We start from the raw sequence: 54,660 nt of genomic DNA, 5'->3' as shown, positions 1-54,660 counted from the left end.
AGGCGGGTCCGCTGGGGGTTGGTGCCGCTCTTGGCGGCCGGGCTCTATCGCGAGATGCGCCGCCTCTTAGCGGAGCGGAATTTTGCCTGCATCCATGCGCATTGGCTGGTGCCGCAGGGCGCTGTCCAGGCGCTCGCACCGTCGGGCAGGTCGCAAACGCCTTATATCGCCATCGCCCATGGCGCCGACGTTCACGCCATGAACGGCGTATTTGCGACCGAGATTCTGCGACGGACGGTTCGCCGCGCCTCTGGTGTGGTGAGCGCCAGTCACCGCCTGAGCGAGACGCTGCGTGCGAGATTCCCCGCCGAGATGGCGGCGCGGCCGACGGCCGTGATTGGGACCGGGGTCGATACCGAGAGGTTCTCGCCTTCGCTGCGCACCGAAGACTGGCCGGCGGCGCACGGCGTATCGCGGCCGGTGATCCTCTATGTCGGGCGGCTTTCGGAAAAGAAAGGGGTCGAGTTTCTCCTTACCGCCCTGGCGGCCGAGCCGTTGCGCTCGATGAAGGCTTCACTCGTCATCATCGGCAGGGGACCCTTGGACGAGCGGTTGCAGAGACTTCGCGGTGAACTCGAACTCGGCAGCCGAGTCTGCTTTCTTCCGCCTTGCGATCACGCCGCTCTGGGCCAGCATATCGCCGCCGCCGACGTTCTGTGTTTGCCTTCGGTGGTCGCCAGTGACGGCGATCAAGAGGGAAGGCCGACGGTCCTGGTCGAGGCCGCCGCCTGCGGCATTCCCGCCGTCGCGTCCGATGTTGGCGGTGTCCGGGAGTGGATCGACCATGGCCGCAACGGCGTGCTGGTGCCGCCGGCCGACCCATCGGCGCTGGCTGAGGCCCTCGCCGGTCTTCTGCGGCAGCCGGAAAATGTCCGGCGGATGGGCGAAGCGGCGCGGCAAAAGGCGCTTCAGACATCATGGTCTGCCGTCGCCGATCGCTATGCCGAGTTCACGCAGCAAGCGCTTGCCCGGCAAGAAAACAACCGATGATGGACCGGTGGGCAAGACGGCGCCGCAATCTTATCCCGAAAGCACATTTACCTTCGCGAAGAGCCTGCGAAATTCGGCTGCGATGATGTCGGGGAGGGGCCCCGCATCGCACGCCGCGATACTGGCACCAAGATGAGCCGTGTCGCCTGTCCCGTTCAAAATAACATCCGGACCCAGCTCGTATCGACCGAATCTGATCCTTTGATGGCCTCTCCGACCAGGTTCTCAGTGCCGTAGCTGGCGGCGGAGTCGATGACATTCACGCCTCGATCGAGACCGAAGCGAATAAGCCTGATGGCGGTGTCGCGCGAATTGCCATTAGCCAGACCGAGCCGACTGGGGCCACCAGCGCCAATTCCGATGGCGCTCACCTGCAACCCAGTTCGACCAAATTGCCCGTAGATCATTGTTGCCTCAAGGGAGGTTCTCCCCCCTCACATCACCGTTTGCACTTAACAGGGCCATGGCTACGTAGAAAGATCAGATGGAGAAGCAATGCGTAATTGTCGGGGCAGGGCCTGCGGGATTGACCGCCGCTTATGAACTGTCTGAGACGGGGGCCATGTTTCGGGGAGACAACGAAGAGATCACCACTCTCATCCGGCAGTTTCACCATCCACGCCTCGGGCCTCCGGCCTCTGGTCAGCGCCGGGATACCGTTTGTTAAGCGGCTGCTGTCACCCTCTGCCGATGGCACGGGCTTACAATAGTGGGCGGCGGCCCCAATGGCCGTCGACGGTGAGGGAAGTGGTGGAAAACATCGAACCTGTGAATGGCAAGGTTGTGGGCTATCCCACCCCGACCGTGGGGGGCCCTGGTGCTCCGGCATGCTATCGCGTCTCGCTTTTGTCGGGTTCGCTTGAGGTCACGGCCCGCTTGAAAAGCGCCGACGACTTGGAACTCCTCGTGAAGGTGTTGGAAGCAAACAAGCCTCTTTTTGCCAAGGCCGACCGATTAGCGACCGAAGTCTTGACCTTGACGCAAGAGTCGACGGGCGGCGCAGCAGCCCTGTCCTCAGTTCCCGGCGGGGCTGAAGCACAGGCCTAGTTGGCCGCACCGTTTTCGCGCTCAAGCCGAAAAGCCTTGGCGCCAAGAGCACGCTACGCGTTTCCAACGCCGTCGCTGTCATAAACGGTCATGCGGCCAAGTGCCTGGGCAAGAAACGGTCGAGCGTCACAATTTGGGACTTTTTGTCCCAAAAAAGACTCCGACTGAAAATTCGCCAAATCGAACATTTGTCGAATCCTCAGGCGGCTCTGGCCGCCTCACACGCTCGCCGGGCTCAATCCATGAGCAAATTCGAGTTTCATGTCGGGGTGCATGACGGCCTCATCGTGGTCACGGAACCAGCGTCGCACTTCTATGCGGTCTACGGAATGCTCAAGGGTCAGCGGCGGCTCGTCCTCGAGCGGCGAAGGCCAACCAAAGACGAGAAGCTGGTCACGCAAGCGCGCAAGGCCGCGAACGCTAAGGCGCGCGAGTTGGGGTGGATTCTTTAGGGGCCATTCGAGTCTGCTCGGGATGCCAGCCCGCCGGTGCTTGCTGTTCTGTCCGGATCAGAGCGTGAAGGCTCGCGATCTCGACTGGCTCCCGAGAGTAGCTTCGCCCAAACGCCCCCAGCACGTGGATTAGCGATGCCTAAAGGTGCGCCCCCTTTGACCATGACCGATCTTTTCAAGACGCCTTTTTGCGGCTGAAGAGTGCAGCGACTCCTCGGCGTACAAAATGACCAAGGACGGCAAAAATGGACATCATAATAGCAGCTCCGACCAGTCGGCCCATAAGATCTGCAGTATTGAGGTCTGGGTCGCCGAGATGGTCTTGAATCGCGACGAAAATCAGAGTGGCATAGACGACGCCGACACCTAGCCCAACGAGAGCCGCCGTCTTGAGGCGCGTGCAAAACAAGCCTCCGACAATGGCGACAAGTCCGAACAGTCCATTTACTAAGGCCGCTGCGTCTTCCATGGGGAGCAACCCTTTCTACCTGGCCAACCACCCAGTGATCAATTCACTGCACGGGTTCAGTTGAGGAAACTTGCACTCACGATCGCCTGAAATCCTATGACCGCTAAGCTGAACGGTGGCTGAACGAGGCCCTTGCGGTTCAAAGCTGAGCCGTAACGTTTATGAGTTTGAGCGCACATGGGAACGGTGTGGGTGGTTCTCCAAGCAACTTCAAAGTCTCCTTCGCAATCACTAACTTACGGGTGTGAAATCAGAATATCGAAAGAAGCAAGAAGCCAAGGACCGCGCCGCCAAGTCGCTGCAGCAAACCAAGAGGCGACTGGGCGTAGGACCTGCGAGTCCTCTGCGCGGCGCAAAGCCGAGCCCGCTTGCCACCCGAACGTGGGAGAGGCGGCCAAAGCTCGCTCCTACCTCTGACCGTATCCCCGGCCCGGCGCCCGCCGACGATTTCATGCATGCGCCCAAGTGGCAGCGTGGAGCCAGCGAGACGGATGCGACGGTGAGAGAAATTCGCCGGAAGGCGTCGAAGATCGCCCCAGCATACAACAAAGGCGCACTGCAATATCTGCCGGACGATTAGCGCCGCCGGCCGAACCTGTCGCTGGTCGGCAAGGCCCTGGCCGTCACCACGCTTTCGCTCTGTGGCCTCGCCGCCACTCGCCACACTTAAATCGCGCGGAAGCTGGTTGGATCATCGCTTAAGGGGTTGGCTTTGCGCGGGCTTGTCCTATCATGACAGAAGTATGTCGGCGTAAGAGGGGGAGTACCGGACATGTCAAGTACCGTTCGGGACGTACACGCTTTTATCGGGCTGATGATCTTCGTTTTCGTCTTTACCACGCTCTTTTCGGTCGTCGGCCGTCTTGGCTATGCGGACGCCGAAAGCCCAAGCTGAGGACAGCGGCAAGGGCCCTTTCAATTCGAGGACCTTGTTGCGCAGCCGGCGACAGGATGGGGGCGGGCTGCGGGACGCACTAGCCGAACATGCGCTAGCGGAAATTCCGAAACTGCTGACGTTGCTTGACCGCACGCCAGTAAGCGCGACCTATGGTTGCTTTGACCGAAGCTACTGGCACTATCGGATCATGGATTTTCCCTGCGGGATGTCGCAGGAATTTGTGTGGCCGCTGGCCCTCGTCTGGTCGCTCGATCTGCCAGGCAACCCCTATCGCGGACGCCCTGCGATGCGCGATTGGATCGAAGCCGGAATCCGATTTGCGACGCGCTCTGCCCATCGCGATGGCTCTTGCGACGACTACTATCCATTCGAACGGGCCACCGGCGCCGGCGCCTTTTCGCTGCTCGCGATGCTGGAAGCTTCGCACATCATCGGACTTGGTGAGGATGATGAAATCAACCGCTTCTTCGACCGACGTGCGACATGGCTCACCGCCCGCCAGGAAAGCGGTGCGCTTGCCAATCACGAGGCGCTGATCGTTGCCTGCCTCATGCGCATGGCCGAGCGTGGCTCTAATGCGTGGGAGCCGGCTTTGGCTGCGCGGTTCGACCGTCTCCTCTCCTGGCAGTCCAAAGAGGGTTGGTTCAGTGAGTATGGGGGTGCCGATCTGGGCTATCTGTCGCTCACCATCGGATTGCTCGCAGACATCGATCGCCGCCGGCCGCATATTCGAGTTCGGGAGCCGCTCGCCCGTGCGATTCGGTTCTTGTCAGACTTCGTGCACCCGGACGGGACGATCGGTGGCGAATACACCAGCCGCGGAACCCTGAACTTTTTCCCGCATGGCTTCGAGATCGCAGGCGCCTGGATGCCTGAGGCGCTGGCCGTGAATGAGCGCGCGCTGCGACCCCTGCGCGACGGCCATGCACCCTGCTATTCCGATGATCGGATCATCGGCCATCATGTGTGGAGCTGGCTGTTGGCCTGGCAATATTTTCGGAGTGAACGCCCTGTTCCCGTCCTTCGGCCACCTGGGAGGGTTTGGTATGACGAAGCCAGACTCCTGATTGACCGTCGCGGCTCGAATGCGCTCTTTGTCGCCCTGGGCAAGGGGGGTGCCTTGAAGCTATTTCAGGACGATCGGCTCGCGCATTCTGACACCGGGCCCACGCTGCTCATGAAAGGCGGTCGCGTCGCTGTGACCCATTTGGAAGTTGACAACAAGATCATCGTCCACGGCGATGAATTGGTTGTCGAAGGGCAAATGGCTTGGGCGCGAGAGGCAAAGCTAACCCCACTCAAGACAATCATGCTTCGGACTGTCATGCTGATCGCTGGCCGGTTCTGTCCAGATCTCATGCGACGCCTCTTGCAGCGGCTGCTTGTTACCGGTCGGACCAACGCGCCGTTCCGCTTCCGTCGTGAATTGCTCTGGAACGGAGTGGCCTGGTCGATCAAGGATACGATATGGGCTGAGCGCGGCTGGGCTGACGTGGCCAAAGCCGGGGTCGACGGGTTCCAGACCTCGATCACCACCGTCATGGCGCGTGTCTTCGATCTGAACCAGTTACAGCCCTGGCTAGACCTGACCTCGCGCCTCCAATCGCTGCGATATGACGAACCGCTTGTCATCGAGCAAGATATGCGTCACGACGGGAACAGCCTTTAGACGAGACAATGATGCGTCGGCTCATTGCATTCTTGGTCAGCGCCGGCCTCCTTCTGCTGCTTTACCGACTGATCGATTTTTCGAGCCTCATCGTTGCAATGCGGATGGCCGATCCCACCTTGCTTGCGGTCGGTATTTCGCTGGTCATTCCCCTGACGTTGGCGACGGCTTGGCGCTTCTCGATCCTCACAGGGCTTAAGCGGATTGGCATTCTCAGATCTACCGAACTGATCCTCGCGGCCAGCTCGCTAAACCTTTTCTTGCCATCCAAGATGGGGGATCTCGCCAAGGCGGTGGTGTTGGTCGACCGCGATGGCATGGATGCCAAACTTGCCTTGAGCATCTGTCTCTTCGAGAAAGCTCTCGATCTCGCATCGCTGGTTTTATTGGGTGGGATAGCCCTTCTCTATGTGGCCAGCGATAGCCCCCTGCTCTGGGTGCTTGCCGCCATGACTACGCTCCTCTCAATTGCATTAATACTGATGATGCTCCCTATTGGCGTCGGCCCTAAGGTCGCAAGCGTTGCGGCAAAGCTTGCAAACGGGCGGGTCACCGCCTTCCTCCAAGGATTTGCGGAAACCTGGCAATCAGTTGTCGAATGGTTTTGGAGTGACAGGAAGCGGGCCGTTGCGGTGCTAGTTTTATCGATCGGGATATGGGCCGGGCATTTGATGCAGTTCTGGCTGTTCGCGCGCGCTCTCGGCGCCATCATTCCCATTCTTGACAATATGGCATTCGCGACACTTGGCATCCTCGCGGGTCTGTTGCCCTTCACTTTCGCCGGCATCGGCAGCCGCGATATGGCATTGGTGCATTTCTATGGCGCCTATCTGACCCCGGGGCAGGGCGCGTTCCTCGGTGTCCTGGCGACGCTTCGCTACATCATTCCCGCACTCGCAGGACTTCCGTTTGTGGATCAGTTCACTAGAAAATTTCGGGTGAGTCGGAATGCAGCGACCAATCGCCGCCTCAGCTGAAGAATTGATAGACCGCAATATCACCGCGCGGCTAGGTCATGTACCAGCTGCGGTCGGGTTATTAGGGGACGATCACCCGTAGCGCCCCAGGGCGCGAACGATATTGTAGTGGCGGATGCATCATCTCGACTTCGCCGTCGAGCGCCACCGGTAGGCGGCTCGTCCTGGAGCGGACCTGCAGCTCCTTCAACCGGAAGCTTTCGATGTCGCGCGCCTGGCTGACCTTGCCGAAAACCATGCGGCAGATCATCCAGAAGAAACCGAACGGCCGGCGCTGCTTGACCACATAGACCGAGAGTTCTCCGCGATCGAGGTGAGGACGCCGGCCGAGCTCGAAGAACTCCACGCCGTATTCGTTATTGCCGATGAGCAGGCATGGCGTACGGTAAGGCCGCGTCCAGCCTTCCGCCGAGAGCGCGAGCCGGCGGCGCGGGAAATGCTTCAGCACGCGGAACAGCGCCGGCACCATCGCCATCCATTTGGCAAGCTTGTGATGGGCCCTTCGCCGCTCGCGGTCGAGCACGATATAGGGGTAGATGCCGATCGAGGAGTTGTTGATGAAAGTCTCGCCGTTGACCTCGGCGAGATCGACGGCGCGGGTCGCGCCCTTGGCGAGCACTTCCGCGGCCTCGTCGAGATGCAAGGGGATGCCGAGGTCCTTTGCAAAGTGGTTCAAGGTTCCGAGCGGCAGGATGCCGAGAGGGACGCCGGTCTCGGCAAGCACGCCGGCGACGGTGCGGATGCTGCCGTCGCCGCCGCCCACCACCACCGCGTCGATCTCGCCCGCTTTTGCTCGCGCCAGCGCGCTTTCGGCCAGGCGCTTCAGGTCTCGGCCTGAGCAGAATTCGAGCTCCGCCGCGATGTCCAACGTGCCAAGTGTGCCCGCCAAATCCGCTCGCAGCTGTTCGGTGCCCTTATGGTCTGCCGTGCCGGCGCCGACATTCAACAGCGCGATCAGTTTCAACCTTGCTCTTGGGAGCGACCGGTCCGATGACACCTGAAATCAGCCTTTGCGTGCTTCCTCGATGTAAAGGCGGCGGAACTCCTTCGCCACCGGCCCGGGGCGCCCGTCGCCGATCGGGCTGCCGTCGATCTCGACCACCGGCAGGACGAAGGCCGAAGCCGCGGTGAGGAAAGCCTCGCGCGCCTGCATCGCCTCGGCCACCGTGAAGGGGCGCTCCTCGATGACGAGACCTTCTTCCTTCGCCAGCCGCAGCACGGCGCGGCGCGTCACTCCCGGCAAGATGTGATGGCCGAGCGGCTGGGTACGGATCGAGCCGTTCACATCGAGGATGAAGGAGGTGGAGGACGTGCCCTCGGTGACGAAGCCATCCTCGACCATCCAGGCCTCGTAGGCGCCGCGGCGCTTCGCCTCCTGCTTGCCCATGGTCTGGGCGAGCAGCGCGGTCGATTTGATGTCACGCCGCTTCCAGCGAATATCGGGAAGCGTGATCACCTTGACCCCGGTCTCGGTATAGGGTGTGTCGAGCAGGGGCCGACTTTGAGTGAAGGCGACCACGGTGGGAGGCACGCCCTCAGGGTAGAGAAAATCGCGATCGGCCACGCCACGGGTGATCTCCAAATACACGACGCCTTCCTCGACCTTGTTCAACGCGATCAATTCCGCATGCAGCGCGCGGAGTTGCTCGTGCGTCAAAGGAGGGGCGATCTGCATCTCGGCGAGCGAGCGGTCGAGCCGCGCCACATGATTTTCGAGATCGATCGCGCGCCCAGCCAGGATAGCGGTCACCTCGTACACGCCCTCGGCGAATAGAAAGGCGCGGTCGAAGACCGAGATTTTCGCGTCGGCCTCCGGCACGAAGCTGCCATTCACATAGACGATGCGGGACATGGAGTGGGGCCGTCGCCCTCAAGCCGAGGAATTGGCAGGTTCGATGCTCAATCCGGCCTCTTCGATCAAGGCGAGGTCGTCGCTCACGTCGTTGTTGGCGGTGGTCAGCAGCTTGTCGCCGTAGAAGATCGAGTTGGCACCGGCAAGAAAGCAGAGCATTTGCGCCTCGCGGGAGAGCGAGCGGCGTCCTGCCGAAAGCCGCACGCGGGACGCCGGCATCAGCACGCGCGCCACAGCCACCATGCGCACGAGGTCGAGCGGATCGACCGGCGGCCGGTCTTGCAGCGGCGTGCCGGGCACGGCGACCAGCGCATTGATCGGCACGCTTTCGGGATGCGGATCGAGATTGGCCAGCGTCTGGAGCAGCCCAGCACGGTCCTCCACGCTCTCGCCCATGCCGACGATGCCGCCGCAGCACACCTCGACGCCTGCGCGCCGCACGCGTTGAAGCGTATCCAGCCGGTCCTGATAGCAGCGGGTGGTAATGATTTCGCCGTAGAACTCCGGCGAGGTGTCGAGATTGTGGTTGTAGGCGGTGAGCCCAGCTTCGGCCAGCCGATCGGCCTGGCCTTGCGTGAGCATGCCAAGGGTGACGCAAGCCTCCATGTCGAGGGCGCGCACGCCGCGCACCATGGCGAGCACGCGGTCGAACGCCTCGCCGTCCTTCACCTCGCGCCAGGCTGCGCCCATGCAGAAACGCGTGGCGCCGGCTTCCTTGGCGACGGCGGCCTTGGACAGCACCTCGTCAATATCGAGGGCCTCTTCGCGCTTCAGTCCGGTGCTCTTGGCGTAATGGGCCGATTGCGGGCAGTATTTGCAGTCCTCGGGGCAGGCCCCCGTCTTGATCGAATAGAGGCTAGCGAGCTGGACCGCGCCGTCGGCGTGATGGCGGTGGTGCACCTCCCGCGCCTGGTCGACAAGCTCGAGCAAGGGCCTGGTCAAGAGCGCCAGGATCTCGCTTTTTTCCCAGTCGTGACGGAAGGATCGAGTCGGCAAAGGCGGCTCACCGGCCGTCTTCGCCGGATTTTCTTTACCATTGATAGGATTCGGGAAAGTCGGGAGCTCGGTCACGTGTTCGCGTTGCGATTGCTTTCGGGTCTGACCCTTCGCTAATACAGGATCGTGCCTGGAAGCGAAAGAAGCTACGCAGCCTATCTGGAGACGCGCGAGCGCGACGGCTTGCGGCGCGGGCTGTCCGGGGTCGAGGCGCGCGACGCAAGAACCATGCGCATCGGGGATGAGACCTTCGTCAATTTCGCGAGTAACGACTATTTGGCCTTGCGCTTCCATCCTGCGCTGATCGCGCGGGCGCGAGCCTACGCCGAAGACTATGGCGTGGGCTCCGGCGCCTCTCGGCTCGTCACCGGCAATCTCGATCTGTTCGCCGGCCTTGAAGCCAAAGTCGCGGCGCTGAAGCAGAAGCCGTCGGCGCTGATCATGGCCTCTGGCTTCCAGGCCAATGCTTCGGTCCTGCAGGCGCTGTTCGACCGAAACGTGCTCGGCGCCGAGCCGCTGGTGTTCTCCGACCGGCTCAATCATGCGAGCATCCATTTCGGCTGCGCCGCGTCGGCGGCGCGGGAGATACGCTATCGCCATGCCGATGCTGAGCACCTCGGCTCGCTTCTGAGTCAATATCAAGGAGATGAGCGGCCGAAATTCATCCTGACCGAGAGCGTATTCTCCATGGACGGCAACGTGGCGCCGCTCGCCGAAATCGGGAGGCTCGCGCGCGAGCATGACGCCATGCTGATCGTCGACGACGCCCATGCCACCGGAATTCTGGGCGAGGGTGGGCGCGGTCTTTCCGGAGAAGCCGACCTGGTCATCGGCACCTTCTCCAAGGCCCTTGGCTCCTTCGGCGCCTATGTCGCCTGCTCCCACATTTTACGCGACTATCTGATCAATCGCTGTTCCGGATTGATCTATTCGACGGCGCTGCCCCCTCCGGTGCTTGGCGCGATCGACGCGGCGCTCGACCTCGTGCCGTCATTTGATGCCGAGCGCGCTCATGTTGCGAGCCTGGCCGAGCGTTTCCGTCAGGGCGCGCGCTCTCTCGGTTACGATACTGGCGCCTCCACCACGCAGATCGTGCCGCTGATCGCGGGCTCCAATCATGCAGCTCTGAGTTTGAGCAAGAGGCTCCGCGATGCCGGCTTCTTCGCCACCGCCATCAGGCCTCCCACGGTTCCGGCCGGCACGGCCCGGCTTAGGCTCGCCTTCACCGCGGCTCACAGCAATGCGGACCTCGACGGGGTGCTGAAAGCCCTGGATGACCGAGTTCTGCCGCGCATCGCCACGGCGTGAACCGCCCCGCGCCCAAGATGCATTTCGTGTTCGTCCATGGCTGGGGCTTCAATGCCGCGATTTGGCGCGATTTGACCGGATATATGCGGAGTCACGCGTTCAGCCTGGTCGATCTCGGCTTCATCGCCGGTGGGCCTAAGGCAGCGACGAGCGAATGGCCAAGCGATGCCATCGCCGTCGGCCACTCCCTTGGGCTTCTCTGGCTGCTTCACCGGGCAAGGGAGGAGGGCCGCATGCCGTTCCGTGGCCTGGTCAGCATCCAGGGCTTCGACCGCTTCTGCCCTCATATCCCGCCGTCGCGGGTCGCCTTCATGCGGCGGGGGCTTCGCCGCGATGCCTACCAGACCCTTGACGCTTTCTGGCGCGGCTGCGCCACCGAGCCCTTCGCATCCCTAGAGGCCCTCAATGTTGCACGGCTCGATGAGGGGCTTGGCTGGTTAACGGATTGGGATGAGACCAAAGCGACGGCGGGGCTTGCTTGTCCCACTCTCGCCCTTGCCGCCCGCGACGACGCCATCGTGCCGCAAGCGATGAGCGAGGCCATCTGGGGGGGCGATAATATCCGCTGGTCCGAGACCGGCGGCCATGTGCTACCTCTGAGGCACCCTGAATGGTGCGCCAGCCATGTCCTCGATTTTGCGCATGCTCTCCAACCGTAGCACCGCCGTCGCCCAGAGCTTCGGCGCGCGTGCGGCATCCTATGAGCAGCACGCCGATCTCCAGCGCGGCATTGCCGGGCGGCTGGCGCGCTTGCTGCCGCCTCTCGCCGCTCCCCGCGTGCTCGAGCTTGGCTGCGGCACGGGGCTGTTCAGCCGTCACCTTCTCGCGCGCTATCCCGGCGGAACCTTCGTCCTCACCGACCTCGCACCGTCCATGGTCGAGCAATGCAGGCTGAATCTTGCAGGCGCGGGCGAGAAGCGCGTCAGCTTCGAGGTGATGGATGCCGCGCGCCCGACAACCGACGGACCCTTCGACCTCATCGCCGCGAGCATGACGCTGCACTGGCTCGCCGACCCTGAAGCAGCACTCGCCACGCTCCGCAAGCGTCTCGCGCCGAACGGTGTTCTGGTCTTCGCCACGATCGGCGGCGAGAGCTTCCCCGAATGGCGGGAGACGCTGGCGGCCGAAGGCTTGCCGAGCGGCGTCGTGGAGGTCCCAGACCTGCCGGGCATCGTCAGCGAGGAACACCTGACGCCTGACGCAAGCACGCTTGCCTTCCTGCGGCGCATGAAGGCGGTCGGCGGCTTGACACCCAGAGAGGGTTACATGCCGGTCGCGCCAGGGCCACTGCGCCGCTCCATCCGCAACGCCGATCGGCGCCATCGCGGGCGCATCACCTGGCACATTGTCTATGGCCGGCTTCGGGCAGGGCGGGCGGAAGCTTAGCCGCCGACAAGCGCCCGCTCTCGCCACGCGTTCATAAGTTGGGCGAGGTCCTCGGCCGACAAATCGTAGGTTTCTGGAAGTGCTGCGTTCCGGCCGGCCATGGAACGGTTCAGGTCGGCCATCTTTCCCGAGACGTTGACGTCGTCGTAGCACACCAGGTCCCTGCTTGCGCCGGGCACGTTCACGGCGAGGAAACCTGCCGCATCGTGCCACGCCACCCGCCGCCGGCGGAACATCTGATGGAATTCGAAGCCTTCGGCGTCGAGCCGCAGCCAGCCCAGGCGCAGCAGATGACGAATGCAATCGGAGTGCCGAGGCCGAAGAAGATGATCAGCAGCCAGCCTGTCATTTCACCGTCGCGGATCATCAAAATGCCAATCACCGTGAACACGATGCAGGTGATGAAGGTGAACAGCCAGTTGCGGCGCGAAGCGCGCAACAGCACCGGACCGGGATAGCGATGCAGCAGGTCCTCGGAGCTCGCGCGCATTGGGCCTAACGATCCATTTGATCGAGCCCCGCGGTCAGACCCGCATAGGCCCGGTCGAGTTCGGCATCCGTGATGCAGTAAGGCGGCATCAGATAAACCGTTGGGCCGAGCGGCCTGATGTTCAGGCCGTGCGACAGGAACCAGCCCTTCAGCGCCTGGCTCTGCGCCGACTGGTAACTGGCCTCGCCCTTCAAATCGAAAGCAAGGATCGAGCCGAGCAGGCGCGGTCGCACCACATCCTCGCGGGCGCGTAGCTCACCGAGCATGGCGCGGTGCCGTGCCGCGATCCGCGCAATGCGCGAAAGCGTGTCCTCCTCGGCGAACAGCATCAGGGAGCGGAGCGCCACGGCGCAAGCCAACGGATTTGCGGTGAAGGAATGGCCATGCGGCAGAGCCTTGTCGAAGTCTTGGCCAAGGAACGCCTCGAACACTCTGTCGCGGGCGACCGTCACCGCCATCGGCATGTAGCCTGCGGTCAGGCCCTTGGAGAGGCAGACGAGGTCAGGCACCACGCCCGCCTGCTGCATGGCGAACAGCGTTCCCGTCCGGCCGAAGCCTGTCGCCACCTCATCGAAGATCACGAGAACGCCGGCAGACTGCGCCAACTCCACAAGGCGCTTGAGGAACTCAGGGCGGCACATGCGCATGCCGCCAGCGCCTTGCAGCATCGGCTCGATGATCAGCGCGGCAACGTCATGCGTCCCGTTCTGTAGGCGATCTTCGAGCGCGATCAGCGCGCCCTTCTCGCGGTCCTCGGCGGCGTCGTCGCCCTCGAAGGTGTAGGGGAAGGGCAACACGGCCACCTGGCACATCATGTTGCGGAACAGATTGAAGAAGCCCGAGCCGCGGCCAACCGACATGGCGCCGAGCGTGTCGCCGTGATAGCCGCCGTCGAAGGAGATGAACACGCGCCGCCGCGCCTCGCCGCGATTGGTCCAGTATTGAGAGGCGATCTTGAGCGCCACCTCGACCGAGGTCGAGCCGTCGTCTGAGAAGAAGACGCGGGAGAGATCGCCGGGAAGGAGCTGCGCCAACGCGCTCGCGAGATCGACCGCGGGCTGATGGGTGAAGCCGGCGAACATCACATGCTCGAACCGCGCGGCCTGCTCGGCGAGCGCCTGGTTGAGGGCAGCGTGCGAGTGGCCGTGGGTGCAGGTCCACCAGGACGAGATAAGGTCGAGGATTTCACGCCCCTCTGCGTCGTAGAGCGACGCGCCGCGCGCGGCTGCGATCAGCAGCGGCTCGGCTTCGGTGCCGTGCTGGGTGAAGGGATGCCAGACATGGCGCCGGTCGCGCGCAAGGATGTCGCGGGCGAGTGCCTCTTGCGCCGCTCTATGCGTGTCGCATTCCTCCCTGTCGGCTTGATCGTTCACGGCATGGCCCGCGCAAGCTTCTCAAGGTCGAGCTCAGGCTCGATTTCCAGCAAACTCGCACGCGTAAGCTCCGGAAGCCAGGGGATCTCGGCGATCACACTCACCGCGCCATAGCGCTCGATGGCGGCCCGGTTATGCGGCGTCTCTGGTCCATTCATGACCACGCCGGCAAGCGGCAGCCCGCGGCGGCGCAAGGCCTCGATCGACAACAATGTGTGGTTGATGGTGCCGAGCGTCGAGCGGGCGACGAGAAGCACGGGCAGTTCGAGCTGGGCGGCGAGGTCGATGACATAGTCGGAGTCGGTGAGAGGCACGAGCATTCCGCCTGCGCCTTCCACCACGATCAGGCGGTTCGTGGCGGGGGGCTCGAGCTTCGCCATGTCGATGGTGACGCCGGCGCGGCGTGCAGCCTCATGTGGCGCCATCGCCAGCGGCAGGACATAGGCTTCGGGCAGAATGCGATCGGCGGAGATTTCGGCGAGCTTACGCACGGTCACTGAGTCGGTCTCGGGCTCGGTCCCAGCCTGCACCGGCTTCCAATAATCGGCATCGAGATGGGTGAGCAGCCAGGCGGAGACGATGGTCTTGCCGACATCGGTATCGGTGCCTGTGACGAAAAAACCTTGCAATGTACGAAATCCCAGGAAAGTTGAATTGGACAGGCCGCAACCTAGCAGCCTGTCATTCCCGCGAAAGCGGGAATCCAGTGTGCGAAGCGCGAGCTTAAAACTTTCGCCGTATGACCCTATGCAGTGATGACGGGCCTCGAGAGTCATTCCGGAGCGCATCCACTTGCGTCACCCCGGCGAAAGCCGGGGTCCAGTCTTTTTTTCGCGCCTCCGGCGCGAGCTGGATACCGGCTTTCGCCGGTATGACGCCTAGAAACTTATCCCCGTCTTCACTGGTCGAATTATCCTGCCATCACCTCGTCCAATGAAGGGCGCTTTCGCGAGGCGTTGCCGAAGCGGGACGGGGCGCGGCGCCCGCGGGTTTGGTTCGCAACCGAACACCCGGGCGGCACCGGGGCTCCGCCCGGGCCCAATACGAGGCCCTGCCAGGAGCTGGCTGAAGACTTGATGTTGCGCTACCGGCCTTCGGCCTACTTGAGCGCGGCATCAGAGACTGAAAGCGCGGCTCGGTGGACTTGCGCAAAAATCGCCGCGAAATGAGCACGCGCTTGTTTAAGGGCGCTACCGCGCTTCGCGCTGCTTGAGCGCAAGGCGGTAGCGCGCCCAATATGAGCGCGTGTGGCGCGCCGGAAGGCGCCCGCCGTATCCGGCAACGGATACGGACACCAAAGGTTTGCGCTTTTCGGCGCGCCGTCCCCTTAACCCTCAAGCAGCGAGGGGCTAAGGCATCAAATAGACTGCCTCGCGCTCGTCAGAGCGGCGAGAAGCCTTGGCACGCCTCGTTTGCTTGACCGGCCAAACCAGCCATAAGGGGGGCTACGGCTTGACGGAAACCAGCCTTAGGAGAACGAAGCCGCTCATGGTTCGATTACTCTGCGTTTTCGCGATCGGCTTGACCGTATTTTGCGGAGTCCTGCCGGCCGCCGCGGCCGAGGCCAAGACGCTGCGCATGGCCTATGACGCCGATCCCACCTCGCTCGATCCGCACGAGCAGCTCGCCAGCGCCACGCTTCAGCTCTCCCACCTCACCTTCGATCCGTTGCTGCGTTTCCGCCAGGACCTGACGCTCGAGCCGCGGCTTGCCACAAGCTGGGAGAAGATCGACGAGCGCACCACGCGCTTTCACTTGAGGGAGGGCGTGCGCTTCCACTCGGGCCGCACGCTCTCCGCCGCGGACGTGGTGTGGACCTTCAATAGGTTGAAGCAGAGCCCGGACTTCAAGGCGTTGTATGAGCCATTCAGCGAAGCGAAGGCGGTCGACGATCTCACCGTCGATTTGATCAACAAGGGCCCGTATCCGCTGGTGCTCAGTCTCGCCACGTACATCTTCCCCATGGACCGGGAGTTCTACACCGGCACCGACGAGCGTGGCCGTCCCAAGGACGACATCGTCAAGCAAGGCGCCTCCTTCGCCTCGACCCATGTCTCAGGCACCGGGCCGTTCGTCGTCACCGAGCGTGAGCAGGGCGTGAAGCTCGAATTCAAGCGCTTCGCCGATTATTGGGACAAGGCCTCGCCGGGCAATGTCGACCATATCGTGTTCACCCCGATCAAGGAGCCGGCCACGCGGGTCGCAGCACTTCTCGCCGGCGATGTCGACTTCATCGCGCCGGTTCCGCCCACCGATTTCGACAGGATCAGAGGCGATCCCTGCTGCCAGCTCATCACCATGCTCTCCATGCGCATCCTCACCTTCGAGCTGAACCAAGCCCGCGTCGCGGCCTTCAAGGATCCGCGCGTGCGTCTCGCCATCAACTACGCGATCAACCGGCAGGGCATCGTCGACAAGATCATGCGCGGCTTCGGCACGCCGGCTGGCGAGCTCAGTCCGCCGGGCTATGCCGGCTATGATCCCGCGCTTCAGCCGCGCTTCGACCTCGACAAGGCCAAGGCATTGATGGCGGAGGCCGGCTACGCCGACGGCTTCTCGGTAACGATGATGGCGCCCAACAACCGCTACATCGAGGATCAGCGCATCGCGCAAGCCGTCGCCGCCATGCTCGCCAAGATCAACATCGAGGTCGATCTTCAGACGATGCCCAAGGCGCAATATTGGCAACGCTTCGACGAGCGCGCCGCCGACATCATGATGATCGGCTGGCAGTCCGACACCGAGGACTCGGCGAACTTCTACGAGTTCCTGGTCATGACGCCTGACGCCAAGACCGGCTACGGCCAATATAACGCCGGCAACTATTCGAACTCTGAGGTTGACCGGCTGACGTTACAGACCCAGTCGATGACCGACCCCAAGGCGCGCGCCGAGGTGCTGAGAAAGATCGAGCGCGCTCTCTACGACGACGCGGCGCTCGTACCGATGCATTGGCAGCATTTGTCTTGGGCTGCGGCCAAGACCGTGCATATCGAGCCGGTGCTCAATGTTATCGACTTCCCCTATCTCGGCGATCTGGTGATGGAGTAAAGTCAAGCAGTTTCAATGGTCTAGGCGTCTGCAGGAACGCCCCCGTGCCCGGCCGCATTTAGCAATGGTCGAGGCGTGGTGGAGTTAGCGGGCCTCTCGGAGTATCCTCTCAAGCCTTGAGGGAACCATGACTCCCGCCTATTTGCATATCGACGCCAGGCCAAGCCTGCCGTCCCGGCCCCGCGCCATGGCCATCATGGCAGCACTCGGGGTGGGCAGCGCTCTGATCTCGAGCCTGCCTTCGCCTCTCCCCGACATTCGCTTGAGCGACCCCGACATTTTGATCAACGCGCGGGCGGTGCCGCTCCACGCCGGCATTGCCTTTGGCGCCATGGTGGCCGGGGTTCTGTGGCTGTGGGTCAATCGCGATCCGGTCAAATGCCTTCTCGCCATGGTGCTGACGCTCGTCGGGTGGCTTGCTGCAGTGAACACGGCAAACGATGTGATCAATACCATCCAAAGCTCTTCGCTGTTCGGCACCATCGAGGGCGCCAAGGTCTATCGCGAGATGCTGGGATGGCTCACCGGGGGATTGCTCGCGGGCGCCGTCGGCGCAGGACTTGCGGCGTTCGGCACCGGCATTGCCGCCACCGCGATCAGACGGCCCGAGGCATGGATGCCGGTGGTTGTTGTCGGCGCGATCGCCGGGCTCTTGCTCTACCCCGCAGCCCTGTTCGACGCCATCATCCTGCTGTTCGTGCCCTGGCAGGCTGCCGTCGCCGCGGCGATTGCCTTTGGCCTGACCTGGCAAAGCGCTGGGCCCTGACCGGGCGCCGGGGGATCGACAGGATTCAACCTACTTCGAATTGCCATCCAAACACGTTACCCTAGGTTGCGATGTCTGATCGTACCTATGGGAGGAGTCTTGATGTCTTACTGGCATACGCTCGCCGCGATTCTGGCTGCCGCATCCGCTGGCAGTTTCGCTTCAACCTGCTCAGCAGCGCAAATGAGCGACGTCGAGCACATCATCGTCATTTATCTCGAGAACCACAGCTTCGACAATTTGTTCGGATTCTTCCCCGGCGCTGACGGCATCGCGACCGCAGGCGCAACCAAGATCCAGGTTGACGCTGACGGCAAGCCCTATGACTTCCTGCCGCGCGCCATGGAAATGGTCGACCTCCCGCACGACGAAGAGGTCGACAAACGACCCTCCGTCGACCCGCTGCTGAGCGCCATAAAAAAGTTCAACAAACGAATGTCCGTCGATCGGCGTTTTCCGGACAACCTTCCGAACCAACCATTCAGCATCGACGCATACGTTCCGCTTGGCGATAAGACGGGCGATCCAATCCATCGCTTTTATCACCAGCAAGCGCAGATCGACGGCGGCCTCATGGACAAGTTCGTCGCCCATACCAATGTGGGCGCCCTCGTCATGGGCTACTATGACGGCAGTCGCACAAACCTCTGGAGATATGCGGAGCGCTACACACTCGCCGATCATTTCTTCCAAGCTGCCTTCGGCGGCTCCTTCCTCAATCATTTCTGGTTGATCTGCGCCTGCACGCCCCGTTACGACAACGCGCCCGACAAGCTCAAGGCGGGCTCCGATGTCAGCGGCCCTCTTCGTGGACTACCCGACCAGGTCACCCCTGACGGTTATGCGGTGAACACGCTGCAACCTTTCCACGAGCCGCACAACGAGCACCAAGACATGCTGCCTCCGCAGGACATGACCACGATCGGCGACGAACTCGACGCCGCCAAGCCCGAGCCGGTCACATGGGCCTGGTATAGCGGCGGGTGGGATGACGCGGAACGGGGCCAAGCGGACGAGAACTTTCAATACCACCATCAGCCCTTCGCCTATTTCAGCAAATACGCACCAGGCAAGGCGGGGCGCGAGCATTTGAAGGACGCGCAGAAATTTCTCGATTTGATCGAAGGGAAAGCCGGACCAGAGGAAAAGCTGCCGCAGGTCGTTTTTTACAAGCCCATCGGCGACCTCAACGAGCATCCGGGCTATGCCAACGTGCTCGAAGGCGACAAGCGTCTTGGGGAGTTGCTGGGCAATATAGAGAAGAGCCCATTCTGGTCGAAATCGGTCGTGATCGTCACCTTCGACGAGAATGGCGGATTCTGGGATCACGTTCCACCGCCGAAGATCGACCGCTGGGGGCCGGGGACCCGCGTTCCAACGGTGATCGTTTCGCCTTACGCCAAGAAGGGCTTCATCGACCACACGATCTACGACTCGACCGCTATTCTGAAGCTCATCGAGATACGCTTCGGGCTCGAGTGTCTGACTGATCGCGACAAGAACGCAAAGGGTCTCCTGAATGCGTTCGACTTCGACGGAACTCCGCCAAACGCGACTTGCAAGCCTAGGCCATAGCCCAAACGGCGTCAGGAATTGACCGCGCCGGCGCTGGCAGAGCCCTGGGCCTCGGCCGAGGCGACCTCGTCGGTGAACACCTTGAACTCTGCGAGCTGGTGCTGCCCATAAGAGGTGGTGATCGCCACGTCAGTTGCGTCGCGTCCGCGCGCGATCAGGATGCGGCCGATGCGCGGGATATTGTGGCGGGCGTCGAAGGTGTACCAGCGGTCGCCGAGATAGGCCTCGAACCAGGCGCTGAAATCCATGGGTGCGGGATCGGGCGGGATGCCAATGTCGCCGAGATAGCCGGTGCAATAGCGCGCCGGCACATTCATGCAGCGGCAAAGCGTGATGGCAAGATGCGCGAAGTCGCGGCAAACGCCTTGGCCCTCCTTGAAGGCCTCGTTCGCGGTCTTGGTGGGATTGGCGTGCGCGTAGCCAAAAATGATGTGGCCGTGGACGAAGTCGCAGATGGCCTGGACCAGCGGCCAGCCCTTCCGGACCTTGCCGAATTCGGCCCAGGCAAATTCCGACAAGCGGTCGGTCTCGCAGTAGCGGCTGCCGAGGAGATAAACCAGCGTCTCGACCGGCAAAGTCTCGAGCGATCCTTGCACCGCGTCCGGCGCGACATCATCCGGATGGCCGCCGTCTCGCACAAGAAAAGCCGACGTAATCGTCAGCCGTCCGGCTGGTGCCTGGATCACGTGGCAAATATTCCCGAAGCTATCGCAATATCCTTTGGTGGGAACGGGCGGGTCAAGCTGCATCCAGTCCGGTGTGAGGAGGTCCCGCCGCCTGCTCGGATGGACGCTCAACGTCAGGATCATTGGCGTTGGCTGCGGGCAGTCGTAGGAAATTGCGTAGCCGGTACGGATAGTTATCGTCATCTTGCCTAATGTTTAGCGGAAGCGATTCCGAAATGTCATCGACCAGGGCTCCGGCCAGGGGGGTGACCCCTCCGATTCAAGGTGCAACGGTCATGCCAAGATGAGGCCGTTCAAAGGCTTGCCCGGGGGCGTAGGCGAGCAGGGCCGGCCCCGGTTCAGGCTCCCGGCCCCTTACCGCTTGGGCGGCGAAAACGACTGATCGGTGAAGGGTGAGGCGGTCGGCGTTTGTATGACGATGAAGCTCCGGCCGATCCCCTGGTGGCAGGCGTTGCACGCAATGGTCAGGTCGCCATAGCCCTTGGCGAAGGCCGCGCCGTCCTTTGCCTCTATCGCAGCCATGATCGCATGGATCGGATCGGCCGTGTTGGTCACGAGCTCCGCCGGAATGCCTCGATAGAGATCTGCCGCTGTCTCGAGGCTTGCCTTGATCTCATCTACTTCGTAGGTCGCGAGCTCCCAGTTCCCGAGCTTTCCGGCGAACCACAGCTTGATATGCCGCAACTGGATTTTGCCCATGATGTCGCCAAGCGGAGGCCTGTAGAGTTCTTGCTGGGCGACGGCGAGCGGTGCCAAGATGAGGCCGATGAAAAGAGCACCGGTCAGGGCAAAATACTTCATTTCCGCACTCCCTTTCACCAAAGTCTCGTCCGGCCCGCGCGGCGTAACCTCAGTCTAGCGCGAATGAGAGGGCCGAGCATCGATCCTGGATCCTCCACGTCGTGACCGAAGACCGATCCCGGGGACCAGGCAATCCGATGTTGGCGCTTGGCGCACCTTTGGCCTTCATTGGGAAGCGCGCGGCTCAAGCCATTCTCGTCATGCTGGCCATTGCGGTGATCGCCTTTGCCGTGAAGGGGGCGCTCGGCGATCCTTTGCGCGAGATCATGGGCGAGGCGGTGCCTGAAGCCGAGCGCGCCGAGCTCAGGCACAAGCTCGGCCTCGATGCGCCGTGGCCCGCGCAGCTTGCGCGCTATCTCGGGCATGCGGCGCAAGGCGATCTCGGCCAGTCCTATATCTACAAGCGCTCGACGCTCAAGGTTGTGCTCGCCAAATTTCCGGCGAGCTTCGAGCTCGTGCTTGCCGCGAGCCTCATCGTGTTGCTGATCTCGCTGCCCGCAGGGATCTATTGCGCGGTCAAGCCGCGCTCTTTCAGCGCAAGATTGATTCTGGGGCTTAGCGTGCTCGGCATCTCGGTGCCGGTGTTTCTCACCGGGATCATTCTGATCTCGATCTTCTCGGTGTGGCTTGGCTGGCTTCCGGCCTTCGGGCGTGGCGAGACGGTGCGCATCGGATTCTGGGAGACGGGGCTGCTCACGCTCGATGGACTCAAGCACCTTCTGCTTCCCGCCGTCACGCTGTCGTCGATCATGCTGCCGCTGTTCATCAGGCTCGTGCGCGGCGCCATGCTCGATCAGCTCGGCACCGACTATGTGCGCACGGCCCGCGCCAAGGGCGCTTCGCGCTTGCGGGTGTGGTTGCACCATGCGCTCCGCAACGCTCTGCTTCCGCTCGTGGCGATCGGCGGACTGCAGATCGGCAACCTGCTCGCCTTCACCCTGCTTACCGAGACGGTATTCCAATGGCCTGGCATGGGCTTCCTGTTTCTGGAGGCCGTGACCCGCGCCGACGTGCCGCTGATCACCACCTATCTCGTCGCCGTCGGCTTCCTGTTCGTCGTCACCAACACCCTTGCCGACATCGTGAGCCTGTGGCTCGACCCGCGCATCAGCCTCGAGGGCCGGCGATGAGCGGGGAGGGCGCGCGCGAAGCGCTTGCCTCGGTCCGTGCCTTCGGGCTCGGCCGGCCAGGCAGCATGGTGGCCGCGGCTCTATTGGCGGCGATCGCGCTCGCAGCCCTTGCTGCGCCGCTGATCGCAACGCAAAACCCCTTCGATCTTGCAAGCTTCGATGTGCTCGACGCCGACCTGCCACCGTTCTGGCTCAGCGGTAGCGATCCGCGCTTCCTCCTCGGCACGGACTCGCAAGGCCGCGATCTCCTAAGCGCCATCCTCTACGGCACGCGCATCTCTTTGACCGTCGGCGTGCTTGCCGTGGCCATCCAGGCGGCAATCGGCATCCCCCTGGGTCTCGTCGCCGGATATGTCGGGGGGTTGGTGGACAGCATCATTGCCAGGGTCGCCGACGTGCAGCTTTCGCTGTCGACGCTTATCCTCGCCATCATCGCGCTCGCGCTGGTGCGCGCGGGCCTCGGCGGCGAGACGCTCGGGCGACTGGCTGTGCCATTGCTTGTCCTGGTGATCGGGCTCGCCGAATGGCCCTATTTCGCTCGCACCGCCCGCGCCGCGACACTTGTCGAGGCGGCCAAGGACCATGTCCGTGCCGCGAAGGCCCTCGGCGCAAGCGACTCTGCGATCGTCCGCCGGCACATCCTGCCCAATATCCTGTCACCGCTGATCGTGGTGGCCACCACCCAGGTCGCCGGCGCCATCATGGCCGAGGCCGCTTTGTCCTTCCTCGGCCTTGGCCTGCCCATCACCCAGCCCTCCCTCGGCACCCTGATCCGCTCCGGCTACGACCTGATCTTCGCCGGCATCTGGTGGGTAACCGCGCTGCCCGGCCTGACCCTGGTCGGCGTGCTGGTCGCGGTCAACGTGCTCGGCGACACCCTCCGCGACGCCCTCGACCCGCGCCTTACGCCCCGCTGAGCGGTGGAGGCCTGCCCAATCCTTGTGGACAAGAGCGCCGATCGGCCCCATGACAGTTGGAGCGGCGCCGGGGCCCCTGCTCACCGGGGAGCCGTTGATTTTCGGGCATATTCCGCCCATGCGGTAGTGTGGTTTTGTCCAGTTCCTCTCGGAGGCGTCATGACCATTTCGAGCGGCTCCAGGCCTGAGCTCATCTATGCGCTCCGCCGCGTGAGCGAGAGCGCAGCCCTTGCCGCCTTCGACTGGATCGGGCGCGGCGACGGCATGGATGGCGGCAGGGCGGCGCTCGAGGCCATGCTCTCGACGCTCGCCGAGGTCGACATCGACGCCGTTGTGGTGATCGGCGAGGCCGGCAAGGGGGAGGCGCCGCAGCCCGCGCGCGGCGAACGCCTCGGGCGCCCTGGCTCAGCCTTCAAGGCCGACATCGCCATGGACCCCGTGGAGGGCACGAGCTATCTCGCCAGAGGCCAGACCAATGCCCTTGCCGTGCTCGCGGCCGCTCCGCGCGGGACCATGATGAACCCGGCGCCCGCCTTCTACATGGAGAAGTTCGTGGCGCCGGCGCCGGCCCGCGGCAAGATCGATCCGCACTGGACCACCGGGCGCAAGCTCAGGGTGCTTGCCGAGGTGCTGAACAAGGACGTCTCGCAACTCACTATCTATGTGCTGGAAAAGCCGCGTCATCGCGAGCTAATCGACGACATCATCAGGGCCGGCGCCCGCGTCGCCCTTTATCCCGCCGGCGACGTTGCCGGCGCGCTGCTCGCCGCCATTCCGGGGTCGGGCATCGACGCTCTGATGGGAACCGGCGGCACGCCGGAAGGCATCATGTCGGCCTGTGCCGTACGCGGCCTTGGTGGAGAGTTTCTCGCCCGCCTCGATCCCCAGCTTCACACCGAGGCCAAGGCCGTGCGAGAGGCTGGCCTCAATACCTCGCGCTGGTACGCCCGCGACGAGCTCATTGCCTCCGACGATGTGTTCTTCTGTGCCACCGGCATCACCACGGGCCTGATGGTGGAGGGGGTGGAGCGCACCCGCACCCACTACAAGGTCCAAACCATGATGGTGATCGGAGCGACAGGCGAGCGGCAGATCATCACCAGTCATCTGCCGCGTGAACGAACAGGGCAGGCACAAAGTGCCGCGCGTGACGTTGCATAAAGTGTTACGTAAATAAAAAACACGTAAGTGCCGGGAGTAGGAAATGCCGAAGCGGGTTGAGCACCCGATCGTTTTGGGAATCGTCGGCGATTCGGCGTCGGGCAAGACGACGCTGTCGGCGGGCGTCGCTCAGATTTTGGGCGAGGAGCGCTGCACCGTGCTCTGCACCGACGACTACCACCGCTACGACCGCCGCGAGCGCGCCGAGAAGGGCCTGTCGGCGATCGACCCTCGTGCCAACTATCTCGACATTATGGAGCAGGCGCTCCGCCATCTGCGTGAAGGCGACCCGATCCTGAAGCCGATCTACGACCACCGCAACGGAACCTTCGGCCGGCCGAAATATGTGAAGCCGAAGGAGTTCGTCATCGCCGAAGGCCTGCTCGGCTATACCACCAGGGCGATGCGCGATTGCTATGACGTGAAGATCTATCTCGATCCGGACGAGGACCTCCGCGTCAAATGGAAGATGCATCGCGACACGACCAAGCGCGGTTACCGCCGCGAAGAGGTCCTGGCGTCGCTTGAGAAGCGGCGGGAAGACGCTCCGAAATACATGCACCCGCAGCGCACCTTCGCCGACATCGTCATCCACTTCCAGAAGCCCCAAGGGGCCAACGGCTCAGACACCCAGCTCGACGTGCGTCACATCCTGCGCCCGACCTTGCCGCACCCCGATTTCGGGCCGCTGTTCGACGGCTCGAGCAATGCCGGCTTGCGCCTCGAGCTGGCCCGCGACCGTGACGGCAAGCCGGTCGACGTGCTTGAAATCAACGGCAATATCTCCGACCAGCATGCCGAGCGCATCGAAGATCTGCTATGGAACCTCATCCCGGAGGCGGGGCATTTGCGCGACCAGGTTGGACGGATCGACGTCGCCAACGGCTCGCCGCGGAGCCACCCGCTTGCGCTGACGCAGCTTCTCGTCGGCTACCACGCCGTCAAGGCGGCGATGGGCGTCCGGGCCTATTAGCGTTTTTGGAGCGAGACATCGAGATGGCTGAAGCTTTGCAGCAGGGTGAAGCATTACCCGAGGCGACCCACCAGGACATGGCGAATGCTATCAGGGCGCTTGCCATGGATGCGGTACAGAAGGCCGATTCAGGCCATCCCGGCATGCCCATGGGCATGGCCGACGTGGCCACCGTGCTGTTCACGCGCTTCTTGAAATTCGACGCCGCCCACCCCGATTGGCCGGACCGCGACAGATTCGTGCTCTCCGCCGGGCACGGCTCGATGCTGCTCTATGCGCTGCTTTATCTCACCGGCGTCCCAGGCATGGACGTGGAACAGCTCAAGCGCTTCCGCCAGCTTGGATCACGCACGCCGGGGCACCCCGAATACGGCCACGCGCCAGGCATCGAGACCACCACCGGCCCCCTGGGGCAGGGGCTTGGCAACGCCGTCGGCATGGCGCTCGCCGAGCGGCTGCTCAACAATCGTTACGGCGGCGAGATCATGGACCACCATACCTATGTGATCGCGGGCGACGGCTGCCTCATGGAGGGCATCAGCCAGGAGGCGATCTCGCTTGCCGGTCATCTCAAGCTCGGCCGCCTGATCGTTCTCTTCGACGACAACCAGATTTCCATCGACGGCCCGACCAGCCTCTCGGTGTCCGACGACCAGATCGAGCGGTTCAGTGCCTCGGGCTGGCATACGGCGAAGGTCGACGGCCACGACCCGCAAGCGGTCGCGCTCGCCATCGAGAATGCGCGCGCCGCCACTGACCGGCCCTCGCTGATTGCCTGCCGCACCATCATCGGCTATGGCGCGCCGAAGAAGCAGGGCACCGCCGCGACCCACGGCTCACCGCTCGGCGAGGACGAGGTCAAGGCCGCGCGCGAGAGGCTCGGCTGGCGTCATGCCCCCTTCGAGATGCCGAAGCCGATCCTCGCGAGCTGGCGCGCGGCAGGGTCCCGTCATGCTGAGGCCTACGAGCGCTGGCAGACCGCGGCGAAGCGGCTGGACCCCGCGGCGCGGGAGCATTTGACCGAACCGATCGACGGCGAAGTGCGTGGAGAGATCGCCGCCACGGTGAGCGCGCTGAAGGCCGACTTCGGCCGCGAGGCGGCCAAGCTCGCCACCCGCCAATCCTCGCAGAAGGTGCTGGAGAAGCTCGTGCCGGTGGTCCCTGGGCTGATCGGAGGCTCAGCCGACCTCACCAGCTCGAACGGCACGCTCACCAAGCTGCACACCATCGTCAAGCCTGGCGATTTCTCAGGTAATTACATCCACTACGGCGTGCGCGAGCACGGCATGGCTGCGGCGATGAACGGCATGGCGCTGCATGGCGGCATCGTTCCTTACGGCGGCACCTTCCTTGTGTTCTCAGATTACTGCCGGCCGTCGATCAGGCTGTCGGCGCTCATCGGCAAGCGCGTGATCTACGTAATGACGCACGACTCCATCGGCCTCGGCGAGGACGGCCCCACGCACCAGCCGGTCGAGCAGTTGGCGGCGCTCCGGGCCGTACCAAACCTCAACGTCTTCCGCCCCGCAGACTCAGTCGAATGCGCCGAATGCTGGGAACTGGCGCTTGGCACCGACAAAACGCCCTCGATCCTCGCGCTCACCCGCCAGGGCTTGCCTCTGCTGAGAACCACCCATACCGACGAGAACCTCTCGGCCAAGGGCGCCTATGTGCTGGTCGAGCCGAACGGCCGCCGCGACGTGACCCTGATCGCCACCGGCTCCGAGGTGTCGCTGGCCGTCACCGCCGCCAAGGCTCTGCAAGGGCAGGGGATCGAAGCCGCCGTGGTGTCGATGCCCTGCTGGGAGTTGTTCGCCGGCCAGGATCAAGGCTATCAAGACGCCGTTCTGGGCGCCGGCCCCCGCGTCGGCGTGGAGGCAGCGGTCGAGTTCGGATGGCAGAAATGGCTTGGACCTCAGGGCGTTTTCGTGGGCATGCACGGATTTGGGGCTTCTGCCCCGGGCGAGGAGCTTTATAAGCACTTCGGAATCACGGCAGTGGCAGTCGAGGCCGCGGCCCACCACCTAATTGGCAGACCCAAAAAGTGAGGAGACATGTCGAATAAGCGCGTCGCCATCAACGGATTCGGCAGGATCGGCAGGCTGACGCTTCGGGCCTTTCTCGAAGCGCGCCGCAAGGATCTCGATTTCGTGGCGATCAACGATCTCGGCTCGGCCGAGATGAGCGCCCATCTGCTTGAGTTCGACACCGTGCATGGCCGCTTTCCCGGCAAAGTGAGCGCCGCCAACGGCCACCTCAAGGCCGACGGCCACGATCTTTCGGTGCTGGCGGAAGCCAATCCCGAGAAGCTTCCCTGGCGCGATCTCGGCGTCGATATCGTCATGGAATGCACCGGCCGGTTCGCCGACCGCGACAGTGCGGCCAAGCACCTGACCGCAGGCGCCAAGCGCGTGCTGGTCTCCGCACCCTGCAAGAACGCCGATTTGACCGTGGTCTATGGCGTCAACGACGAGAAACTCACGCAAGAGCATCACGTCGTCTCCAACGCCTCCTGCACCACCAATTGCCTCGCTCCGGTGGCGAGCGTGCTGAACAAGGCGATCGGCATCCGGCACGGCTATATGACCACGGTGCATGCCTATACCGGCGATCAACGCACCGTGGACACGCTACACAAGGATCCCTACCGGGCCCGCGCTGCCGCCGCCAATCTGATCCCGACCTCGACCGGCGCCGCCAAGGCCGTCGGCCTCGTGCTGCCCGAGCTCAAGGGCAAGCTCGACGGTGCCTCGATCAGGGTGCCGGTGCCGAATGTCAGCATGATCGATCTCACCTTCACCTCCTCGCGCCCGACCACCAAGGAGGAGATCAACAAGGCGATGGTCGAAGCCGCCGAGGGGCCGCTCAAGGGGGTGCTCGGCGTGAATGCGAAGCCGCTCGTGTCGTCTGATTTTAATCACGACCCGCTAAGCTCGATCTTCGATCTCGAATCGACCCATGTCGTTGACGGCACCTTCTGCCGGGTCGTGGCCTGGTACGACAATGAGTGGGGCTTCTCCAATCGCATGAGCGATACCGCAGTCGTCATGAGCAGGTTGATATGAACGATATTGATGTCTCTACCTTTGTCCGTGCCGCCAATGCGAACGGCGGGGGTAAGCCCGACTTTTCCCGCATCCGCACCATTGACGGGCTCGACGTTAGGAGTAAGCGCGTGCTCGTCCGCGTCGATTTCAACGTGCCGATAAAGGATGGGATCGTCGGCGACACAACACGCATCGAGCGCGTCTTGCCGACGATCAAGCAGCTGTTGGCCCGAGGCGCTAAGGTGATTGTGCTGTCGCATCTGGGGCGCCCCAAAACCGGCACGATGACCGACACCACGCTGAGGCCAATTGCCGACAAGATGGCGGAGCTCATGCCCGGCACCAAGGTGACCTTCATCAACAATTGCGTCGGCGACGAGGCTAGGCGTGGCGTCGATGCGCTCCAGCCCTGTGAGGTCGCACTGCTCGAAAATCTTCGTTACAACGACGGCGAGAAGAAAAACGATCCAGACTTCGCCAAAGAGCTTGCCGCGCTCGGCGACATTTATGTCAACGATGCCTTTTCTACCGCGCACCGGGCGCATGCGTCGGTCAAGGCCATCACCCACCTCCTCCCGTCTTATGCCGGCCTCTTGATGATGGCCGAGATCAGCGCGCTCGACCGGGCGCTCGAGCATCCGGCCCGCCCCGTCATGGCCATTGCCGGCGGTGCCAAGGTCTCCACCAAGATTCAGGTCCTGACCAATCTGACCGAGCGCATGGACCAGCTCGTGCTTGCCGGCGGCATGGCCAGCACCTTCCTCTATGCGCAAGGCGTGGAGATCGGAAAGTCGCTGTGCCAGCCTGACGCGGTGCCGGTGGTCAAGGAGATCATGGCGCGCGCGCGCGAGCACAATTGCGAAATCGTGCTGCCTCGCGACTTCGTGGTGGCGAAGGAGCTTAAGGCCGGCGCCGAGTGGCAGGTTTGCGACGCCGGCAACATCCCCCAGGATCAGATGATCCTCGACATGGGGCCGAAGTCGGTCGCCGACCTCAAGCGGCGCTTCGCCGAGATAAAGACTCTGGTGTGGAACGGCCCTGTCGGCGCCTTCGAGTTCGAACCGTTCGACAACGGCACCTATGAACTGATGCGCGAAGCGGCGCGCCTCGTTCGCGATGGCAAGCTTGTGGCCATCGCCGGCGGCGGCGATACCGTGGCCGCCCTCAATAACGCAGGCGTGAGTAAGGACTTCACCTACGTGTCCACCGCCGGCGGCGCCTTCCTCGAATGGCTGGAGGGCAAGACGTTGCCTGCCGTCGCCGCGCTCGCGGAGAGCAGAGCTTAACCGATTGGCGCTACAACAGCCTTGTCAAACGATGATGGGCAGGCCAAACCTGCCCCTCATGAACGAGGCTCGCATGGCGGACCGCTCGGCGCCGGGTGACATCATCATTGCCCCGTCCATTCTCTCGGCCGACTTTGCGCGGCTGGGCGAGGAGGTGCGCGCCATCGATGACGCCGGCTGCGACTGGATCCATGTCGACGTGATGGACGGCCACTTCGTGCCGAACATCACCATCGGGCCAGACGTGGTGCAGGCGCTACGTCCGCACTCCAAGAAGGTGTTCGACGTGCATCTGATGATCGCGCCTTGCGACCCCTTCATCGAGGCCTTCGCCAAGGCCGGCTCGGACATCATCACCGTGCATGCCGAGGCAGGTCCCCATCTCGACCGCTCGCTCCAGCTCATCAAAGGCTTCGGCAAAAAGGCGGGGGTCAGCATCACGCCATCGACGCATGAGTCGACGATTGCGCATGTGCTCGACAAGATCGACCTCATCCTGGTGATGACGGTGAACCCGGGCTTCGGCGGCCAGGCCTTCATCCCGGCGCAGCTCGACAAGATCAAGGCCATCCGCAAGATGATCGGCTCTCGGCCAATTCACCTCGAGGTCGATGGCGGCATCAATGCCACGACTGTGGCGCTCGTGGCCGAGGCAGGTGCCAATGTCATCGTCGCCGGATCTGGCGTGTTCAAGGGCGGCACCTACGCCGACAATATCGCCGCAATTCGGCGCAATGCCGAGCGCGCCCGCGCTGCCGCCGCTTGACCTGGCAGTTCAGACTGCCGAGGTGACATGAAGACGACGCGCTATTTCGAAGAGCAGGTCTTGCGAAAGAGACCGTATCTGAGACGAGAGTGGTGTTTAGAGGTGATAGCGAGGCCAATTCGGAGCGAGACCCAGGGAGATGGTAGAATGCGTTTCTGGGGCTGGGTTAGACCACAGGACGATGCCGGGCCGCGCATTCTTCGCGTCGTGACGCTGGGCGACGGCGAGACCGTCCATAATGCTTTCTTCGATCGCGGATTCCGTGAGAAGGAGGACTGATGAAACTGCATTATTATCCGGAGACAGACAGTCTCTACATCGAGCTGAAGAGCACGCCGGGAGCGGAGGCGAGGGAGATCGTCGAAGGCCTCATCGTCGACTTCGATGCCAATGGCGACGTCGTCGGCCTTGACATCGATCACGCCTCCAAGAAACTCGACTTGTCAGTGGTCGAGACGATCAAGCTGCCTCCGGCCAGCGCTGCGGAATAACAGCGCTAAAGCGGGTGCCCGCGCCGCCGCTGCTTGACGCAACCCTTGACGCTAAAGTGATGCCGGAGGGTCTTGCGGCAAAAACATAAATCTTCATGGTGAGGAACGGGCGAAGCCAGCGTCTCGAACCATGAGCCATCCTTCGAGACGGCCGCGTTCCGCGGCCTCCTCAGGATGAGGAGCCAGCAGTTCGTCCCGCCCGTTTGAGGACTCACAAGGCCGAGCATGAACGTCACCTATTTCGGAGCGCTGGTTGCGGGGCTGTTGAGCTTCCTCTCGCCGTGCGTGCTGCCGCTCGTTCCACCCTATCTCTGCTTCCTCGGCGGCACGACCTTCGATCAGCTCACCGGCGAGGACGAGACTCCTTCCCACGTCTATACCACCGTAGTGCTGTCATCCTTCGCCTTCGTGCTCGGCTTCACCACCGTGTTCGTGATCCTCGGCGCCACGGCGACCTTTGCCGGCCAACTGGTCGCTGAGAATCTCGGCCTGCTCGGCAAGATCGCCGGCGTCGTCATCATCGTTGCCGGATTGCATTTTCTCGGTCTGATCCACATTCCGATTCTGCACCGCGAGGCGCGCTACCACGCCGATACTCGGCCCGTCGGGCTCCTCGGCGCTTATCTCATCGGGCTTGCCTTCGCCTTCGGCTGGACGCCCTGCATCGGGCCGGTCCTCGCCGCCATCCTGCTCATGGCGGCCGGCGAGGACACCGTCCGCCAGGGCATTCTCCTGCTGCTCGTCTATTCACTCGGCCTCGGCATCCCCTTCATTGCCGCGGCCTTTGCCGTCCGTCCCTTCATGTCTGCTCTACAGCGGTTCCGGCCGCATCTTGCCGCCATGGAGAAGGTGCTTGGCGGGTTCCTCGTGCTCACCGGCATCCTGTTCCTCACCAACTCCATGACCCTGATCTCAGGCTGGATGCTCGAAATGTTTCCCGGGCTCGCGAAAATCGGCTAGGCCTGCCGGCCATGACGGCGATCGCGCTGACCATTGCTGGCTCCGATTCGTCCGGCGGCGCCGGCATCCAGGCTGATCTCAAGACCTTCTCGGCGCTTGAAGTCTATGGCGCGAGCGTGCTCACGGCGCTGACCGCGCAAAATACGCAGCGTGTCGAAGCCGTGCACGTGGTGCCGCCCGACTTCGTGCTCGCGCAGATGCGCGCCGTGGCCTCGGATCTCGAGGTCGATGCCATCAAGATCGGCATGCTCGCCACCGGCCCCGTCATCGAGGCGGTCGCCGAAGGCCTCAAGGACTATGCCGGCGTGCCGGTGGTGCTCGATCCGGTGATGATCGCGGCAAGCGGCGACCCGCTGCTCGATCCCGAGGCCGTCGATGCACTCCGCTCGATCCTGATCCCGCTCGCGACGTTGATCACCCCCAATCTCGCCGAGGCTGCCGCGCTGCTTGCTTCTTCGCCCGCCCGCAACGAATACGAGATGGCCATGCAGGCGTGGCAGCTGAAGGACGCTGGCGCCAAAGCCGTGCTGGTCAAGGGCGGTCACGCCGAAGGCCCCACCTCCACCGACATTCTCTTCGCCGGGGTCGAGCCGGTGAGCTTCGAGGCACCGCGCGCCGAGACCCGCAACACCCACGGCACCGGCTGCACGCTATCCGCCGCCATCGCCGCCGAGCTCGCCAAGGGCGCCTCTTTGCCTGAGGCGGTCGCCTCGGCCAAGGCCTATGTCACGGCCGCGATCTTCGCCGCCGATACGTTGGACGTGGGCTCGGGCAGGGGCAGGGGCCCGGTGCATCATTTCCACGATTGGTGGGATGATGGGGAGGGGCGCTAGGCTTCGGCCACGACCGTATGCCGCTGCTCGCCCAGCCCCTCGACCGTAAGCGTGAGTTGGTCGCCTTCCTTCAGGAACAGCCTTGGGTTGCGCGCCATGCCGACGCCAGGTGGTGTGCCGGTGGTGATCACGTCGCCAGGCATCAGCGTCATGAAGCCGCTGACATAGCTCACGAGATGCGCCACGCTGAAAATCATGGTGGAGGTATTGCCGGTCTGCATGCGCGTGCCGTTGAGGTCGAGCGCGAGGGAAAGCGCCTGCGGGTCGGGAACCTCATCCTTGGTGACAAGCCACGGCCCGAGAGGCCCGAAGCTGTCGTAGCTTTTCGCCTTGATCCATTCGCCGGGGCCGCCCTTTTGCAGGCTCCGCTCCGACACGTCGTCGGCGATCATGTAGCCAGCCACATAGGATAGCGCGTCGGCTTCAGAGACATTCTTGGCCATGCTGCCAATGGCGAAAGCGAGCTCGACCTCGAAGTCCATGCGCTGCCAGCCCTTTGGCATCAGGATCGGGTCGTTGGGGCCTGAGACGCACGACGTCGCCTTGGCAAAGACGATGGGCGCCTCAGGAATGGGCATGCCGGTTTCTTCGGCATGGTCCCGGTAGTTCAGCCCGATGCCGAGAAACTTTGGTACCACGGCGATAGGAGGTCCGAGGCGCCGACGGCCCTTGACCGCCGGCAGGCTGCCGAGATCGAGTTCCTTGATACGTTTCAGTCCCTCGGGCGCGAGCGCCTCGGCCGCGATGTCCTTCACCACGCCTGAGAGGTCGCGAATAACGCCCTGAGGGTCCAGAATTCCGGGCTTTTCCGCCCCCCGCTCGCCGTAGCGCAACAGCTTCATTGATCTTCCCCCTGCCTTGTTTTTTTTGCATGATGCACCAAGGGCGCCGGGGGCGGCAACGCCCGCCGTCATAAAGGTTTTTTCCCGGGCCAATATTTGACCTTCCCAAGCAGAGGGATACCCATGGGATATCGCTTGTTTTCGTTGCCGGTCCATAGGGCCATGCCGCTCGCAGCGCTCGTCCTTGCCGCGGCCTTGGTTCTGCCAGGTCGAGGTGAGGCTGCCGACCCGGCCGGCAATCCCTTCGAGCAACTGAGTGGCGAGTGGAAGGGCGGCGGCACGGTCACCCCGGCCAAGGGCGATCCCATGAAGGTTGCCTGCAAGGCGACCTACAAAGTGACCGGCAGCAACTTGTCCCAGAACCTGCGCTGCGCCGGTACCGACTACAGAATCGACGCCACCCTCAAGCTCACCGACAAGAACGGAAAGATCAAAGGCTCCTGGAACGAGAAGACCTACGATGCCAATGGCGGCGTGACCGGGACAGTGAAGGCCGACCTCATCCACGCCCGGATCTCAGGCGACAAGTTCTCCGGCCGCATGAGCCTCAACGTTTCCGATGGGGGCCTCGAGATCAACATCGTGCAGCTAAATGAGGACACCGGCACCTATCGTCCGGCGGCAAGCGTGTCCTTGCACCGCTAGCAGCGCCACGAGCTTGAGAGAATCAGTTTCAGGGCGTCCCTTCGGCCCGATCATGGTGCGTTGCGAAAGCGCCACAGACGCCTGCAATGATTTCGCCACATTCGGTCAATTGTGACGGTCTACGCCGTAGACTTGAGCGTCCGACCGACGGCGGCAAAAGACCTGTCGTGCTTACTTATAGTCCTGAAATCCCTACATAAAATTGGTTCTCTCAGCGCTGGCGAAGGTAGGAGACCCCGTGTTTGGCATTTCAGCAACAGGTGCCTCTCCTTTTGCGTCAGCATCCTTGTCCAATGTTGAATGAGCGCTAAGGGCTAGGCTAGCTTTTCATCACGACGACGGCGGGGCCGGGGGGCCAGACGCCAGAAGCGTAAGAAAGACTGAAGCGCGCGAGATCTTGAGGGAACCTGATCTTCGACACTAGCGGCTTAGGAACAAAATGGGGGGGCGAGCCAGAGCCCATCTAAAAGGCAATGCCTTTGGAGTTCGGCTCGTTTCGCAGGGAAGACCGGCCCGGGTATCCCGGGCCGGTTCTTTTTTTCCGACCGTCACAGGCCAACGCCCGCCAGCGTCCGCTCGATTGGCGGAAGATACGCCGAGCCGAACAGCTGCACATGCACGAGCGTCGGGTAGAGCTTGTAGAGGGCTGAGCGCAGCTCGTGAAAGCCGGGCTCGAGAGGCAGCAGCGCCTCATAGGCCTCGAAGAAGGCCGGTCCGAACGTCCCGAACATGGTGGTGAAGGCGAGCTCGATCTCAGGGTGCCCGCAATAGATCGCTGGATCGACGAAGCCGGCAATTCGCTGCCTGCGCACCAGCACGTTTCCGGTCCACACATCGCCGTGCAGCAGGCTCGGGTGCCGGGGCTCTGTAAGATAGGTGTCGAGCCGCCCCGCCAGGCGCTCGAGCCGCATGAGGAGCTTGGCCGGCAGTCGTCCTTCAGCTTCCGCAGTGCGCGCCATGGCGAGCAGCCGGTGATCGCGGAAGAACGGGATCCAGCGGTCCATTTGCGGGTTTGGCTGGGGCAGCGGTCCGATCAACGTGTCGCGCGCATAGCCGAAGAAGGGCCGGGGTACGGCATGCAAGGCCGCGATCAGCTCGGCGGCGTGGCGCTCGACTTGAGGCGTGATGCCGCCGCCGTCTGTCTCGATGAAATCCATGACGAGGAGATCTGGCTCTGAGAGGTGGACGGCGGGGACCGGCAGCGTCGAATGGCGGGCGAGCTCGCCGAGCATGTAGGCCTCGAGGCGAAGGTCGGCGCGCGCCGTTCCCTGCCGCGCTTTGACGGCGACCTTTCGCCCGTCGGCGAGATCGGCCTTGAAGCCGGCGAGCCCGAAGCCGACCGGCATCGAGGCGAGCGACGTTACGCCCACGCCGAGCGCCGCCTCCAGCCGGTCTTTCATCACCTTGTTCAAGGCTTTCGATTAACGACGCCGGCGTCTTTTGTCACAAGCCTGAAACAAAATCACCTTAGGTCCGGAATCATCGAAATGAGAACGGACACTCACGACGTGCAGCATGCGGGGGTGAAGCGGTACCGGACTCTTTTTGTCTCGGACCTGCATTTAGGCACCAAGGCCTGCCAGGCCGAAGCTTTCCTCGATTTTCTGCGCGACACCGATGCCGAGCGCATCTATCTCGTCGGCGACATCGTCGATTTCTGGCGCATCAAGCGCGGCGCCTACTGGCCGCAAGCTCACAACGATGTGCTGCAAAAGCTGCTCCGCCGCGTGCGCAAGGGCAACGACCTCATCTTCATCCCGGGCAATCACGACGAGGCCATGCGCGACTATTGCGGCGCGCGGTTCGGCGGCATCTCCATCGAGCGCAATGCCATCCATGTCGGCGCCGACGGCAGGCGCTATCTCGTCATGCATGGCGATGAGTTTGACGTGGTGGTGCGCTACGCCAAGTGGCTCGCCCTCTTCGGCGACTGGAGCTACGAGGTGGCGCTGTGGGCGAACACGCACTTCAACGCCGTCCGCCGCTGGTTCGGCATGCCCTATTGGTCGCTCTCGGCCTATCTGAAGCACAAGGTGAAGCGGGCGGTGAACTATATCGGCGAGTTCGAGGCCGCACTCGCCGCCGAGGCGCGCAAGCACGGGGCGCAAGGCGTGATCTGCGGGCATATCCATCATGCCGCCATGCGACAGGTCGGCGACGTGCTCTACATCAATACCGGCGATTGGGTCGAGAGCTGCACTGCGGTCGGCGAGACCGAGGACGGACTATTCGAGATCATCCGCTGGTCGCCGCATCCAATCCGCACGAGTAGGGTGGAGGGCCCCATCGAGGAGCTCGAGGCTGCCGCCTGATGCGCGTGCTCGTCGCGACCGACGCCTGGCATCCCCAGGTGAATGGGGTGGTCCGCACCTATGAGCGGCTGGCCGTGGAGGCAGGCAAGCTTGGCTTCGAGATCGTCTTCCTCGCGCCGTCAGCTTTCCGCACGCTCCCTTGTCCAACCTATCCGGAAATTCGCCTGTCGCTCGCGGGCCCGCGCGCCATCGCGGCGCATATCGACAAAGTCAAACCGGATTTCATCCATATCGCCACGGAGGGGCCGATCGGTCTGATGACGAGGCGCTATTGCCGCAAGACCAAATGGCCTTTCACCACGAGCTATCACACGCGCTTTCCCGAATATGTCTCGGCCAGGCTGCCGGTGCCCGAATCCTGGTGCTACGCGCTGCAGCGGCGCTTCCATAACGGCGCCGCCGGCACCTTCGTCGCCACTCAGTCGATCGAGGACGAGCTCCACGCCCGCGGCTTCGAACGGCTGATGCGCTGGTCGCGCGGCGTCGACACCGAGCAGTTCCGGCCGCGGAAAGTCCGCGTCTTCGGCGGGAAGCCGGTGTTCCTCTATGTCGGCCGCATTGCCGTGGAGAAGAACATCAAGGCCTTCCTCGACCTCGATCTGCCCGGCCGCAAGGTGCTGGTGGGAAGCGGCCCGCAAGCCTCCGCGCTTGCGAGGGCCTATCCCGACGCGCTGTTCGCAGGCCCCATGGAAGGCGAGGAACTTGCGCGCGCCTATGCCTCGTCCGATGTCTTCGTGTTTCCGAGCCTCACCGACACCTTCGGTCTCGTCCTGCTCGAGGCCCTGGCGAGCGGCGTTCCGGTCGCGGCATTCCCGGCGAGCGGTCCCAAGGACGTGCTTACCGACCCCGACGTGGGCGCCATGGATGGGGACCTGAAAGTTGCCGCCCTTGCGGCGCTTGGGCTCGACCATCGGGCCGCACGGGCGCATGCGCTCCACTACAGCTGGGAGAATTCGGCACGGCAGTTCATCGACAATGTGCTCATCGCCCATCACCGCAAGCTGCCTGAGCGGCGGCGGCGCTGGCGGCGCAACCGGCAAAAGAAAACGGCCCGGTTGGGGGGAAACCGGGCCGTCTCACTCTCATGCGTCAGTTTGGGGGACGCTTGGGGGATCTCGCGTCCTCCCAGAAATGGTTAGCGACCCGTTAAACTTCAAGAACCGGCCAGCGAAATCCTGCGCCGAGCCAGCTAAGTCTCGGATAGTCTTAGCAAAAAAATATTGAGCCTCCGGAGCAGTCCTGCTTGCCGCAGAGAGAGAAGAAGGTCGCCGCTAAGCGGTGGGCTGGGAAGTAAGAGGTGGAGCCTCCTCGTCGCGTAGTTGCTGCTGAATCTTTAGTCTCCCCCAGTCGAAAGCGGTATCACCAACGACAACTTCCGTTCGGACGATTCCCAACGAAGGGATGTGAAAGGGCGCCGCTACAAAGGTGAGATCGATCCGATGATAGCGGGCGTCAGGGTCGGCCAAGGTGGCGCGAAATTTATCAACCGGTAGATCGCCGGTGATTACCGGTTCTTTCTCCCACGGAAAATAAACTCGAATTTTTACTGGGTCAGTGACCCCTCTTATGCGCTCGTAATATGTAATCGCGATCCCAAGCTTTGGAAGCATAAGAGGAAGCTTGTCATGTACGATGAGATTGCCCGTGTAACATCCCATGAAGCTGAATTTCCCGCCTAGTTCAGCGCGGATGTCGTCACAGAAAATTGTCCAGCCGAAAACAGGACCAGAGTCGAAACTCATCAAGCGGCCTCGCTGAAGGCTTCGCTTTCCTCAAATCTGATTGAGCCCCTTTGAGTGACTGTCCGCTGTAAGGGCTCACGTCCAGCCGTAGTGACAGGTTGGACTACGTCCTGCAAATGAGGCCGGATAGATTCGCTTACTGAGGCTCTTTGAGCCGGATAGGATATGGAGAAAGACAACGCTCCGCCTGTAAGCGCGAACAGCAACTCACCAAGCGTGTCGAGGGTAAGATTCCGCGGGCGGCTAAGATAGCGACTGATTAGATCAGTACCCTTCTTTGCGCGTTTAGCGAATTCTGCCTGAGTAAGGCCGCTTCTCTTAAACTCTCTTACGAGCAGGTTGTATGCCTGCTGCCTATTCCGCGTGACAGCATAGCGAAGGGACAGTTTAGGCGGGGATATAGTTACTGAGATACTCATCTAGGTTCTCTCCTGAGAAAGGTGGCTCATCACCAAAAAGGTCGCGCCATGCTTCTCGAGCATCTGCGACTGCGTCGTTGAAATCCTCTCCGATGTGTTCACGGTAGTCCCACGTCAAAGCTACAAATGTGTCCTTCGCAGCAAAGGCACCCAAAGCTCTGATTCCTGATGTGTCCTCCGGCTCTGTAATGCGGATGCTCCAAAACTCGTCGGCAACGGGGTCAACCCTTGCAAGCATGGCATCAGGGGGCTTCTTGTGGGGATCCTCCGCAACGGAAATCTCTCCACCCTCGCTAAACGCATCTAGCCAAACCCGGAGTTCTTCTCGCCGCACTCCCTCCTCCGTTTCTGGGAAGGGCTCGGCTATCGCTGCCAAAATATCTCGCGAAACGATCATCGTTCTAGCTGTCTCTAAGCCTGTGAACAGGGAGGGCAGTTCAACAAGCACCCCATCCGCTAACAGGCTCTGCAATATTGGGTCTATTGACATATAAGTCAACATCCGGTTCTTAGATTGGTTGCGACATTGTTACTCGCTCAACTCGAAACAAGAGATCAGAAAATTTCGGGATCGCTGTACTGCGTCGCGTGACCGGCGGCTGGCGCGTTCTCCGGCGTGGTGGCAATGGTGGCCGGGTTGCGCTAAGGGCTTCGGCCTGACAGGGCCCCTCAACGGATCGGAAAGCCGCTACGCCGGGTTTGGCGCGCCACGAAAATCACGCCGCTCGCCTGGCGTCTCGGCTTTCTCTACGCGGCGCTGTTCGTCGTGTGCGGCGGTTAGCGGACCTCTGGTTATTCGTCACACCGACAAAGCGGCGCGCAGTTTGTGGCCAACCTCACTTCTGCGTAACCGTGGCTCATACTATTCTGAAGAACCTGGGGTGGAGATTTTATAGCATGGCGAAACTCGTCTTCGGAATGAACCTGTCCCTGGACGGCTATGTCGACCATCAGGAATTTGCGCCAGATCCCGCGCTCTTTCGTCATTTCATCGAGCAAGTGCGCGGCCTGACCGGCAGCGTGTACGGCCGCCGCTTGTACGAGGTCATGCGCTATTGGGACGATGACCATCCCGAGTGGACCCCGGAGATCCACGACTTCGCGGCGGCGTGGCGTAGCCAGCCGAAGTGGGTCGTATCGCGATCGTTGACGTCGGTCGGCCCCAACGCCACGCTTGTCACGGACGATGTCGAGGGGGTGATACACGGGCTGAAGGATGAGCTCGAAGGCGAGATCGAAGTTGGCGGACCAGACCTGGCGCGAAGCCTGACCGAGCTTGGTCTCATTGATGAGTATCAACTCTACTTCCACCCCGTCGTGCTTGGTCGCGGCAAGCCATTCTTCGCTGGTCCCCGGCCGCCGCTCCGCCTTGTGGCCAGCGATCTGATCGGCGAGGACGCGATTAGGTTGACGTACGTTCCTGCTTAATCACGGGCGAAATGATCCGCACCGGCACATTTCCGGCATGGTGGCAATGCCGGTTCGGGTGCGCTAAGGCCTTCGCCTGACAGGGCCCTCAACGAATCGGAAGCCGCCTATGCTGGGTTTGGCGCGCTACGAAATCACCCCGCTCGCCTGGCGTCTCGGCTTTCTCTACGCGGCCTTGTTCGTCGTGGTGGGCTGCTATCTGCCCTACATGCCGGTGTGGCTGCATTGGCGGAGCTTGAGCGAGGATCAAATCGCCTTCCTGCTTGCCGCGCCGCTGTTCGCCCGCATCCTGTTCACGCCATTGATCAGCTTTGCCGCCGACTGGTCGGGAGCGCGCCGCACCGTTCTCATCTTTCTCGCCTGGGGAACGCTTCTGTCGTTCCTGCTGCTCTGGGCCTCAAGCGGCTTCTGGCAGATGCTGCTCGCAACCCTGCTGCTTGCCTTCAACTGGACCACCATCATGCCGCTGATCGAGGCCGTGGCGGTGAGCGGCGTGCGCAGCGCCGGCCTCGACTATGGCCGGGTGCGGCTGTGGGGCTCAGGCAGCTTCATCCTGGCAAGCCTCGGCGCTGGCCTCGCCATCGGTCAGTTCGGCGCGGCCTCGGTGCTGCCGATGCTGGTGATCGCCACGTCGCTGATGATCATTGGCGTCTACGTCTTGCCGCGCGACGTTGCGAGCAGGCCATCGCCAGCCACGCCTGCGCTTCGCCGCATCAGCCTCGCCGATGCGGTGAGGCTCGCGCATTCGCCATCGTTCCTGTGGTTCTTGCTCGCGGCGAGCATGATCCAGGCGAGCCACGCCCTCTATTACACCTTCGGCACGCTCCATTGGCGGGCGCAAGGCTTCGCCGACGGCACCATTGGCGCGCTCTGGGCCCTTGGCGTCGTCGCCGAGATCGCCTTGTTTGCCGCCTCAGGGCCGATCCTCGCCAAATGGGGCGCCGGCAGGGTGCTGTTTGCCGCCGGCGCCGCGGCTGCGGCCCGCTGGGGGCTGATGGCCTTCGATCCACCGCTCTGGGCGACGGCGATATTGCAATGCCTGCACGCCATGAGCTTTGGCGCAGCGCATCTCGCCGCGATCACTTTCCTGAGCCAGGCGGTGCCTGAGGACCGCGGTGCCACCGCTCAAGGCCTCTATGCCGCGGTGGTCGCCGGCCTCGTTCTCGGGCTCGCAACCATCGCCTGCGGGCCTCTTTATCGGGCGCTTGGCGGCGAGGCTTACGCCGTCATGGCGTCGCTCGCTTTAGTCGGCACGGCGGGTGCCGTCGTTCTCATGCGGCGCTGGCGAGGCGAGCGGGTGGTCGGCGCCATCCAGGTTCAGCCCCAGAGCGCAGCCGGCGCGGGCATGACCGTGCCCGAGCTGTAGGTGAGGCCGGGCACTCGGTCGCGCTCGAGCAGCAGCGGCCCGTCGAGATCGACCCAATCTGCGTCCTGCGCGAGCAACAGGGCAGGGGCCATGGCAAGCGACGTCGCCACCATGCACCCCACCATGATCTTGAGCCCGAGCCTCCGCGCGTCGGCCGAAGTGGCGAGCGCCTCGGTGAGGCCTCCAGTCTTGTCGAGCTTGATGTTCACGGCGTCGTAGCGCTTGGCGATGTCGCGAAGCGAGGCGCGGTCATGCACAGACTCATCGGCGCAGAGCGGAACCACGCGGGCGATGTGCTGCAATAAAGCGTCATCGCCGGCTGGCAGCGGCTGCTCGATCAGCTCGATGCCGGTAACCTTTGCCACCGCGAGCAGACGCTCGAGGTTCGACGCATCCCACGCCTCGTTGGCGTCGACGATCAGCCTCGCCTTGGGGACAGCTTGGCGGACGGCAGCAAGACGCTCCTCGTCGCCATCGCCGCCAAGCTTGAGCTTGAGCAGGGGATAATGCGCCGCCGCCTGCGCCCTCGCCGCCATCTCCTCGGGCGAGGCGAGGGAGATGGTGAGGGCCGTCTCGACCGCATGCAGCGGCGCAAGGCCCGCAATCTCGGCAGCGCTCGTGTCCAGCATCTTCGCTTCGAGGTCCCACAGCGCGCAGTCGAGCGCATTGCGCGCGGCGCCGGGCGGCAGCAAGGATTGAAGCTCTGCGCGGTCCAGCCCTTGCGCTATTCGCGGCCCGAAAGCTTCGGTCGCCAGCACCACGCCGTCCACGTCCTCGCCGTAGCGGGCGTAGGGAACGCATTCGCCTCTGCCCTGATGGGCGCCATCGCGGATCGTGGCCACCACCACTACGGCCTCGCGCTTGGAGCCGCGGGAAATGGTGAATCCGCCGCGGATCGGCCAGCGCTCGACGCCGACGTTCAACTCTTTGGCCCGCTTCATGCGCGTCTCCGGGGTCAAGCATAACGCCTTTCTTTCTCCGGCTTTTTCGGTCAAAACAAGCCGCTCTCCGAAGAACAGCGTCATTTAGGCTAAGCCCCATGCTGAAACGCGACCATACGCTCAGCCTCTCCACGCAGGCGCGCGCCCCAGGTTTCCGCGTCGAGCTCAGGGGCACCACGTTCCGCCTGATTGCCAGCGGCGCCTGGACCGTCGCCGAAGCCACCAAGCTCGACGCCGCGCTCAAGCGCTTGCGCGTGCCGATCCCGCCGACGCCGGAGTTCACCGGCGAGATGGACATCGCCGGCATCGCCGAGATCGACACCGCAGGCGCCTGGCTGTTGCAGCGCACGGCGGCGTCTTGGGAGGCCGGCGGATTGCATACCCGCTACGCCGGAGCGACCGAAAGCTTCCGTATCCTCATCGAGGAGGTGCACAAGCGCGGCAGTTCCGAGCGGCCGAAGATCAAGAAGAAGGGCGCCGCCCAGCAGCTCGTCGAGGACGTGACCAAGGCGCTTACCGGCGTGTGGTCCGACGCCATCCAGCTCACGAGCTTCCTCGGCGAGGTGACTTCGGCCTTCGCCCGCATGGTCATGCAGCCCTGGCGCTTTCGCCCCAAATCCTTCGTGCATCATCTCGACCACGCCGGCTTGCGCGCCGTGCCGATCATCGGGCTGATCTGCTTCTTGATCGGCGCCGTGGTCATGCAGCAAGGCGTGGTGCAGCTGAAGCCGTTCGGCGCCGAGCCCTTCGCCGTCAACATGGTGGCCATCCTGGCGCTCCGCGAGGTCGGCATCCTGCTCACCGCCATCATGGTGGCCGGCCGGTCGGGCTCGGCCTTCACCGCCGAGATCGGCTCGATGAAGATGCGCGAAGAGATCGACGCCATGCGCACGCTCGGCATCGACCCCATGGATACGCTGGTGCTGCCGCGGGTGCTCGCGCTCGTCGTGGCGCTGCCGCTCCTGACCTTCCTCGGCGACATCACCGGCCTGATCGGCGGTGGCGTGATGGCCATGGCCGTGCTCGGCCTCGACGTCTCCACCTATATCGACAAGCTGCACGAAGCGGTCGACTTCCAGCATTTCATGGCCGGCATGATCAAGGCCCCGTTCGCCGCGTTGATCATCGGCCTCGTCGGCTGCCTCGAAGGCATGAGGGTCGAGGGCAGTGCCGAATCCCTCGGCAAGCATGTGACCAGCGCCGTGGTCAAGGCGATCTTCCTGGTGATAATTCTGGACGCCGTGTTCGCCATGTTTCTGTCAGCGATCGGAATGTGACCTTGCCAGACGGTCGAGAGGTCTTGATCAGCGTCCGCGGGCTCGCCAAGAGCTTTGGCGGCTATCAGATTTGGGACGGGCTCAATCTCGACGTCTATCGCGGCGAGATCCTCGCCATTGTCGGCGGCTCCGGCCAGGGCAAGTCGGTGCTGCTGCGCGTCATCACCGGGCTGGTCAAACCCGACCTGGGTGAGGTCGAGTTGTTCGGCCGCAACGCCAAGCTGCTGACACCGCAAGATCGCGTCGATATCGAGAGCCGTTGGGGCATCCTGTTCCAGGATGGAGCACTGTTCTCTTCGCTGACCGTGCTGCAAAACATCCAGGTGCCGATGCGCGAGCATCTCGAGCTACCCCAGACGATGATGGACGATCTTGCCTTCCTCAAGCTCGCCATGGTGGGTCTGCCGCCCGAAGCCGCGCACAAATACCCGTCGGAACTGTCGGGCGGCATGCGCAAGCGCGCCGGGCTTGCGCGAGCCCTTGCCCTCGATCCAGAGATCGTCTTCCTCGATGAGCCGACCGCAGGCCTCGATCCGATTGGCGCCGCCGATTTCGACCACCTGATTCATAAGCTACAACAAACACTTGGCTTAACGGTGTATATGGTGACCCACGACCTTGATACCATCTTCACGGTATGCGAGAGGGTTGCCGTGCTGGCCGACAAACGCATCGTGCGAACGGGCTCGCCGATCGACCTGCAGCGCAATCCCAATCACCCCTGGATCCAGGAATATTTCTGCGGTGAGCGGGCGCGCGCGGCGCAATCCGGCGAGCAGCCCAGGCGGCTCGTGGTGTGAGGAACCGGCTCTATGGAAACCAAAGCCAACTATCTGATGATCGGCGGCTTCGTCCTAGGGGTCCTCGCGCTCGCCTTCATCTTCGTGTTCTGGATGACCAACCTCGCCGGCGGCGGCAAGCGCTACTTCATCGTGTTCGACGGCTCGGTGGCTGGGCTGGCCACCGGCTCGAGCGTCGGCTTCAACGGCATCAAGGTCGGCGAGGTGCAGTCGATGCAGCTTGATCCCGCCGATGCCCGGAAGGTGCAGGTGCTGATCAGCGTGCATGCCGACACCCCGGTGCGCGAAAACTCCCACGCCAGCATGCAGTCGCTGGGGCTGACCGGTGGCACCGGCATTCAGATCTCCGCCGGCACCCCTGATTCGCCCTTCCTGGTGGCGACGGCCGAGACCCCGATTCCCGTAATTGCCGCCGACCGGGGAGGGGGCCAGGGCCTGTTCGATGCCGCCCCTGCCGTCATGAACAACGCCAATGCGTTGCTGCTGCGGCTCAATGATCTCGTGGCCGAGAACCAAGAATCGATCCACAAAACGCTGACCAATGTGGAAAGCGTCACTACCATGCTGGATCAGCGGAAAGAGGACATCTCTAAGACCATTACCGATGTTTCGGCCGCAGCTCAGTCCTTCAAGGACTTGTCTGGAAAGCTGCAAGTATCTCTAGGGGATAATCTTGATAGCTTGACCCGCACTGCCAAGGACAGCCTCCAGGAATTCGGGAATTTCATGCGGGAGGGGCGTCGCGCCGCGGCAACACTCAACAGCGTTCTTGAGAAATTCGAGGCTAATCCCAAGAGCTTTTTGCTTGGTGGAAGTCAAGTCCCGGAATACAATCCCCGAGGCAATTGACACACCCCGAGGGTTACTTCAACGAGGGTGTGCAATCTGACAGGATAGGGGGCGACGGGACATGTCTCGGTCGGCACCGATATTTGCAACAGGCTTGGTTTGCCTGGGGCTCGCCGGCTGTGCGCTGAGCGGCAGCGCTGCCCCCACGACCTACGATCTCATCGCGCCACGCTCCTTCGCCGCCGCGGCCAAGCCCGCGCACTATCAGCTCGTCGTCAATGAGCCGACATCCGTGCACGCGCTCGACACCGACCGCATCATGGTGCGTCCGCGCAGCGACCAGATTTCCTACTACAAGGGCGCGGCGTGGAGCGACCGGCTGCCGCATCTCGTGCAGGTGCGCACCATCGAGACGCTGCAGAACTCTGGCGCGGTGAAGGCCGTGACCAGCAGCAGCGATCGTGTCGACGGCGACTATTCGCTCTCCATGGAGATCAGGTCGTTCCAGATCGACACCACCAACGGCCGGCCGGCCGCCGACGTCGACATCTTCGCCAAGCTGATCGACACCAACTCTTCCAAGGTCGTGGCCTCAAAGGGCTTCAGCACCCGCGTGGCGTCGGCAGACGATACGCCGACCGCAGGCGTCGCCGCGCTGAACCAGGCGCTGACCGAGGTCCTGCAAGACACCTCCACCTGGGTGTCAGCCCGCCGCTAGGCCCTCTCATTCGGTTTCGTCATCGCCGGGCTTGACCCGGCAATCCACGCCATCAGCGCTTCCACGCGTTGAGACGTTACGGAATGGATGCCCGGGTCAAGCCCGAGCATGACCGATGAGAAGGAATGAGGTCGCTAGCGCAGGCGGCCGCTGGCGTGCGCGAGCAGGAGGTACACGCGCCCCGTCTCCGAGGTCATGTAGTTCTGCATCACGCTCGGATCGCTCTGCTCGGCATCTCGCAACAGCCGCTCGAAATCGGCGATATAGCGGTCCACCGTGGCGCGGAATTCGCCGTCGCGATCGTAGCGCTGGCTGATCTCGTCGAACGTCTGTTGGCCGTCGAGGCTGTAGAGATGGCGCCCGAGCACGCCGCGCTCGCCAGCGCGGAAGCGTTGCCAGACCTCGGCCGCGGTGCGGTGGTCGATGGCGCGCGCGATCTCGTCGAGGCGGAGACCTTGGCCGCCGCCTGCCGCTTGGGGCCTCGGCGCCCGCGGGGTAAAGGGGTCGGGCCGCTGCGGCGGATAGCCAGGCGCGTCTGCGTTGGTCAGAAGATCGCCGACCGACCATCCTTCGCGGCGGCGCTCGGGCTGACGAAACTCGGCCTGACCTTGCGTATAGCCGCGCGGCGCCTCATTGCCGGTTGGTCCGCGGCGCTCCGACTGCGCGGCCTGCGACATTTGCTGGGAGAGGCTCCCGGCCACCGCTCCGAGATCGAGGGGCACTTCCGAAGCGTCGCCGAACTCTGGCGCGTTGGTCTCATCGCGGAAGGGATCTCGCCGCGGCGGCAATTGCGCCTGCCGATAAGGTTCGGGGCTGCTGCTCGGGATCTGCGGCCGCGTCAGCACCGGCGTGATCGCCTCGATTTCCTTGAGCTGATCGGCAAGCGCCTTGCGGATGGCGGCGGTGGCTTGCGCCGTCTGCTGCGGCAGACCTTCCATCCGGCGCTGCATTTCCTGGCGCAACGAGTCGAGGTCGGTCGCGGTCTTTTGCGCCGCGTCGCGCATGCCGCGCGACGCGCTGTCGAACGTCCCGCGCATCTGCTCGAGCTGGCGGCCGATCTGGGTGATGACCGTCTCGAAGCTCGATTTGAGGTCGCCGACGGCGCGCGCGGTATGGGCTTGCGCTTCTTCGCGCAGGCGCTCGATCTGCGACAGCGCCTGTTGTGCCTGGCCGGCCGTGTCGCGGGCGAGCGCCGATCCGACTTGCTTGGCGCGCGTCTCGGCGTTGCTCAGCGCGCTCTCCACCATGCCGGCGTAGGACCGCATCATGTTGTCGAGATCGGCACCCTTGGTGTTGACGGCATGCAAGAGGCCGATGATGGCCTGATGCCGGCTTTCCAGGATCGAGTCGATCTTGGTGTTCGACGAATCGAGCGCTTTGGCCGCCGAGAGGATCGCCTGCCCCTGGTTCTCGAAGCGCTGGGTCAAATTGTGGATCTGCTCGAGCAAGCCGCTCGATACCTCGCGCAAGGCATGGGTCTGAGCCGACAGCACGCCGATGGCTTCCTTCGATTGCGCTCCCACCTGGTCTGCAGTCTGCTTGATCATGACCGAATTGCTGGCGAGCAGCTCGTTCAGGTGAGACGCCTGCCGGCCGAACGTTGCCTCGACGGCCCGTGCATGCTCGGCGAGCACGCGATCGATCTCGCCCGCGCGTTGGCCGAAGGCATTGTCGATGGACTGCAAGCGTTCGGTGAGCGAGCTGGTGACCTCGTGCGTGCGGTCGGCGAGCTGCCTGTCCATGGCCGCGGTATGTTCGCCTATTGTCAACGCGACCGCCTTGCTGCGTTCGGCGAGCGAGTTGGTGAAGGCTTCCGAGCGGTCGGCGAGCGTGCGGTCGAGCGAGATTGCCCCCTGGTTGATCGCCGAGGCCAAGGCTTCCGTCCGTTCTCTGAGCGATTGGCCGAGCAGCGACGCCTGGTGGTTGAGGGCGGCGTTGAACGCGTCGCCGTGGCCCTGCAGCGTCCGGTCGAGCGCTTCGGTTCCTTGGCCGATGGAGCTAGCCAATTGTTGGATGCGCTCCTTCAGCGACCGGTCGATCGCTCCGGCGCCAGCCCCGAGGGTCGTCGCCAGCGTCTCGGTGCGCTCCTTCAGCGTCTTGTCGAGGATCGCAGAGCCTTGGCCGACCAGGGTCGTCAGCTGCTCGCTGCGATCCTTCAACGTCTTGTCCAGCGAAGTGGCCTGCTCGCCGACGGTGGCGGCAAAGGCTTCGGTGCGGTCCTTGAGCAATCTGTCGAGTCCAAGGGCACCGTGACCGACCGTGGTGACGAAGGCCTCGGTGCGCTCTTTCAGCGTCTTGTCGAGCGCTGCCGACTGCTCGTTGACGGAGACGGCCAACAGCTTGGTGCGTTCCTTCATGACAGTGTCGAGCCCGATGGCGCTTTGGCCGACGAGCGCGGCGAAGGCGTCGGTGCGGTCTTTCAGCGTCTTGTCGAGGCCGATGGCGCCCTGGCCGACAAGCGTGGCGAAGGCTTCGGTGCGGTCCCTCAAGGTCTTGTCGAGGACTGCCGATTCTTCGTTGATCGACGTGGCGAGAAGCCTGGTGCGCTCTTTCAAGATGCCGTCGAGCCCCACGGCGCCCTGGCCGATGGAAGCGGCGAAGGCGTCGGTGCGGTCTTTCAGCGTCTTGTCGAGAATGAGCGCGCCGTGCGCCACCGTCGTTTCCAGCGCATCGATCCGCGAGGCGAGCGTAGTGGTCAACGCGTCGGTCCGTTCCCTCAAAGTGTGGTCGAGCGAGGCTGTCCGCTGGCCGACCGCGACTTCGAGCGCCGACAGGTTGCGCGCGGCGCCTTCGATGACCTGGCCGAGCCGCTCCTGCTCCTGGCCGAGCCGCTCGAGCAGGATCGGCATGTTTTCCTGCACCTTGCTTTGCGCCCGCTCCACCTGCTCGGCGGCTTCGTTGCTGCGGGCGACGAGAAGCTCGGTCAGTTGAAATCCGCGCTCGGCAAGCCTCTGGTCGATGCTCGAGCTCGCGGCGGAAAGGTTGCGGGCGATCTCCTGCCCAACGCCGCGCAAGGATTCGCTGACCCGCTGGCTGTTGTTGGAGAGCGCCTCTCGCTCGCTGGCGAGCTCGCTGATCAGACCGCGGACGCGAAGCTCGTTGTCGCTGTAGGACCGCTCGAGCGCCGCGACCTCGTTATGCACGAGAGCCTCGAGCTCGCCGGCGCGCCCGATGGCGCGCGAGATGGCGTCGTTCATGGCGGCGACCTGCCGGCGGATGGTCTGGCCCAAGGAGGCGACCGACTGCTCGGCGAGCTTGTCGGGCTCGGCCAGGCGCACCGCGACCTCGGTCATGGCCGAGGCCATCAGCCGCAATTCCTGGGCGCGCCAGACGAGCAGCGCGAGGAACCAGAAAATCGCGATGGGCACGAGAATGGTGAGGGCGGCGGTGAGCGCCGACGGGTTGGCGAGGAGACCGGTCAGGCCACCAGGCCCGGCAAGCTGCGTCGAGATCACCCCATAGGCGAAGACGCCGCCGACGACGAACCAGACCAACGACGCAAGCAACGCGACGAGAAACGGCGACTTGGACGGCTTCTGCTGCAAGGCAAAGATCAGGCCGCCGATCGAGGGCAGATCGTCGTTGGCGGCGGTTGCTGCCATCCGGCGCGGCGGCGGGCCCGCGGGGCGGCGGCGTCCGGCTGCTTTCGCGGCTGACGCGGCGGCGCCATCGCCAAGATCGCCAGTCTTGGGTTCATCCACCTTGGGTTCCGGCATCTTTCGCTGCTGCTCGGCCCTGAGCCGCTCGGCAAGAGAAGGCTTCCTCTCGCCGTTAGCGCCCGAGGGCTGGTCAAGCGCCGCCAACGAGGCGTCTTCGCGTAGGTCGCCTGCCGGTGTCCCCTTGATGTCAAATGGATTATCGCCTGCGCCCCCAGTTGCCGTTCCGGCAGGCGGAGATTTCGCTTCTTGCGCCATCACGCGTCCCTCGCACCGACTAACCTTGAGAAAACTTGCGCCGAGCACTCGAACTTCGTCGCCAGCGGCGCGGGCGTCGTAGCGGTGAGCGCATACTTCCGGATTGAATTTACACCGAAAGTGGCCCCGAGACGCATTTTCCCCCGCCCTCTATCGTTAACGAATTTTTAGGGCTAAAAAAAGTTTAATTCGCAATTATGCTTTACGCATGACAAGCCATTCTTTTTGTTGGTGAATTCGGTCCAGCCGCGCTCGTTTGCGGGCCACCTTTTGGGCCATTGGTTGCAAAAACGCGACAGTAACCCGCAGCCCCAAAATGGCGAAGACCCCGCTTGCCGAGAATTCGCGCAAGACGATCGGAGAATAGACTTCGAAAGCGGGTGAACCGCCCGCTGCAACCGACGAAACGCTGCCGCGCCCACGCCACCTCGGAGCGCGTGGCAGCTTTGCAATTCCCGCTCAAACGATGCGGTCGGAAGGCGCTGGAGTCTCAGGTTCAATTGCCCTATAGGAAACGCGCCACGTGCGGGGACCGTCCCGTCCGCGCCGGCAGCTACGGGCGCGGGGGACTGTCTGCCGCCGCTCGTCTCCCAAGACTGAAGAGAACCAAGTCGCGCCAATGCCATGGCCAGGATCACGTATATTCTGCACGACGGGACCGAGCGCGTCGTCGAAGCCGAACCGGGGATGACGGTTATGGAGGCGGCGGTCAAGAACTCGGTGCCCGGCATTGCCGCCGAGTGCGGCGGCGCTTGCGCCTGCGCCACCTGCCACGTCTATGTGGACGAGGCCTGGCGCGAGGCGACCGGAAGTCCGGAGCAAATGGAGGAGGACATGCTCGACTTCGCTTTCGATGTGCGGAGCGAAAGCCGGTTGAGCTGCCAGATCAAAGTCACCGATGCGCTCGACGGCCTCGTGGTGCGCATCCCCGAGAAGCAGATCTAGCTGACCATGACCGAGCCTATCATCAAAACCGATGCCATCATCATTGGGGGCGGCCCGGTCGGCTTGTTTGCCGTGTTCGAACTCGGGCTCGTCGACATCAAGGCCCACGTCATTGACATTCTCGACCGCCCTGGCGGCCAATGCACCGAGCTCTACCCTGAGAAGCCGATCTACGACATCCCCGGGCTCACCGTCGTCACCGGCCAGGAGCTGACCGACAAGCTCATGGATCAGATCAAGCCCTTCGGTGCCGAGTTTCATTTCAATCAGCGGGTGGAGACGCTTGACCGGCTCGATGGCGGCTTTCGTGTGACCACCGATGCGGACACCGTCATCGAGGCCAAGGTGGTGGTGATCGCGGCAGGCGGCGGCTCCTTCACGCCGAAGCGTCCGCCGCTTCCGAGGATCGAGGACTATGAAGGCAAGTCGGTGTTCTACTCGGTGCGCAAGATGGACAGCTTGCACGGCCGCGACGTGCTCATTGTCGGCGGCGGCGATTCCGCGCTCGACTGGACGCTGAACCTGCAGCCGGTGGCGAAGTCGATCACGCTTCTGCATCGCCGCGCCGAGTTCAGAGCGGCGCCGGCCTCGGTGCAGAAGATGCTGACGCTCGTGGAAAGCGGCGACGTCAGCTTCAAGCTCGGTCAGGTGACCCAGCTCCATGGCGAGGATGGCCAGCTGCGCTCGGTGACTGTCAAAGGTTCCGACGGCGCCACCTTCGAGCAGCCCACCGAGATCATGATGCCGTTCTTCGGGCTGACCATGAAGCTCGGCCCGGTGGCCGATTGGGGCCTCGAGCTGCACGAGAACCTAATTCCGGTCGACACCGAGAAATTCGAGACGAGCGAGAAGGGCATCTTCGCCGTCGGCGACATCAACACCTATCCCGGCAAGCTCAAGCTCATCCTGTCCGGCTTCCACGAGGCGGCGCTCATGGCGCAGCAGGCCTACCATTATATTTATCCGGATAAGAAGCTCGTGTTCCAATACACGACGTCGTCGACAAGCCTGCAGAAGAAGCTCGGCGTGAAGTAGGGTTCAGGCCCTCGTCGCTCATGGTTCGAGATGCGGGCTTCGCCCGCTCCTCACTATGAGGAAACGCCTCATCCTGAGGAGTGCCGCAGGCGCGTCTCGAAGGATGAGCCTAAGCCACCGCTACGCGAGCGAGCGGTAGACGGCGATCGTGTATGGGCTCAGCGTCTGCGCCTGCATCCGCTCGGCCGCCGGCAGTTTTACCTCCTGGAACACGCCGGTCTTGTGCATGAGCTCGGCGGCGTCCATGTCGATCAGGATCACGTAGAGGCGGCGGGGCCGGGTGTGATACGAGGCGACGATCCCCTTCAGCACCCCGGCGAAGATCTCAGGTCCGAACGGGTTGAAGAAATAGTGCACCGCCTCGCCGTCGAGCGGCGTGATGTTGACCACGTCGTCGAGCACGCATTCGACGTTGCGGCATTTCATGCGGCTCCGCGGAAACTGCGCGATGTTCATCGTGGCGTTGTCGTGCAGCTCCTCGGCGAACTCGATGCCGCCGACTTGGCTGAAGGGATACTGCGATGCGAGCAGCATGACGCGCCCCTTGCCGGCGCCATAGTCGACGAAGCTCATGCGGCCGATGTCTTCCTCCGCGACCGCGGCAAGCGCCCATTTGAAGACGGAATTGGGCGTGGGCTTGTAGTCGTGCCCGCTTGCCCGGTTGTTGCCGCGCAAAGTAAGGCCTGCGAGCGGCACATTGCCTTTGGTGGGGACGAAGAACAGGCGCTCGATCGCGCTGTCGAGCACGTTGGCATGCAGCCAAAGCAGGAAGTCGCGATAGTCCTTCTTGAGCCTGTCGGGACGCGTGCGCTCGCGCACCTTGGCGCCGGTGCGGCCAAGCTCGGGGATGACCTTTTCGCGGCCGATCTTCGCCGCCCTGGCGAGGCCGCCTTTCCCTGCGGCAACCGCCGACGCCGTGGCCTGCTTGGTGAGGTCCGCTGTTTTATCGGCGAGACCAGCGATACGTTCGGCGACCTGGGTCCGCACCGCTTCAAGCTCGGCGGCACCCGCCGCTGCGTCCTGACCCGCTGGCTGGGTGCCTACTTCCGGACGCGGCGGATAGAATCCGGGGTTGCCGGCATCCTGAACGCTCGGCGAGCCTTGAGCATTCTCTTCAGGTGCCGCCTCCGGTTGGTTCGCATCGTGGGGCACGACCGACATGCGCAAGTCTTGCTCCTGCCTTGCGCAAACAATAGGCAGCCTCACCTTCGACGCAAGCGCTTTTTGCCCGGCGCTAACCTTGCGGGCCGCCGAATCCGCGATGTGATATCCTACTGATTCGCGTGGAGAGAGGCCCCTCCGCGCGTTAAGCGCCAGCACTCACCCAAGCGGCGGGGGGACCACGCGTGCAGGCAAGCATCCATCGCCAATCCATGCGGCATGAGCTCATCGCCATGCTGCCAAGGCTCAAGCGTTTTGCCGACGTGCTGGTCGGCGACAAGAGGGAGGGCAAGGCCCTCCTTCGCCGCGCGCTTCTGCGCATGTTTGCCGAGCATCGCCGTTATCAGCGCGGCACCCCGCTCGATCGCTGGGCCTTCGCCGAGATCTATGGGCTGTGGCTCGCCGAGCTGCGCGATCACACCGACCCGTTGCGCCAGGCGAAATCGAGCGAGGAGGATTTCGACCGGCTCTTTCCCAAGGATCGAGGCGCCGATTTCGACGCCTTCACCGCGACGTTTCTCGGGCAGTTGCCGCCGCAGCAGCGGAGCACGCTGCTCCTGGTCTACGGCGAGGGCTTCGACTACGAGGATGCCGCCAAGGTCCTCGACTCGAACGCCGACACCATCCAGGCGCGCCTGATCAGGGCGAGCGCAAGCCTCGCCGATCGCCTCAGCTCAGGCACGCCGGCGCGGACCAAAGCGAGCGCCACCATCGAGACTCTTTATCCGGGAGAGACCAAGGAATACGACCATGACCGAGCTCAGTGACGAACTGCTCGTGGCCTATGTCGACGGCCAACTCGTGCGCGAGCAGACGCGCGCCGTCGACAAGGTGCTCGAGCATGACGATGTGGTTGCCCACCGCGTCGAGACGTTGAAGGATGCGCATGGCAGATTCGAATCCGCCTTTGAGGCGATTCTCGCCGGGGAGCTTATCGAGATCATCGCCACGCCGATGCTGCCGCCCCGGGTCAAGCGCAAGCGCGGCAACGGGCTCGCCAAGATCGGGATCGGCGTCGTCGGCATCGGCATTGCGCTTGCCCTGCTCGTCGGCGGCTACGGCCGATCGCTTCTCCTCAGTGCCTGTGGCGCCGGCGTGACCGGACCGGTTGCCGCGATGCAAAACGCACCGCCAAAGGCTCAATCGGTGCCGAACGCGCCCTAGCGGGCGAGCTTCGCCGTCGGCGAGTAGTCTCCGGCAAGATAGCGCCTGAGGTCGGCGCGGATCGCGTCGGTTCGGTCCCTGGTGCAATAATTGGGATCGCTCTTGATCGTGGCCGCCATCGACGAGAGCGTATAATCGTAGGCCTGCGAGATCCTCTGCAGCTGATAGGGATCGGTGATCCTTCGGCCCTCGTCGCGCATGTAATCGTCCTTGAGCTTCGCCGGATCGAACATGAATCCGCAATTGCTCGCCCTGGCGGAGGTCCATGCCACCTGAACTGGCCGCGCCATCGGGTCGTCGGGTGTGACGTAGCGGGCCGCGCTGTCGTTCGTTGCGCCTTCCTTCTTGACGCCGCCGAGGCTTCCGACCGTCGAGCAGCCGGGAAGGAGCGCCATGCCGGCGACGGCTGCAATGACGAGAAGGCAACCGGCGCCGGAACGGCCCAACATTTTACGCTTCCCACCCGCTTTCGAGATCATGGCGGCGGCATCTTAGCGGACCAGGGCGCGATCGCTAAGAGGACGAAATCGCCGGGAATGGGGGGTGCGCAAAAAGGAAAGGCGGAGCCGAAGCCCCGCCTCCCTGTGCGATGTCGAGCCTCACGCCCGTTCGGGACGATCATCTCGGCGCCGCGAGACCTTTCGGTCTCTGGATCACGCGCTCGGCTTCATGGTTCCCCATAAAGCGGCGGCGTGACCCCGGCCTAGGCCCGTTATTTAACGTCGCGTGGCTGCGACGCGATCCCAATCTTGGCCAGACTGGAACCGGGGTTCGGCGGTTGAGCGTGCAGCGCAAAGAGCCCCATCGACTCC

The 54,660-nt window shown here is 63.3% G+C and carries 57 protein-coding genes (1 of these 57 only partly in view); 38 read left to right on the top strand and 19 right to left on the bottom strand.

Features of this window, described 5'->3' with window-relative positions; all coding sequences use genetic code 11:
* Positions 1-990 carry the 3' portion of a glycosyltransferase gene (locus ACREC7_RS00285; RefSeq protein WP_431553677.1) on the top strand. It extends 258 nt beyond the left edge of the window, so only the last 990 of its 1,248 coding nucleotides appear in the window; its start codon lies off the left edge, out of view; its stop codon occupies positions 988-990.
* A 155-nt stretch (positions 991-1,145) separates the two neighbouring features.
* Here ACREC7_RS00285 and ACREC7_RS00280 read toward each other — a convergent pair whose 3' ends face one another.
* Entirely contained in the window at positions 1,146-1,397 is a 252-nt protein-coding gene (locus ACREC7_RS00280; RefSeq protein ID WP_431553676.1) for an aldo/keto reductase, read from the bottom strand.
* Positions 1,398-1,474: 77 nt separating this feature from the next.
* Between ACREC7_RS00280 and ACREC7_RS00275 the strand changes: the two genes are divergently transcribed.
* From ACREC7_RS00275 to ACREC7_RS00265, 3 genes are all read left to right on the top strand, one after another.
* Positions 1,475-1,657, top strand: a complete 183-nt coding sequence (locus tag ACREC7_RS00275; protein WP_431553675.1) for an NAD(P)-binding protein — start codon at positions 1,475-1,477, stop codon at positions 1,655-1,657.
* 83 nt (positions 1,658-1,740) lie between these two features.
* Positions 1,741-2,037: a hypothetical protein gene (locus ACREC7_RS00270; RefSeq protein ID WP_431553674.1), complete on the top strand. Its 297-nt coding sequence runs from the start codon at positions 1,741-1,743 to the stop codon at positions 2,035-2,037.
* Positions 2,038-2,279: 242 nt separating this feature from the next.
* Positions 2,280-2,489: a hypothetical protein gene (locus tag ACREC7_RS00265; RefSeq protein WP_431553673.1), complete on the top strand. Its 210-nt coding sequence runs from the start codon at positions 2,280-2,282 to the stop codon at positions 2,487-2,489.
* Positions 2,490-2,664: 175 nt separating this feature from the next.
* Here ACREC7_RS00265 and ACREC7_RS00260 read toward each other — a convergent pair whose 3' ends face one another.
* The gene (locus tag ACREC7_RS00260; protein ID WP_431553672.1) at positions 2,665-2,958 is read right to left on the bottom strand and encodes a hypothetical protein; all 294 of its coding nucleotides are present in this window, start codon (positions 2,956-2,958) and stop codon (positions 2,665-2,667) included.
* Between the two features lie 772 nt (positions 2,959-3,730).
* On the opposite strand from ACREC7_RS00260, the gene ACREC7_RS00255 reads away from it, so the two are divergent.
* The 3 genes from ACREC7_RS00255 (at position 3,731) to ACREC7_RS00245 (ending at position 6,502) form a co-directional block, all read left to right on the top strand.
* On the top strand, positions 3,731-3,853 hold the full coding sequence (locus ACREC7_RS00255; RefSeq protein WP_431553671.1) for a hypothetical protein: 123 nt from the start codon (positions 3,731-3,733) through the stop codon (positions 3,851-3,853).
* Between the two features lie 121 nt (positions 3,854-3,974).
* Entirely contained in the window at positions 3,975-5,525 is a 1,551-nt protein-coding gene (locus tag ACREC7_RS00250) for a hypothetical protein (protein WP_431553670.1), read from the top strand.
* 8 nt (positions 5,526-5,533) lie between these two features.
* Positions 5,534-6,502 carry a lysylphosphatidylglycerol synthase transmembrane domain-containing protein gene (locus ACREC7_RS00245; RefSeq protein ID WP_431553669.1) on the top strand — a complete coding sequence of 323 codons (969 nt, stop codon included), beginning with the start codon at positions 5,534-5,536 and terminating at the stop codon, positions 6,500-6,502.
* A 61-nt stretch (positions 6,503-6,563) separates the two neighbouring features.
* Here the strand turns inward: ACREC7_RS00245 and ACREC7_RS00240 are convergent, their stop codons facing one another.
* Genes ACREC7_RS00240 through bioB form a run of 3 tightly spaced genes read right to left on the bottom strand, consistent with a single transcriptional unit; the run spans position 6,564 to position 9,350 of the window.
* Positions 6,564-7,466, bottom strand: coding sequence for a diacylglycerol/lipid kinase family protein (locus tag ACREC7_RS00240; RefSeq protein WP_431553668.1), 903 nt, complete (start codon positions 7,464-7,466; stop codon positions 6,564-6,566).
* Between the two features lie 39 nt (positions 7,467-7,505).
* The gene (locus tag ACREC7_RS00235; protein ID WP_431553667.1) at positions 7,506-8,354 is read right to left on the bottom strand and encodes a D-amino-acid transaminase; all 849 of its coding nucleotides are present in this window, start codon (positions 8,352-8,354) and stop codon (positions 7,506-7,508) included.
* Positions 8,355-8,372: 18 nt separating this feature from the next.
* Complete coding sequence (gene bioB, locus ACREC7_RS00230) at positions 8,373-9,350, bottom strand: biotin synthase BioB (protein WP_431553666.1); 978 nt, start codon at positions 9,348-9,350, stop codon at positions 8,373-8,375.
* A 126-nt stretch (positions 9,351-9,476) separates the two neighbouring features.
* Here bioB and ACREC7_RS00225 point away from each other — a divergent pair, with 126 nt between their 5' ends.
* Genes ACREC7_RS00225 through ACREC7_RS00215 form a run of 3 tightly spaced genes read left to right on the top strand, consistent with a single transcriptional unit; the run spans position 9,477 to position 12,044 of the window.
* Positions 9,477-10,658 (top strand): aminotransferase class I/II-fold pyridoxal phosphate-dependent enzyme, encoded by a 1,182-nt coding sequence (locus ACREC7_RS00225; protein WP_431553665.1) that lies wholly within the window; start codon positions 9,477-9,479, stop codon positions 10,656-10,658.
* Positions 10,655-11,317: an alpha/beta fold hydrolase gene (locus ACREC7_RS00220; RefSeq protein ID WP_431553664.1), complete on the top strand. Its 663-nt coding sequence runs from the start codon at positions 10,655-10,657 to the stop codon at positions 11,315-11,317. Before ACREC7_RS00225 ends, ACREC7_RS00220 begins: the two co-directional genes overlap by 4 nt.
* Positions 11,283-12,044 (top strand): methyltransferase, encoded by a 762-nt coding sequence (locus ACREC7_RS00215; protein ID WP_431553663.1) that lies wholly within the window; start codon positions 11,283-11,285, stop codon positions 12,042-12,044. Before ACREC7_RS00220 ends, ACREC7_RS00215 begins: the two co-directional genes overlap by 35 nt.
* Here ACREC7_RS00215 and ACREC7_RS00210 read toward each other — a convergent pair.
* Genes ACREC7_RS00210 through bioD form a run of 4 tightly spaced genes read right to left on the bottom strand, consistent with a single transcriptional unit; the run spans position 12,041 to position 14,536 of the window.
* A complete protein-coding gene (locus tag ACREC7_RS00210) occupies positions 12,041-12,199 on the bottom strand; it encodes a hypothetical protein (protein ID WP_431553662.1) in 159 nt (52 codons plus the stop codon). The genes ACREC7_RS00215 and ACREC7_RS00210 overlap by 4 nt on opposite strands.
* A 26-nt stretch (positions 12,200-12,225) precedes the next feature.
* Complete coding sequence (locus tag ACREC7_RS00205; RefSeq protein WP_431553661.1) at positions 12,226-12,534, bottom strand: hypothetical protein; 309 nt, start codon at positions 12,532-12,534, stop codon at positions 12,226-12,228.
* A gap of 5 nt (positions 12,535-12,539) precedes the next feature.
* Complete coding sequence (bioA, locus tag ACREC7_RS00200; protein ID WP_431553660.1) at positions 12,540-13,907, bottom strand: adenosylmethionine--8-amino-7-oxononanoate transaminase; 1,368 nt, start codon at positions 13,905-13,907, stop codon at positions 12,540-12,542.
* Positions 13,904-14,536 carry a dethiobiotin synthase gene (gene bioD, locus ACREC7_RS00195; RefSeq protein WP_431553659.1) on the bottom strand — a complete coding sequence of 211 codons (633 nt, stop codon included), beginning with the start codon at positions 14,534-14,536 and terminating at the stop codon, positions 13,904-13,906. Before bioD ends, bioA begins: the two co-directional genes overlap by 4 nt.
* Positions 14,537-15,395: 859 nt before the next feature.
* On the opposite strand from bioD, the gene ACREC7_RS00190 reads away from it, so the two are divergent.
* The 3 genes from ACREC7_RS00190 (at position 15,396) to ACREC7_RS00180 (ending at position 19,299) form a co-directional block, all read left to right on the top strand.
* The gene (locus ACREC7_RS00190; RefSeq protein WP_431553658.1) at positions 15,396-16,958 is read left to right on the top strand and encodes an ABC transporter substrate-binding protein; all 1,563 of its coding nucleotides are present in this window, start codon (positions 15,396-15,398) and stop codon (positions 16,956-16,958) included.
* A gap of 127 nt (positions 16,959-17,085) precedes the next feature.
* A complete protein-coding gene (locus ACREC7_RS00185) occupies positions 17,086-17,724 on the top strand; it encodes a hypothetical protein (RefSeq protein ID WP_431553657.1) in 639 nt (212 codons plus the stop codon).
* A gap of 183 nt (positions 17,725-17,907) precedes the next feature.
* Positions 17,908-19,299, top strand: coding sequence for an alkaline phosphatase family protein (locus ACREC7_RS00180; protein WP_431553656.1), 1,392 nt, complete (start codon positions 17,908-17,910; stop codon positions 19,297-19,299).
* Between the two features lie 11 nt (positions 19,300-19,310).
* Here ACREC7_RS00180 and ACREC7_RS00175 read toward each other — a convergent pair whose 3' ends face one another.
* Both ACREC7_RS00175 and ACREC7_RS00170 read right to left on the bottom strand, forming a co-directional pair.
* Positions 19,311-20,162 (bottom strand): transglutaminase-like domain-containing protein, encoded by an 852-nt coding sequence (locus ACREC7_RS00175; protein ID WP_431553773.1) that lies wholly within the window; start codon positions 20,160-20,162, stop codon positions 19,311-19,313.
* Positions 20,163-20,339: 177 nt separating this feature from the next.
* Positions 20,340-20,786, bottom strand: a complete 447-nt coding sequence (locus ACREC7_RS00170) for a hypothetical protein (protein WP_431553655.1) — start codon at positions 20,784-20,786, stop codon at positions 20,340-20,342.
* A gap of 137 nt (positions 20,787-20,923) precedes the next feature.
* Here ACREC7_RS00170 and ACREC7_RS00165 point away from each other — a divergent pair, with 137 nt between their 5' ends.
* From ACREC7_RS00165 to thiD, 12 genes are all read left to right on the top strand, one after another.
* On the top strand, positions 20,924-21,916 hold the full coding sequence (locus ACREC7_RS00165; protein ID WP_431553654.1) for an ABC transporter permease: 993 nt from the start codon (positions 20,924-20,926) through the stop codon (positions 21,914-21,916).
* Positions 21,913-22,833 carry an ABC transporter permease gene (locus ACREC7_RS00160; RefSeq protein ID WP_431553653.1) on the top strand — a complete coding sequence of 307 codons (921 nt, stop codon included), beginning with the start codon at positions 21,913-21,915 and terminating at the stop codon, positions 22,831-22,833. The genes ACREC7_RS00165 and ACREC7_RS00160 overlap by 4 nt, the downstream gene beginning before the upstream one ends.
* A 159-nt stretch (positions 22,834-22,992) precedes the next feature.
* On the top strand, positions 22,993-23,994 hold the full coding sequence (locus ACREC7_RS00155; protein WP_431553652.1) for a fructose-bisphosphatase class II family protein: 1,002 nt from the start codon (positions 22,993-22,995) through the stop codon (positions 23,992-23,994).
* Between the two features lie 43 nt (positions 23,995-24,037).
* Positions 24,038-24,967, top strand: coding sequence for a phosphoribulokinase (locus ACREC7_RS00150; RefSeq protein ID WP_431553651.1), 930 nt, complete (start codon positions 24,038-24,040; stop codon positions 24,965-24,967).
* Between the two features lie 23 nt (positions 24,968-24,990).
* Positions 24,991-27,015, top strand: coding sequence for a transketolase (gene tkt, locus ACREC7_RS00145; protein WP_431553650.1), 2,025 nt, complete (start codon positions 24,991-24,993; stop codon positions 27,013-27,015).
* Positions 27,016-27,021: 6 nt separating this feature from the next.
* Positions 27,022-28,032: a type I glyceraldehyde-3-phosphate dehydrogenase gene (gap, locus tag ACREC7_RS00140; RefSeq protein ID WP_431553649.1), complete on the top strand. Its 1,011-nt coding sequence runs from the start codon at positions 27,022-27,024 to the stop codon at positions 28,030-28,032.
* A complete protein-coding gene (locus ACREC7_RS00135; protein WP_431553648.1) occupies positions 28,029-29,300 on the top strand; it encodes a phosphoglycerate kinase in 1,272 nt (423 codons plus the stop codon). The genes gap and ACREC7_RS00135 overlap by 4 nt, the downstream gene beginning before the upstream one ends.
* Positions 29,301-29,373: 73 nt before the next feature.
* Positions 29,374-30,066 (top strand): ribulose-phosphate 3-epimerase, encoded by a 693-nt coding sequence (gene rpe / locus ACREC7_RS00130; protein ID WP_431553647.1) that lies wholly within the window; start codon positions 29,374-29,376, stop codon positions 30,064-30,066.
* A 147-nt stretch (positions 30,067-30,213) separates the two neighbouring features.
* Positions 30,214-30,345 carry a hypothetical protein gene (locus ACREC7_RS00125; RefSeq protein ID WP_431553646.1) on the top strand — a complete coding sequence of 44 codons (132 nt, stop codon included), beginning with the start codon at positions 30,214-30,216 and terminating at the stop codon, positions 30,343-30,345.
* Positions 30,345-30,557: a DUF2283 domain-containing protein gene (locus ACREC7_RS00120; protein ID WP_431553645.1), complete on the top strand. Its 213-nt coding sequence runs from the start codon at positions 30,345-30,347 to the stop codon at positions 30,555-30,557. The genes ACREC7_RS00125 and ACREC7_RS00120 overlap by 1 nt, the downstream gene beginning before the upstream one ends.
* A 225-nt stretch (positions 30,558-30,782) precedes the next feature.
* Positions 30,783-31,517, top strand: a complete 735-nt coding sequence (locus tag ACREC7_RS00115) for a cytochrome c biogenesis CcdA family protein (protein ID WP_431553644.1) — start codon at positions 30,783-30,785, stop codon at positions 31,515-31,517.
* 11 nt (positions 31,518-31,528) lie between these two features.
* Positions 31,529-32,350: a bifunctional hydroxymethylpyrimidine kinase/phosphomethylpyrimidine kinase gene (gene thiD, locus ACREC7_RS00110; protein WP_431553643.1), complete on the top strand. Its 822-nt coding sequence runs from the start codon at positions 31,529-31,531 to the stop codon at positions 32,348-32,350.
* On the opposite strand, the gene ACREC7_RS00105 is transcribed toward thiD, so the two are convergent.
* Positions 32,347-33,192: a fumarylacetoacetate hydrolase family protein gene (locus ACREC7_RS00105; protein WP_431553642.1), complete on the bottom strand. Its 846-nt coding sequence runs from the start codon at positions 33,190-33,192 to the stop codon at positions 32,347-32,349. The genes thiD and ACREC7_RS00105 overlap by 4 nt on opposite strands.
* A gap of 123 nt (positions 33,193-33,315) precedes the next feature.
* On the opposite strand from ACREC7_RS00105, the gene ACREC7_RS00100 reads away from it, so the two are divergent.
* Positions 33,316-33,837: a hypothetical protein gene (locus ACREC7_RS00100; protein WP_431553641.1), complete on the top strand. Its 522-nt coding sequence runs from the start codon at positions 33,316-33,318 to the stop codon at positions 33,835-33,837.
* Between the two features lie 548 nt (positions 33,838-34,385).
* Here the strand turns inward: ACREC7_RS00100 and ACREC7_RS00095 are convergent.
* Complete coding sequence (locus tag ACREC7_RS00095; RefSeq protein ID WP_431553640.1) at positions 34,386-35,237, bottom strand: fructosamine kinase family protein; 852 nt, start codon at positions 35,235-35,237, stop codon at positions 34,386-34,388.
* A gap of 87 nt (positions 35,238-35,324) precedes the next feature.
* Between ACREC7_RS00095 and ACREC7_RS00090 the strand changes: the two genes are divergently transcribed.
* Positions 35,325-36,149, top strand: coding sequence for a UDP-2,3-diacylglucosamine diphosphatase (locus ACREC7_RS00090; RefSeq protein WP_431553639.1), 825 nt, complete (start codon positions 35,325-35,327; stop codon positions 36,147-36,149).
* Positions 36,149-37,288, top strand: a complete 1,140-nt coding sequence (locus ACREC7_RS00085) for a glycosyltransferase family 4 protein (protein ID WP_431553638.1) — start codon at positions 36,149-36,151, stop codon at positions 37,286-37,288. Before ACREC7_RS00090 ends, ACREC7_RS00085 begins: the two co-directional genes overlap by 1 nt.
* Before the next feature lie 132 nt (positions 37,289-37,420).
* Here the strand turns inward: ACREC7_RS00085 and ACREC7_RS00080 are convergent, their stop codons facing one another.
* The gene (locus ACREC7_RS00080; RefSeq protein ID WP_431553637.1) at positions 37,421-37,891 is read right to left on the bottom strand and encodes a hypothetical protein; all 471 of its coding nucleotides are present in this window, start codon (positions 37,889-37,891) and stop codon (positions 37,421-37,423) included.
* Positions 37,892-38,278: 387 nt separating this feature from the next.
* Positions 38,279-38,812: a hypothetical protein gene (locus ACREC7_RS00075; RefSeq protein WP_431553636.1), complete on the bottom strand. Its 534-nt coding sequence runs from the start codon at positions 38,810-38,812 to the stop codon at positions 38,279-38,281.
* 395 nt (positions 38,813-39,207) lie between these two features.
* On the opposite strand from ACREC7_RS00075, the gene ACREC7_RS00070 reads away from it, so the two are divergent.
* Entirely contained in the window at positions 39,208-39,738 is a 531-nt protein-coding gene (locus ACREC7_RS00070) for a dihydrofolate reductase family protein (RefSeq protein ID WP_431553635.1), read from the top strand.
* Positions 39,739-39,847: 109 nt separating this feature from the next.
* Positions 39,848-41,104 carry an MFS transporter gene (locus tag ACREC7_RS00065; RefSeq protein ID WP_431553634.1) on the top strand — a complete coding sequence of 419 codons (1,257 nt, stop codon included), beginning with the start codon at positions 39,848-39,850 and terminating at the stop codon, positions 41,102-41,104.
* Here ACREC7_RS00065 and dgcA read toward each other — a convergent pair.
* The gene (dgcA, locus tag ACREC7_RS00060) at positions 41,056-42,045 is read right to left on the bottom strand and encodes an N-acetyl-D-Glu racemase DgcA (protein WP_431553633.1); all 990 of its coding nucleotides are present in this window, start codon (positions 42,043-42,045) and stop codon (positions 41,056-41,058) included. The genes ACREC7_RS00065 and dgcA overlap by 49 nt on opposite strands.
* A gap of 98 nt (positions 42,046-42,143) precedes the next feature.
* Between dgcA and ACREC7_RS00055 the strand changes: the two genes are divergently transcribed.
* The 4 genes from ACREC7_RS00055 to ACREC7_RS00040 all read left to right on the top strand — a co-directional run bounded on the left by ACREC7_RS00055 (position 42,144) and on the right by ACREC7_RS00040 (position 45,629).
* Positions 42,144-43,322 (top strand): MlaE family ABC transporter permease, encoded by a 1,179-nt coding sequence (locus ACREC7_RS00055; RefSeq protein WP_431553632.1) that lies wholly within the window; start codon positions 42,144-42,146, stop codon positions 43,320-43,322.
* A complete protein-coding gene (locus ACREC7_RS00050; protein WP_431553631.1) occupies positions 43,319-44,122 on the top strand; it encodes an ABC transporter ATP-binding protein in 804 nt (267 codons plus the stop codon). The genes ACREC7_RS00055 and ACREC7_RS00050 overlap by 4 nt, the downstream gene beginning before the upstream one ends.
* Before the next feature lie 12 nt (positions 44,123-44,134).
* Positions 44,135-44,971 carry an MlaD family protein gene (locus tag ACREC7_RS00045; RefSeq protein ID WP_431553630.1) on the top strand — a complete coding sequence of 279 codons (837 nt, stop codon included), beginning with the start codon at positions 44,135-44,137 and terminating at the stop codon, positions 44,969-44,971.
* Between the two features lie 61 nt (positions 44,972-45,032).
* Entirely contained in the window at positions 45,033-45,629 is a 597-nt protein-coding gene (locus ACREC7_RS00040) for an ABC-type transport auxiliary lipoprotein family protein (RefSeq protein WP_431553629.1), read from the top strand.
* A 134-nt stretch (positions 45,630-45,763) separates the two neighbouring features.
* On the opposite strand, the gene ACREC7_RS00035 is transcribed toward ACREC7_RS00040, so the two are convergent.
* Entirely contained in the window at positions 45,764-49,345 is a 3,582-nt protein-coding gene (locus ACREC7_RS00035; protein ID WP_431553628.1) for a hypothetical protein, read from the bottom strand.
* An 822-nt stretch (positions 49,346-50,167) separates the two neighbouring features.
* Between ACREC7_RS00035 and ACREC7_RS00030 the strand changes: the two genes are divergently transcribed.
* On the top strand, positions 50,168-50,488 hold the full coding sequence (locus ACREC7_RS00030) for a 2Fe-2S iron-sulfur cluster-binding protein (RefSeq protein WP_431553627.1): 321 nt from the start codon (positions 50,168-50,170) through the stop codon (positions 50,486-50,488).
* Positions 50,489-50,494: 6 nt separating this feature from the next.
* The gene (locus tag ACREC7_RS00025; RefSeq protein WP_431553626.1) at positions 50,495-51,523 is read left to right on the top strand and encodes an NAD(P)/FAD-dependent oxidoreductase; all 1,029 of its coding nucleotides are present in this window, start codon (positions 50,495-50,497) and stop codon (positions 51,521-51,523) included.
* A gap of 120 nt (positions 51,524-51,643) precedes the next feature.
* Here ACREC7_RS00025 and ACREC7_RS00020 read toward each other — a convergent pair whose 3' ends face one another.
* Positions 51,644-52,684, bottom strand: coding sequence for a hypothetical protein (locus ACREC7_RS00020; RefSeq protein ID WP_431553625.1), 1,041 nt, complete (start codon positions 52,682-52,684; stop codon positions 51,644-51,646).
* Positions 52,685-52,869: 185 nt separating this feature from the next.
* Here ACREC7_RS00020 and ACREC7_RS00015 point away from each other — a divergent pair, with 185 nt between their 5' ends.
* Complete coding sequence (locus ACREC7_RS00015) at positions 52,870-53,451, top strand: sigma factor-like helix-turn-helix DNA-binding protein (protein ID WP_431553624.1); 582 nt, start codon at positions 52,870-52,872, stop codon at positions 53,449-53,451.
* The gene (locus ACREC7_RS00010) at positions 53,435-53,848 is read left to right on the top strand and encodes a hypothetical protein (RefSeq protein WP_431553623.1); all 414 of its coding nucleotides are present in this window, start codon (positions 53,435-53,437) and stop codon (positions 53,846-53,848) included. Before ACREC7_RS00015 ends, ACREC7_RS00010 begins: the two co-directional genes overlap by 17 nt.
* On the opposite strand, the gene ACREC7_RS00005 is transcribed toward ACREC7_RS00010, so the two are convergent.
* Positions 53,845-54,297, bottom strand: coding sequence for a hypothetical protein (locus tag ACREC7_RS00005; RefSeq protein WP_431553622.1), 453 nt, complete (start codon positions 54,295-54,297; stop codon positions 53,845-53,847). The two genes, ACREC7_RS00010 and ACREC7_RS00005, sit on opposite strands and share 4 nt — an antisense overlap.
* Between the last annotated feature and the right edge of the window lie 363 nt (positions 54,298-54,660).

Source organism: Methyloceanibacter sp., assembly GCF_050728395.1.
In the GTDB taxonomy this organism is placed as follows: domain Bacteria; phylum Pseudomonadota; class Alphaproteobacteria; order Rhizobiales; family Methyloligellaceae; genus Methyloceanibacter.
This window is presented reverse-complemented; position numbering and strand designations above follow the sequence as displayed.

What these genes read in the sequence shown, in the direction of transcription:
- ACREC7_RS00160 (WP_431553653.1), top strand. Translation starts at nt 21,913, where the DNA reads ATGAGCGGGGAGGGCGCGCGCGAAGCGCTTGCCTCGGTCCGTGCCTTC.
- ACREC7_RS00005 (WP_431553622.1), bottom strand. Translation starts at nt 54,297, where the DNA reads ATGTTGGGCCGTTCCGGCGCCGGTTGCCTTCTCGTCATTGCAGCCGTC.
- ACREC7_RS00150 (WP_431553651.1), top strand. Translation starts at nt 24,038, where the DNA reads ATGCCGAAGCGGGTTGAGCACCCGATCGTTTTGGGAATCGTCGGCGAT.
- ACREC7_RS00040 (WP_431553629.1), top strand. Translation starts at nt 45,033, where the DNA reads ATGTCTCGGTCGGCACCGATATTTGCAACAGGCTTGGTTTGCCTGGGG.
- ACREC7_RS00030 (WP_431553627.1), top strand. Translation starts at nt 50,168, where the DNA reads ATGGCCAGGATCACGTATATTCTGCACGACGGGACCGAGCGCGTCGTC.
- ACREC7_RS00205 (WP_431553661.1), bottom strand. Translation starts at nt 12,534, where the DNA reads ATGCGCGCGAGCTCCGAGGACCTGCTGCATCGCTATCCCGGTCCGGTG.
- ACREC7_RS00025 (WP_431553626.1), top strand. Translation starts at nt 50,495, where the DNA reads ATGACCGAGCCTATCATCAAAACCGATGCCATCATCATTGGGGGCGGC.
- ACREC7_RS00100 (WP_431553641.1), top strand. Translation starts at nt 33,316, where the DNA reads ATGGGATATCGCTTGTTTTCGTTGCCGGTCCATAGGGCCATGCCGCTC.
- ACREC7_RS00080 (WP_431553637.1), bottom strand. Translation starts at nt 37,891, where the DNA reads ATGAGTTTCGACTCTGGTCCTGTTTTCGGCTGGACAATTTTCTGTGAC.
- ACREC7_RS00075 (WP_431553636.1), bottom strand. Translation starts at nt 38,812, where the DNA reads ATGTTGACTTATATGTCAATAGACCCAATATTGCAGAGCCTGTTAGCG.
- ACREC7_RS00045 (WP_431553630.1), top strand. Translation starts at nt 44,135, where the DNA reads ATGGAAACCAAAGCCAACTATCTGATGATCGGCGGCTTCGTCCTAGGG.
- ACREC7_RS00265 (WP_431553673.1), top strand. Translation starts at nt 2,280, where the DNA reads ATGAGCAAATTCGAGTTTCATGTCGGGGTGCATGACGGCCTCATCGTG.
- dgcA (WP_431553633.1), bottom strand. Translation starts at nt 42,045, where the DNA reads ATGAAGCGGGCCAAAGAGTTGAACGTCGGCGTCGAGCGCTGGCCGATC.
- ACREC7_RS00095 (WP_431553640.1), bottom strand. Translation starts at nt 35,237, where the DNA reads ATGAAAGACCGGCTGGAGGCGGCGCTCGGCGTGGGCGTAACGTCGCTC.
- ACREC7_RS00090 (WP_431553639.1), top strand. Translation starts at nt 35,325, where the DNA reads ATGAGAACGGACACTCACGACGTGCAGCATGCGGGGGTGAAGCGGTAC.
- ACREC7_RS00105 (WP_431553642.1), bottom strand. Translation starts at nt 33,192, where the DNA reads ATGAAGCTGTTGCGCTACGGCGAGCGGGGGGCGGAAAAGCCCGGAATT.
- ACREC7_RS00170 (WP_431553655.1), bottom strand. Translation starts at nt 20,786, where the DNA reads ATGAAGTATTTTGCCCTGACCGGTGCTCTTTTCATCGGCCTCATCTTG.
- ACREC7_RS00190 (WP_431553658.1), top strand. Translation starts at nt 15,396, where the DNA reads ATGGTTCGATTACTCTGCGTTTTCGCGATCGGCTTGACCGTATTTTGC.
- ACREC7_RS00155 (WP_431553652.1), top strand. Translation starts at nt 22,993, where the DNA reads ATGACCATTTCGAGCGGCTCCAGGCCTGAGCTCATCTATGCGCTCCGC.
- ACREC7_RS00035 (WP_431553628.1), bottom strand. Translation starts at nt 49,345, where the DNA reads ATGCCGGAACCCAAGGTGGATGAACCCAAGACTGGCGATCTTGGCGAT.
- ACREC7_RS00135 (WP_431553648.1), top strand. Translation starts at nt 28,029, where the DNA reads ATGAACGATATTGATGTCTCTACCTTTGTCCGTGCCGCCAATGCGAAC.
- ACREC7_RS00260 (WP_431553672.1), bottom strand. Translation starts at nt 2,958, where the DNA reads ATGGAAGACGCAGCGGCCTTAGTAAATGGACTGTTCGGACTTGTCGCC.
- ACREC7_RS00120 (WP_431553645.1), top strand. Translation starts at nt 30,345, where the DNA reads ATGAAACTGCATTATTATCCGGAGACAGACAGTCTCTACATCGAGCTG.
- ACREC7_RS00020 (WP_431553625.1), bottom strand. Translation starts at nt 52,684, where the DNA reads ATGTCGGTCGTGCCCCACGATGCGAACCAACCGGAGGCGGCACCTGAA.
- ACREC7_RS00215 (WP_431553663.1), top strand. Translation starts at nt 11,283, where the DNA reads ATGTCCTCGATTTTGCGCATGCTCTCCAACCGTAGCACCGCCGTCGCC.
- ACREC7_RS00245 (WP_431553669.1), top strand. Translation starts at nt 5,534, where the DNA reads ATGATGCGTCGGCTCATTGCATTCTTGGTCAGCGCCGGCCTCCTTCTG.
- gap (WP_431553649.1), top strand. Translation starts at nt 27,022, where the DNA reads ATGTCGAATAAGCGCGTCGCCATCAACGGATTCGGCAGGATCGGCAGG.
- ACREC7_RS00275 (WP_431553675.1), top strand. Translation starts at nt 1,475, where the DNA reads ATGGAGAAGCAATGCGTAATTGTCGGGGCAGGGCCTGCGGGATTGACC.
- ACREC7_RS00065 (WP_431553634.1), top strand. Translation starts at nt 39,848, where the DNA reads ATGCTGGGTTTGGCGCGCTACGAAATCACCCCGCTCGCCTGGCGTCTC.
- ACREC7_RS00010 (WP_431553623.1), top strand. Translation starts at nt 53,435, where the DNA reads ATGACCGAGCTCAGTGACGAACTGCTCGTGGCCTATGTCGACGGCCAA.
- ACREC7_RS00180 (WP_431553656.1), top strand. Translation starts at nt 17,908, where the DNA reads ATGAGCGACGTCGAGCACATCATCGTCATTTATCTCGAGAACCACAGC.
- tkt (WP_431553650.1), top strand. Translation starts at nt 24,991, where the DNA reads ATGGCTGAAGCTTTGCAGCAGGGTGAAGCATTACCCGAGGCGACCCAC.
- rpe (WP_431553647.1), top strand. Translation starts at nt 29,374, where the DNA reads ATGGCGGACCGCTCGGCGCCGGGTGACATCATCATTGCCCCGTCCATT.
- ACREC7_RS00085 (WP_431553638.1), top strand. Translation starts at nt 36,149, where the DNA reads ATGCGCGTGCTCGTCGCGACCGACGCCTGGCATCCCCAGGTGAATGGG.
- ACREC7_RS00055 (WP_431553632.1), top strand. Translation starts at nt 42,144, where the DNA reads ATGCTGAAACGCGACCATACGCTCAGCCTCTCCACGCAGGCGCGCGCC.
- ACREC7_RS00115 (WP_431553644.1), top strand. Translation starts at nt 30,783, where the DNA reads ATGAACGTCACCTATTTCGGAGCGCTGGTTGCGGGGCTGTTGAGCTTC.
- ACREC7_RS00280 (WP_431553676.1), bottom strand. Translation starts at nt 1,397, where the DNA reads ATGATCTACGGGCAATTTGGTCGAACTGGGTTGCAGGTGAGCGCCATC.
- ACREC7_RS00125 (WP_431553646.1), top strand. Translation starts at nt 30,214, where the DNA reads ATGCGTTTCTGGGGCTGGGTTAGACCACAGGACGATGCCGGGCCGCGC.
- ACREC7_RS00185 (WP_431553657.1), top strand. Translation starts at nt 17,086, where the DNA reads ATGACTCCCGCCTATTTGCATATCGACGCCAGGCCAAGCCTGCCGTCC.
- ACREC7_RS00235 (WP_431553667.1), bottom strand. Translation starts at nt 8,354, where the DNA reads ATGTCCCGCATCGTCTATGTGAATGGCAGCTTCGTGCCGGAGGCCGAC.
- thiD (WP_431553643.1), top strand. Translation starts at nt 31,529, where the DNA reads ATGACGGCGATCGCGCTGACCATTGCTGGCTCCGATTCGTCCGGCGGC.
- ACREC7_RS00165 (WP_431553654.1), top strand. Translation starts at nt 20,924, where the DNA reads ATGTTGGCGCTTGGCGCACCTTTGGCCTTCATTGGGAAGCGCGCGGCT.
- ACREC7_RS00070 (WP_431553635.1), top strand. Translation starts at nt 39,208, where the DNA reads ATGGCGAAACTCGTCTTCGGAATGAACCTGTCCCTGGACGGCTATGTC.
- ACREC7_RS00255 (WP_431553671.1), top strand. Translation starts at nt 3,731, where the DNA reads ATGTCAAGTACCGTTCGGGACGTACACGCTTTTATCGGGCTGATGATC.